General features: G+C 62.1%; 47 protein-coding genes and 1 pseudogene (1 of these 48 running past the window's edge). 36 read left to right on the top strand and 12 right to left on the bottom strand.

The window, feature by feature from the left end; genetic code table 11:
• The 4 genes from D0550_RS19030 to D0550_RS19015 form a co-directional block, all read left to right on the top strand.
• On the top strand, positions 1–1,821 hold the 3' portion of the coding sequence (locus D0550_RS19030; protein ID WP_116810789.1) for a family 20 glycosylhydrolase. Its footprint begins 321 nt before the window's first position; the window shows 1,821 of its 2,142 coding nt (coding positions 322–2,142); its start codon lies off the left edge, out of view; it ends in the stop codon at positions 1,819–1,821.
• Entirely contained in the window at positions 1,818–4,361 is a 2,544-nt protein-coding gene (gene ptsP / locus D0550_RS19025) for a phosphoenolpyruvate--protein phosphotransferase (RefSeq protein ID WP_116810780.1), read from the top strand. Before D0550_RS19030 ends, ptsP begins: the two co-directional genes overlap by 4 nt.
• A 24-nt stretch (positions 4,362–4,385) precedes the next feature.
• Positions 4,386–6,125, top strand: a complete 1,740-nt coding sequence (nagE, locus tag D0550_RS19020) for an N-acetylglucosamine-specific PTS transporter subunit IIBC (protein ID WP_116810779.1) — start codon at positions 4,386–4,388, stop codon at positions 6,123–6,125.
• A gap of 178 nt (positions 6,126–6,303) precedes the next feature.
• Positions 6,304–8,556, top strand: a complete 2,253-nt coding sequence (locus D0550_RS19015; protein ID WP_161965925.1) for a TonB-dependent receptor — start codon at positions 6,304–6,306, stop codon at positions 8,554–8,556.
• A gap of 721 nt (positions 8,557–9,277) precedes the next feature.
• On the opposite strand, the gene D0550_RS19005 is transcribed toward D0550_RS19015, so the two are convergent.
• Together D0550_RS19005 and D0550_RS19000 are read right to left on the bottom strand one after the other, a co-directional pair.
• The gene (locus D0550_RS19005; RefSeq protein ID WP_116810776.1) at positions 9,278–9,562 is read right to left on the bottom strand and encodes a hypothetical protein; all 285 of its coding nucleotides are present in this window, start codon (positions 9,560–9,562) and stop codon (positions 9,278–9,280) included.
• The gene (locus tag D0550_RS19000; protein WP_116810775.1) at positions 9,559–10,632 is read right to left on the bottom strand and encodes a sodium-dependent transporter; all 1,074 of its coding nucleotides are present in this window, start codon (positions 10,630–10,632) and stop codon (positions 9,559–9,561) included. The genes D0550_RS19005 and D0550_RS19000 overlap by 4 nt, the downstream gene beginning before the upstream one ends.
• A 191-nt stretch (positions 10,633–10,823) precedes the next feature.
• Between D0550_RS19000 and D0550_RS18995 the strand changes: the two genes are divergently transcribed.
• From D0550_RS18995 to D0550_RS18980, 4 genes are all read left to right on the top strand, one after another.
• Positions 10,824–12,146, top strand: a complete 1,323-nt coding sequence (locus D0550_RS18995) for an amidohydrolase family protein (protein WP_116810774.1) — start codon at positions 10,824–10,826, stop codon at positions 12,144–12,146.
• A gap of 87 nt (positions 12,147–12,233) precedes the next feature.
• On the top strand, positions 12,234–13,154 hold the full coding sequence (locus tag D0550_RS18990) for a dihydrodipicolinate synthase family protein (protein WP_116810773.1): 921 nt from the start codon (positions 12,234–12,236) through the stop codon (positions 13,152–13,154).
• Positions 13,155–13,202: 48 nt separating this feature from the next.
• Complete coding sequence (locus D0550_RS18985) at positions 13,203–13,682, top strand: VOC family protein (RefSeq protein ID WP_116810772.1); 480 nt, start codon at positions 13,203–13,205, stop codon at positions 13,680–13,682.
• An 11-nt stretch (positions 13,683–13,693) separates the two neighbouring features.
• Complete coding sequence (locus D0550_RS18980; protein ID WP_116810771.1) at positions 13,694–14,101, top strand: RidA family protein; 408 nt, start codon at positions 13,694–13,696, stop codon at positions 14,099–14,101.
• Between the two features lie 79 nt (positions 14,102–14,180).
• On the opposite strand, the gene D0550_RS18975 is transcribed toward D0550_RS18980, so the two are convergent.
• Both D0550_RS18975 and D0550_RS18970 read right to left on the bottom strand, forming a co-directional pair.
• Positions 14,181–15,458 carry an MFS transporter gene (locus tag D0550_RS18975; protein WP_116810770.1) on the bottom strand — a complete coding sequence of 426 codons (1,278 nt, stop codon included), beginning with the start codon at positions 15,456–15,458 and terminating at the stop codon, positions 14,181–14,183.
• Positions 15,459–15,516: 58 nt separating this feature from the next.
• Positions 15,517–16,428: a LysR family transcriptional regulator gene (locus tag D0550_RS18970; protein ID WP_116810769.1), complete on the bottom strand. Its 912-nt coding sequence runs from the start codon at positions 16,426–16,428 to the stop codon at positions 15,517–15,519.
• Positions 16,429–16,668: 240 nt separating this feature from the next.
• Between D0550_RS18970 and D0550_RS18965 the strand changes: the two genes are divergently transcribed.
• From D0550_RS18965 to D0550_RS18895, 15 genes are all read left to right on the top strand, one after another.
• Positions 16,669–17,865, top strand: coding sequence for an NAD(P)/FAD-dependent oxidoreductase (locus tag D0550_RS18965; RefSeq protein ID WP_116810768.1), 1,197 nt, complete (start codon positions 16,669–16,671; stop codon positions 17,863–17,865).
• A gap of 10 nt (positions 17,866–17,875) precedes the next feature.
• On the top strand, positions 17,876–18,175 hold the full coding sequence (locus tag D0550_RS18960; protein ID WP_116810767.1) for a (2Fe-2S)-binding protein: 300 nt from the start codon (positions 17,876–17,878) through the stop codon (positions 18,173–18,175).
• On the top strand, positions 18,175–19,647 hold the full coding sequence (locus tag D0550_RS18955; RefSeq protein ID WP_116810766.1) for an NAD(P)/FAD-dependent oxidoreductase: 1,473 nt from the start codon (positions 18,175–18,177) through the stop codon (positions 19,645–19,647). Before D0550_RS18960 ends, D0550_RS18955 begins: the two co-directional genes overlap by 1 nt.
• Before the next feature lie 107 nt (positions 19,648–19,754).
• Positions 19,755–20,474, top strand: coding sequence for a hypothetical protein (locus tag D0550_RS18950; RefSeq protein WP_116810765.1), 720 nt, complete (start codon positions 19,755–19,757; stop codon positions 20,472–20,474).
• Between the two features lie 36 nt (positions 20,475–20,510).
• On the top strand, positions 20,511–22,256 hold the full coding sequence (locus D0550_RS18945) for a DUF885 domain-containing protein (RefSeq protein ID WP_116810764.1): 1,746 nt from the start codon (positions 20,511–20,513) through the stop codon (positions 22,254–22,256).
• Between the two features lie 60 nt (positions 22,257–22,316).
• Entirely contained in the window at positions 22,317–23,618 is a 1,302-nt protein-coding gene (locus D0550_RS18940) for an amidohydrolase family protein (RefSeq protein WP_116810763.1), read from the top strand.
• Complete coding sequence (locus D0550_RS18935) at positions 23,615–24,655, top strand: alpha/beta fold hydrolase (RefSeq protein ID WP_116810762.1); 1,041 nt, start codon at positions 23,615–23,617, stop codon at positions 24,653–24,655. Before D0550_RS18940 ends, D0550_RS18935 begins: the two co-directional genes overlap by 4 nt.
• Before the next feature lie 107 nt (positions 24,656–24,762).
• Positions 24,763–26,043 (top strand): sugar MFS transporter, encoded by a 1,281-nt coding sequence (locus D0550_RS18930; RefSeq protein ID WP_116810761.1) that lies wholly within the window; start codon positions 24,763–24,765, stop codon positions 26,041–26,043.
• A gap of 134 nt (positions 26,044–26,177) precedes the next feature.
• Complete coding sequence (locus tag D0550_RS18925; RefSeq protein ID WP_116810760.1) at positions 26,178–27,971, top strand: sensor histidine kinase; 1,794 nt, start codon at positions 26,178–26,180, stop codon at positions 27,969–27,971.
• 47 nt (positions 27,972–28,018) lie between these two features.
• Complete coding sequence (locus tag D0550_RS18920) at positions 28,019–28,600, top strand: NADPH-dependent FMN reductase (protein ID WP_116810759.1); 582 nt, start codon at positions 28,019–28,021, stop codon at positions 28,598–28,600.
• A 109-nt stretch (positions 28,601–28,709) separates the two neighbouring features.
• A complete protein-coding gene (locus tag D0550_RS18915; protein WP_161965924.1) occupies positions 28,710–29,789 on the top strand; it encodes an efflux RND transporter periplasmic adaptor subunit in 1,080 nt (359 codons plus the stop codon).
• A 4-nt stretch (positions 29,790–29,793) separates the two neighbouring features.
• Positions 29,794–32,955 (top strand): efflux RND transporter permease subunit, encoded by a 3,162-nt coding sequence (locus tag D0550_RS18910; RefSeq protein ID WP_116810757.1) that lies wholly within the window; start codon positions 29,794–29,796, stop codon positions 32,953–32,955.
• Between the two features lie 89 nt (positions 32,956–33,044).
• Entirely contained in the window at positions 33,045–33,998 is a 954-nt protein-coding gene (locus D0550_RS18905) for an MBL fold metallo-hydrolase (RefSeq protein ID WP_116810756.1), read from the top strand.
• Positions 33,999–34,146: 148 nt separating this feature from the next.
• Positions 34,147–34,515, top strand: a complete 369-nt coding sequence (locus D0550_RS18900; protein ID WP_153067234.1) for a hypothetical protein — start codon at positions 34,147–34,149, stop codon at positions 34,513–34,515.
• A gap of 81 nt (positions 34,516–34,596) precedes the next feature.
• Entirely contained in the window at positions 34,597–34,863 is a 267-nt protein-coding gene (locus D0550_RS18895; protein ID WP_116810754.1) for a GlsB/YeaQ/YmgE family stress response membrane protein, read from the top strand.
• A gap of 67 nt (positions 34,864–34,930) precedes the next feature.
• Here the strand turns inward: D0550_RS18895 and D0550_RS18890 are convergent, their stop codons facing one another.
• Positions 34,931–36,979 carry an alpha/beta hydrolase family protein gene (locus D0550_RS18890; RefSeq protein WP_116810753.1) on the bottom strand — a complete coding sequence of 683 codons (2,049 nt, stop codon included), beginning with the start codon at positions 36,977–36,979 and terminating at the stop codon, positions 34,931–34,933.
• A 202-nt stretch (positions 36,980–37,181) separates the two neighbouring features.
• Here D0550_RS18890 and D0550_RS18885 point away from each other — a divergent pair, with 202 nt between their 5' ends.
• The 4 genes from D0550_RS18885 to D0550_RS18870 all read left to right on the top strand — a co-directional run bounded on the left by D0550_RS18885 (position 37,182) and on the right by D0550_RS18870 (position 41,764).
• Positions 37,182–39,206 carry an ATP-binding protein gene (locus D0550_RS18885; RefSeq protein WP_116810752.1) on the top strand — a complete coding sequence of 675 codons (2,025 nt, stop codon included), beginning with the start codon at positions 37,182–37,184 and terminating at the stop codon, positions 39,204–39,206.
• 71 nt (positions 39,207–39,277) lie between these two features.
• Positions 39,278–40,216 (top strand): alpha/beta hydrolase family protein, encoded by a 939-nt coding sequence (locus D0550_RS18880; protein ID WP_116810751.1) that lies wholly within the window; start codon positions 39,278–39,280, stop codon positions 40,214–40,216.
• Positions 40,217–40,233: 17 nt separating this feature from the next.
• A complete protein-coding gene (locus D0550_RS18875; RefSeq protein WP_116810750.1) occupies positions 40,234–40,917 on the top strand; it encodes a hypothetical protein in 684 nt (227 codons plus the stop codon).
• A 91-nt stretch (positions 40,918–41,008) separates the two neighbouring features.
• Positions 41,009–41,764, top strand: coding sequence for a transglycosylase SLT domain-containing protein (locus D0550_RS18870; protein ID WP_116810749.1), 756 nt, complete (start codon positions 41,009–41,011; stop codon positions 41,762–41,764).
• On the opposite strand, the gene D0550_RS18865 is transcribed toward D0550_RS18870, so the two are convergent.
• Both D0550_RS18865 and D0550_RS18860 read right to left on the bottom strand, forming a co-directional pair.
• Entirely contained in the window at positions 41,742–43,637 is a 1,896-nt protein-coding gene (locus tag D0550_RS18865) for a vWA domain-containing protein (RefSeq protein WP_116810748.1), read from the bottom strand. The two genes, D0550_RS18870 and D0550_RS18865, sit on opposite strands and share 23 nt — an antisense overlap.
• Before the next feature lie 80 nt (positions 43,638–43,717).
• Entirely contained in the window at positions 43,718–44,146 is a 429-nt protein-coding gene (locus D0550_RS18860; protein ID WP_116810747.1) for a bacteriohemerythrin, read from the bottom strand.
• A gap of 168 nt (positions 44,147–44,314) precedes the next feature.
• On the opposite strand from D0550_RS18860, the gene D0550_RS18855 reads away from it, so the two are divergent.
• The 8 genes from D0550_RS18855 to D0550_RS18820 all read left to right on the top strand — a co-directional run bounded on the left by D0550_RS18855 (position 44,315) and on the right by D0550_RS18820 (position 50,940).
• Complete coding sequence (locus D0550_RS18855; RefSeq protein WP_116810746.1) at positions 44,315–45,601, top strand: MFS transporter; 1,287 nt, start codon at positions 44,315–44,317, stop codon at positions 45,599–45,601.
• A 45-nt stretch (positions 45,602–45,646) separates the two neighbouring features.
• Positions 45,647–47,251 (top strand): ABC-F family ATPase, encoded by a 1,605-nt coding sequence (locus D0550_RS18850; protein ID WP_116810745.1) that lies wholly within the window; start codon positions 45,647–45,649, stop codon positions 47,249–47,251.
• 339 nt (positions 47,252–47,590) lie between these two features.
• Complete coding sequence (locus D0550_RS18845) at positions 47,591–47,878, top strand: RNA recognition motif domain-containing protein (protein ID WP_116810744.1); 288 nt, start codon at positions 47,591–47,593, stop codon at positions 47,876–47,878.
• Between the two features lie 61 nt (positions 47,879–47,939).
• On the top strand, positions 47,940–48,173 hold the full coding sequence (locus D0550_RS18840) for a hypothetical protein (protein WP_116810743.1): 234 nt from the start codon (positions 47,940–47,942) through the stop codon (positions 48,171–48,173).
• A gap of 61 nt (positions 48,174–48,234) precedes the next feature.
• Positions 48,235–49,371, top strand: a complete 1,137-nt coding sequence (locus D0550_RS18835; RefSeq protein WP_153067233.1) for a hypothetical protein — start codon at positions 48,235–48,237, stop codon at positions 49,369–49,371.
• Complete coding sequence (locus tag D0550_RS18830) at positions 49,368–49,700, top strand: DUF167 domain-containing protein (RefSeq protein ID WP_116810741.1); 333 nt, start codon at positions 49,368–49,370, stop codon at positions 49,698–49,700. The genes D0550_RS18835 and D0550_RS18830 overlap by 4 nt, the downstream gene beginning before the upstream one ends.
• Positions 49,701–49,750: 50 nt before the next feature.
• Positions 49,751–50,371: a DUF502 domain-containing protein gene (locus tag D0550_RS18825; RefSeq protein ID WP_116810740.1), complete on the top strand. Its 621-nt coding sequence runs from the start codon at positions 49,751–49,753 to the stop codon at positions 50,369–50,371.
• 20 nt (positions 50,372–50,391) lie between these two features.
• Positions 50,392–50,940 carry a cysteine hydrolase family protein gene (locus tag D0550_RS18820; RefSeq protein ID WP_170134679.1) on the top strand — a complete coding sequence of 183 codons (549 nt, stop codon included), beginning with the start codon at positions 50,392–50,394 and terminating at the stop codon, positions 50,938–50,940.
• 6 nt (positions 50,941–50,946) lie between these two features.
• Here D0550_RS18820 and D0550_RS18815 read toward each other — a convergent pair whose 3' ends face one another.
• From D0550_RS18815 to bamA, 5 genes are all read right to left on the bottom strand, one after another.
• Positions 50,947–52,203, bottom strand: a complete 1,257-nt coding sequence (locus D0550_RS18815) for an alpha/beta fold hydrolase (protein ID WP_206606396.1) — start codon at positions 52,201–52,203, stop codon at positions 50,947–50,949.
• 29 nt (positions 52,204–52,232) lie between these two features.
• Complete coding sequence (locus D0550_RS18810) at positions 52,233–52,664, bottom strand: DUF695 domain-containing protein (RefSeq protein WP_116810738.1); 432 nt, start codon at positions 52,662–52,664, stop codon at positions 52,233–52,235.
• Positions 52,665–52,719: 55 nt separating this feature from the next.
• Positions 52,720–53,109, bottom strand: a complete 390-nt coding sequence (locus D0550_RS18805) for a VOC family protein (RefSeq protein ID WP_116810737.1) — start codon at positions 53,107–53,109, stop codon at positions 52,720–52,722.
• Positions 53,110–53,220: 111 nt separating this feature from the next.
• On the bottom strand, positions 53,221–54,648 hold the full coding sequence (locus tag D0550_RS18800) for a DUF4397 domain-containing protein (RefSeq protein WP_161965923.1): 1,428 nt from the start codon (positions 54,646–54,648) through the stop codon (positions 53,221–53,223).
• 10 nt (positions 54,649–54,658) lie between these two features.
• A complete protein-coding gene (gene bamA, locus D0550_RS18795) occupies positions 54,659–56,965 on the bottom strand; it encodes an outer membrane protein assembly factor BamA (RefSeq protein ID WP_161965922.1) in 2,307 nt (768 codons plus the stop codon).
• A gap of 289 nt (positions 56,966–57,254) precedes the next feature.
• On the opposite strand from bamA, the pseudogene D0550_RS18790 reads away from it, so the two are divergent.
• Positions 57,255–57,671, top strand: a pseudogene (locus D0550_RS18790) (DUF885 domain-containing protein); the annotation flags it as partial.

Genomic DNA, 57,671 nt, shown 5'->3' with positions numbered 1-57,671 from the left:
GATGAGGGCACGCCGGATGATGAGGGGTATTCACTCGATGCATCCCCCCGAGGAATAACCGTATCCGCACGCAGCCCTCGCGGCCTTTTCTATGGGGCGGTGAGCTTGTGGCAGCTGCTCACAGCCGAAGCGCCCAGTGCGCCAGGCGCGACGACGATCGATGTGCCGGCGCTGACGATCACGGATGCGCCGCGCTTCCGCTGGCGCGGCCTGATGCTGGACTCTGCGCGGCATTACCAGTCGCCGCAGTTCATCAAGCAGTTCATCGACGTGATGGCGCTGCACAAGCTGAATGTCCTGCACTGGCATCTAACCGACGACCAGGCGTGGCGGCTCGAGATCAAGAAGTACCCGAAGCTGACCGAAGTCGGCGCGTGGCGCGTGCCCGCCGGCCCTGCGGCGGCGGCGGATATCGATCCGACCACCGGCAGGCCGCGCGTTTACGGCGGCTTCTATTCGCAAGATCAGGTGCGCGACATCGTGGCTTACGCGGCTGCGCGCCACATCACCATCGTGCCCGAGATCGACATGCCCGGGCACGCGAGCGCGGCGATCGCCGCTTACCCGAAGCTTGCCGTCCTCGACAATCCGCCACGACAGGTGCCGGCCGACTGGGGCGTCTACCCCGCTCTCTTCAACGTCGAGGAGTCCACCTTCGGGTTCCTGCAGGACGTGCTGAGCGAGGTGCTCGCCCTGTTCCCGAGCGAATACATCCACGTCGGCGGCGATGAGGCCGTCAAGGACCAATGGAAAGCTTCGGCTCGGGTGCAGGCGCGTATGCGCGAGCTCGGCGTCAAGGACGAGCACGCGCTGCAGGCTCATTTCATCGAGCGGATGCAAGCGTTCTTGAGCAACCAAGGGCGGCGTTTGATCGGTTGGGATGAGATCCTCGAAGGCGGACTGGCGCCGAATGCGACGGTGATGTCGTGGCGTGGCATCGATGGTGCGGTGGCCGCTGCAGCGGCGGGGCACGACACCGTGTTGTCGCCGCAGCCGACGCTTTATTTCGATCGACGGCCGTTCGATACGCCGAGCTCGCCGGGTCGGGTTGAGATATCGACGGTGCAAGATGTATATGCGTTCGATCCGGCGCCGGCGGTCATCAGCGAACAGCAACGCAAACATATCCTCGGTGTCCAGGCGAATATCTGGACCGAGCACATCCGTACGCCGGCCCGAGTCGAGTTCATGGCCTTCCCGCGAGCGGCCGCAATCGCAGAGGTCGGTTGGTCGCACACCAAGGATTGGGCCGGGTTCTCCGAGCGCCTGCCGGCGCAGCTCGAACGTTACAGGGTGCTCGACGTTCGCTTCGCCGAGGCGCCGCTGCCGCGGCCAGTGGATCCTCTTCGGCGCAGCAGCCACGAGATGGCGCTGTGCACGGACAAGATTGCACTGTCGTTGGAGGACGATGCGCCGATCTCGGGTGAGCGCGCCGTCTTCAAGGTCGACATCATGGAGCCGTGCTGGTTGTTCAAGGGCGCGGACCTTGCCAAAGCAAATTCGCTGGTCGCCGCGGTCGGCCAGGTGCCGTTCAATTTCCAGATCGGCGATGCTGTGAAGCAGATTCCACTGCACAAGCCAGCGACGCCTGCGGGTGAGTTGGAAGTGCGTCTCGATGATTGCAAGGGCGAGCGCATTGCCGTGCTGCCGCTGGCGCCGGCGGTCAAGAATTACGCGGTGACCACTTTGCCGTCGGCGAGTATTGCGCCTCGTGAAGGCATTCATGATCTGTGCTTCATGTTCACGCGCAAGAGCGTGGATCCGATCTGGGTGATCGATTCCATCGAATTGAAGACCGACGCGGTCGCGGGGACGGAATGAGCGGTTCTGCAACGCTGCTGAAGTTGCATTCGCCGCTGCGCGGCTGGTGCGCGTCGTTAGAGGAGACGCCGGATGAGGTGTTTGCGCAGCGTTTCCTCGGCGACGGCGTCGCCATCGATCCCACGGGCGATACGCTGCACGCGCCGTGTGATGGCGAGATTGTGTCGGTCGCTGCGTCCAAGCATGCGGTTGCATTGAGGGCGGACAACGGGGCGGAGATTCTTCTGCACGTGGGTATCGACACCGTTGCGTTGGGTGGGAATGGTTTTGAGGCGCTCGTGCAGCCGGGAGCGCGTGTGAGTCGTGGGCAGCCGTTGTTGAAGTTCGATCTCGATGTGCTGGCCCGTGGGGCGAAGAGTTTGATCACGCCGATGCTGGTGACCAATGGCGATCGGTTTTCGGTCGCCAATGCGTGTGTGGCGTTGGCTGTCGATGTTGGCGATGCTTTGTTTGAGGTGATCGCGACTGCGGGAAGCGTTGCGGCGGTCTCAGGCGAAACGTCGCAGGAACACACTCTGAGCTTCGTCGTACCGCTGGAGCACGGCATCCACGCACGACCGGCGGCATTGATCGCCAATTTTGCGAAGACGCAGCCACAGGAAATTGCTATCTCGGCGCATGGCCGCAGCGCTAACGCGAGAAGCGCGGTGTCGCTGATGGTGCTGGGCGTGAAACACGGCGATGAGATAACGCTGACCGCTCGCGGCGCCGGTGCAGCCGTACTCGATCAGCTCAAGCAGCTGGTGCTTGGGATCAAGGAAGCGCCGCACGCCGCTGCTCCCATCAAAACCACTGCAGAAGAACCACCTGCTGTTGTGTCGACGCCTGCGAGTTCTAACAAGCTGCGCGGTGTCATCGCCAGCCGCGGTCTCGCAGTCGGCCGGGCGGTTACTCTGAGAGCTGCCGAAATCGCCGTCGTCGAAGCCGGCAAAGGCATCGCTCACGAGAGCGCAGAGTTCGAACGCGCGCGTGACGAAGTCCGCGCTCGGCTCACTCAACTTGCTCAGCACTCACAAGGGCCCGCCAAAGACGTCATCACCGCTCATCTCGAATTTATCGACGATTGGGAGCTCGTCGCCTCCGCTCGTCGTACTATCTCTCGTGCCAAGAGCGCCGCCTTTGCCTGGCGTCGTGCGGTTCGCGACAGCGCAGACACGCTGCGTGCGCTCGGCGAGCCGCGGATGTCCGAGCGAGTGGACGACCTGATCGACCTGGAATCTCAGGTGCTGCTCGCCCTCAGCGGCGAAGCGCCCGCCACGATTCCTCAGCTTCCCGATCGCGCCATCCTGGTCGCCGAAGATCTCAAGCCTTCTCAGCTCGTGTCACTCGACGCCACCAGGCTCGCCGGCATTTGCCTCGCCGGCGGCGGCCCAACCTCACACGTTGCAATCCTCGCAGCCGCGATGGGCGTCCCCGCGCTCGTTGCACTCGGCCAGTCGGTACTGAGCGTTGCAGACGATGCGTGGCTGGTGCTCGATGCCGAGCAGGGCACGCTCACCATTTCTCCCGATCAAGTCGCTCTGGCCGCCGCGGAACAAACGTTGACGCAGCGAAAGCAGCGCCAGCAGAGCGAACGGGCGGCGGCGCATGTGGACTGTCGCACGGCCGACGGTGAGCGCATCGAAGTGTTCGCCAATCTCGGCTCCATCGCCGAAGCCCAAGTCGCCGTCGCGCACGGTGCCGAAGGATGCGGGCTGTTACGCACCGAGTTTCTGTTCCTGGAACGCGACGCGCCGCCGAGCGAAGACGAGCAGCTCCAGCAATATCAGGGCATCGCCCACGCGCTCGAAAAGCGACCGCTCGTCATTCGCACATTGGACATCGGCGGCGACAAGCCGATCCCATACTTGCCGTTACCGCCCGAAGAAAACCCGGCGCTCGGCTTGCGGGGCGTGCGCACGAGCCTGTGGCGTCCAGATCTGTTGAGAGTCCAGCTGCGAGCCATTCTTCGAGTGCAGCCAGTCGAACAGTGTCGCGTGCTCCTGCCGATGATTACGGATCCGGCTGAGATTCGCGCAGTCCGGCGGATGCTCGATGAAGTGCGACGTGAGCTGGGCATCGCCTCAGCCGTGCAAGTGGGCGCAATGATCGAAACGCCTGCATCGGCAGTAATCGCCGCCCGTATCGCGCGCGAAGTAGATTTCCTGAGCATCGGGACCAACGATCTCACTCAGTACACGCTCGCGATGGATCGAGGCCATGCCGAGCTGGCTCATCGCATCGACGGCTTGCACCCGGCGGTCTTGAACTTGATCGCGATGACAGTCGACGCCGCCAATGAGCACGACAAGTTGGTCGCGGTGTGCGGCGGCCTGGCATCGGAGCCCGCGGCAGTGCCCATTCTCATCGGCCTCGGTGTGCGTGAGTTGTCGGTGGTGCCGACTCTGGTGCCGCAACTGAAAAGCTTGATCCGCACTGTCACTGTCGATGCGTGCCGTTCGCTGGCGCAACGCGCGCTTGGGATGGATACGGCGGAGGCAGTTCGTGCACTGGCCAATGAAGCAATGACGCCGGCGCGGGGTGTGCTGGCGGCGGAGTAGCAGAGCTTCCGCAGGGGTGATGCGATGAAAAATATAATTACCGGTTTGCAGTCCGTCGGCCGCGCGCTGATGCTACCGATCGCCGTGTTGCCTGTCGCGGCGCTGCTGCTACGACTCGGTCAGCAGGATCTGCTCAACATTCCCGCGATCGCCGCTGCTGGCGACGCGATCTTTTCCAATCTCGGATTGCTGTTTGCGATTGGCGTCGCCGTCGGCCTGGCACGTGAGAATCATGGCGCGGCAGGATTGGCGAGCGTGGTGGGCTATCTGGTGACGACGAAAGGCGCAGAAGTGCTGATCTCGGTGCCGCCGGAAGTGACTGCGCAGCTGGCCGATCAGGCACGTGACTTTGCCATCGCGGCGTTTCGTGAACGCGAGCTTGCGAAACTCAGTGTCCCCGCCGGTTTGCTCAATGGATTGATCGCCGGCTATTTCTACAACCGTTACAGCGACATTCGTCTGCCTGCCTATCTGGCGTTCTTCGGCGGCCGACGTTTCGTGCCCATCGCGAGCGGCACGGCCGGCATCGTGCTTGCGCTGGCGTTCGGTTTCGGCTGGCCCATCCTCGAGCGCGGCATGGATGCGACCAGCGACGCGGTTCTGGCATCCGACTCCATAGGATTGTTTGCGTATGGCGTGCTGAACCGCGTACTCATCGTGACCGGTTTGCATCACATCCTGAACAACGTCGCCTGGTTCCTGCTAGGGGACTTTCATGGCGTGACCGGCGACCTCAAGCGTTTCTTCGCGGGCGACCCGACCGCGGGCGCTTTCATGTCCGGATTCTTTCCCGTGATGATGTTCGGTTTGCCGGCGGCGTGCCTCGCGATGTATCAGGCGGCGCCACTGCATCGACGTGCAGCGATCGGCGGCATGCTGTTCTCGATGGCGCTGACGTCGTTCCTTACCGGTGTCACCGAGCCCATCGAATTCTCTTTCATGTTCCTGGCGCCAGTGTTGTACGGCATTCACGCGGTGCTGACCGGCATCGCGATGGCGGGGATGGATCTGCTGAAGGTGCGACTCGGGTTCGGGTTCTCCGCAGGCCTGTTCGACTACGTGCTCAACTTCGGTAAAGCCACGCAGCCGCTCTGGCTCGTGCCCATCGGCCTGGTGTACTTCGCGTTGTACTACGGACTGTTCCGATTCTTCATCGCTCGCTTCAATCTCGCAACGCCGGGTCGTGAGATCGAAGACACCGCGAGAACAACTACTGATGCGGGCACGCAAGACGATGCAGTTCAAAGTTGGATTCGTGGGCTCGGCGGCGCAGGCAATCTGGTCGCTGTCGATGCATGCACGACGCGCCTGCGGTTGTCGATCGCCGATCAGAAGGCGGTGAACGAGGCAGCGCTCAAGGCGCTGGGTGCCCGTGGCTTCGTGCGGCCGTCACAGCAAACATTACAAGTCGTCGTTGGGCCGATCGCGGACCAGTTGGCTTCGTCCATTCGGGCTGGCTTGAAACTGCCCGCGAGCGTTGCGTCTGAGTCACCAGCTCCGGCGACTGAGGCGCCGACCGTTGCGAGTTCTCTCTCGGCGAAGCAATTGCTGCAAACGCTCGGCGGCATGCAGAACATTCGAGACATGCGAGCAGCCGCGAGTCGTATTTGCTTCACGGTGCGTGATGACTCGGTTGTGTCAGCTGAAGTTGCCAAGCTCGCAGGAGTGCGTGGCGTTGTGAGGCCGATGGCTCACAGCGTTCATGTGGTCATCGGCCCAGCTGCACCAGGTGTGCTCGCCGAATTGGGGCGCCTGAGAGTTTGATCGCACCGGAATGGCGCTGTCACGCCATTCCATTCCCGCCTGATTCCATCACGCTCGAACGTTGCGTCGGGCGCAACAAACATCGCGCGCGCATGTGCTTGTACCCGCATATGCGAAGAGCATCCTATGGTGAGGCAACGCTGCTGGCCGTTCACCACAAAAACGTATGGGGTACATCATGGCACTGCCAACTCGGTCTCGGCCGTCGATACGACGCTGCGGTCGTTACGGATCTCTGGGCGCATCGGCGCTTTGTTTGCTGGCAGCCGCTCAGGCGCAAAGCGCCGAGCCGAAAGAGCCGAATATCGACGAAGTGGTCGTGACGGCACAGCGGCGCGCCGAATCCATTCAGGACGTGCCGATCGCGATCACCGCCGTGGGTGAGAGAACATTGCGCGATCAGAACGTCAAAGGCATCGAGGACTATTTTGCGCTGACGCCGAACGTGAGTTTCCGCAGCGACGGCTCGCGCGACCGCAAGGATTTGAGCATGCGCGGGATCAGCAACCAGCTGAATCAATATGCCAACGTGCGGCCGGCGACTTACGCGTTCTACATCGATGAATTCAATGTCGTTGCCGGCACCAGCAATCCACAGATCGTCGATCTGGAGCGCATCGAAGTGCTGCGCGGCCCGCAGGGCACGTATTTCGGCCGCAACGCCGTGGGCGGTGCGATCAATGTCATCACCAAGAAGCCCAGCAACGAGTGGTATGGCGAGATTGGCCTGGATTACAGCAGCTTTGACACGCGCAACGGGCACGGCGTCATCAACATTCCGATCGTCGACGGCATTTTCGCCATCCGCGCCTCGGGGCAGATCGAGGAATCCGACGGCTGGATCAAAAACATCAATCCGATCGGCGGCGGCAACGACTACGACTACAAGACCGGCCGCGTCCAGGCGCGCCTCACGCCAAACGATCGCCTGACTTGGGATTTCGCATACAGCTACAGCGATGAACAGACGGGCATGCGAGTGGGGGTGCCGACCGGCTTCATCACTGCGACCTGGCGAGCGGTGTACTACGGCAATCGTCAAGGCGACATCACCGATCCGGACGGCGTCGGTTTCTACCCCAACAACGACGACCGCGTGAATTTCAATCGCCCGCAGAACGTGGGCAGTGAGTACAAGTACTACAGCACCCGAGCGGTGTACGAGTTCGATTCCATGGCGCTGACAGCAGTCGCCGGCAAGATCGAATCGGACGTGTTCAACTACGGCGACGTGGACGGCGGCAGTCACGACTTCTACTACGAAGATCTGCAGCTGAATCGCCAATCGACCAGCGGCGAGCTGCGACTGCAATCGCTGGGAACGAAGACGCTGGAGTGGAGCATTGGCGCATCCATCGGCAAGGACGAGGGCACGATGGACCAGTCCACGTATCACGGTCGCGAGAGCCCGCAACGTCTGCCGGAGGGCACGGAGACGACAGGTGGCGACTCGGTGGCGTCGTCGAAATATTGGGCGGTGTTCGGACAGGCTACGTGGCGGTTCGCGGATCAGTGGCACATGGTGATCGGTGGACGCTATTCGTATGAGGAAGTCGACACGTATGCGGTGACGCGCTCCAACGGAGTGCTCACGGGCATCAACGATCGCAAAGTCGATTTCGACGACTTCTCGCCGAGATTCACGATCGGTTGGGAGCCTGCGTCGAACGTGCTGGTGTACGCGACGGCATCGCGAGGCTTCAAGTCAGGCGGTACTCAAAGCAGCAACAACATCAACCTGAGCAACGAGTTCAAGCCGGAAATCCTGTGGAACTACGAGACGGGCCTGAAACTCGACCTGCTGGGCCGCCGGCTGCGATTGGATGGCACGCTGTTCTACATGGATTGGAAGGACGTGCAGCAGCTCATCCGCTTCCAGTACCTGGACAACGGCGCGATCAGAGCGGTGAGCGGCATCGCGAACGCGGCGAAGGCGCGCAGCTATGGTGCGGAGTTGAGTGCGGACGCGGCGGTGACGGAGCGGTTCAAGCTCAGTGCGCAGCTGGGCTATTTGAAGGCGAACTACGAAGACTATCCGGCGGCGTTGATCGATGGCCTGGTGTTGGACCTGTCAGGAAAGCCGCTGGTGGATGCGCCGAAATGGACGGCGGGTGCGCAGGGCCAGTACACGATGCCGATCTCGTCGACGTTCGAAGCGTTCGCCAGAGCGGAGTGGAATTACCGAGCTGAGACGCTTTCGAATCCGTATGTGTATCGGTACTACACGTGGCCGTTCATTGCGCCGAGCTATCAAGTGACGAATCTGCGAGTGGGGGTGGAAGGAGAGAGGGTGCGAGTGGTGGCGTACGCGGAGAATGTGTTCGACGAGGATTACTTCTCGAATACGTACGAGAAGGCGTTTTATAGCGGTGTGCAGTTGGAGCCGTCGACGCGCGTGTTTGGTGTGAGTCTGACGTATAAGTTTCAGTAGTTTCGTAGGCCAGTACGACCCTATGGCCGGTGGTCCGTGGTTGGGCGCCGGCCTTTTTATTGGCATCTGTGTTTCGGAGGCGCGTCGGTGGTCTGCGTCGGCGTTGCTGTTTCGGAGGCGTTGGTGGTCTGCGTCGACGGGAGCGACCTACCTCCGCCCGGCACCGGGCACGGCCGGAGCGCTAGCGCTCCTACACCGCACGTCCATGATGAGCCCTGCTGTTGCGGCCCCGTCCATGTGCCGCAAAGCTGCCGGGCGGAGGTAGGTCGCTCCCGTCGACGCCGAAACGTCACAGCGGCTTCGCGCGTGACTCTGCTCCGACCACCAACCGTTAGTTGTGAGTTTGAGGCTGATCGTTGTCGCAACGGCAGTTGCGGCCGCGCTAAAGCGCGGCCGCTCTGGCGACGTTGCAGCCGTGATTTCGGGGCGGTGGCTGTCGGGGGTCTCGGGAAGTTCGCAAGCACCGTGACGCTAAGCCTGACGCCATTCGAGCAAACCGTTGCACGCTCGCAGTACCTCCGCCGCCACGCGTTGCAGCTCGCAGCGCGCTAGCGCGTTAAGGGCGAGCGACACCGCCGGTGAAGCAGCCACTGCCCAAATCATGCGGCAGCCATCGACGCACAGCCCACCAACAGTGAAGACGCTCGCGAGTTTCCCGAGACCCCCGACAGCCACCGCCGAGCCACCGACGCCTCTCATCTCCAACGCGAAGCGACCCGACCTAAACCACCGAATAAAAGATCACCAATATCGCCACCGGCACCAAATAGCGCGTCGCCGCGTACCACAACTTGAAGCCCGTCCCATCTCCCAACCCAAGCTCGTCCCTTACCGCTGACCGCGACAATGCCCACCCCGCGATCAGAGCTACCATCAACCCTCCGAGCGGCATCATCAAATTCGATGTCAGATAGTCGAGCACCTCGAAGGGTGTGCGCGTCGATTCGATGCCCAGCCATTGCAACGGATGCACATCGCTCCAATGGTTGAACGACAGCACCGTCACGAATCCATCAGCCAGATGATGAAGCCGGTGGAGTAAGCCAGCGTCGGTCGGGACCAGTTGGTGTATTCCTCCAGCGCCGCCACGATCGGTTCCTGAATCACGATCGTCGCCGTCAGCGCCGCGAACGACAGCAGCAGGAACAGCAGCGTGCCGAAGATCTGCCCATAGGGCATCTGGCCGAATGCCACCGGCAGCGTGACAAAGATCAGCCCCGGTCCCTGCGTCGGTTCCAGTCCATATGTAAACACCAGCGGAAAAATCGACAGGCCCGCGATCAGCGCCACCAGGCCCTGTGCAAACGCGACAGTGAACACTGCGCGAGTGATGGAATATTCGCGCTTCATGTAGGCGCCCATCATCATCATGACGCCCACACCGATGCCCAGCGAAAAGAACGCCTGCCCGAACGCTGTGACCACGACGCCCGCGGTGAGCTTGCTCCAGTCGAGGCTGAACAGGAAGCTCGCCGCCTGGCCGAAGTCTGCGAAGATCGCCGAGTAGATCAGCAGCACGAACAGAATTACGAAGCGCAGCGGCGTCAGCACACCCGATACACGCTCGATGCCTTTGTTGATCCCCCGTGCAATCACAACCGCCGTTGTCGCGATGATGATTCCCGAGAACAGCAGCATGCGCGCCGGGCTGGACAGCATCTGTTGGAACGCCGCGGCCGCGCCGGCGGAGTCGATGTTCTTGAAGCCGCCGCGGACGCCGAAGACGAAGTAGTCCAGCATCCAGCCGCAGATCACGAAGTAGTAGCTGAGGATCAGGATCACGCTGGCGGTCGCCAGTGCCCCGAAGGATTTCCAGAATGGGGCGATGCCGTCGCGTGTGACCAGCACATTCATGGTGCCGACGACGCTCTTGCCGCCGTGGCGGCCGATCAGCATCTCGGCCATCAGTGCCGGGATTGCGATCAGGAACAGCGCGAAGAAGTACAGCGCCACGAACAGTCCGCCGCCGTTGGCGCCGGCCAGGTAGCTGAACTTCCAGACGTTGGCGATGCCCGCCTCGGTGCCGATGGCGATGATCAGGAACAGCAGATTCGAGGACCAGTGTCGCGCGCCCATGTTCACCCGCGGGTTTTTGTCAGGCGCGTTCGAGCTTGCAGGCGACGCAAGGTGGGTTCAATGCATCGCGGGCCGCGGTGTCGTTGCGCTCAATGCAACGAACTTCGGGCGGCTTGCAGATTGACCTGCGGTGGCGGCGGCTTCGATGATAGGGCCACAACCACGGTGGCTCGGGCCAGGAGAAGACGATCATGGGGCGATGGTGTAAGCGTTCGACGCTGCTGGCTGTGCTGTTGCTGAAGGCGTCGCTCGTTCCCACCGTGTCACTGGCCGTGCCCACGGCGGTGTTCACGCAGGCCGCGCCGCAGGCGGGCGCGATTGCCATTGTGGGTGCGTCGGTCGTGAATGTCGAAGATGGCTCGGTGATTCCGGATGCGGTCGTGGTCATCGAAGGCGATCGGATCAAGTCGATCGGCCCGGCGTCCTCGGTGAGCTTGCCGGCGGACGTGCAGAAAATCCGCATGGATGGCAAATGGCTCGCGCCCGGCTTGTTAAATATGCACACCCACTTCGGCTTGAAGCTGCCGGGGCCGGCGGGCGCGGCGCTCGAGAACGAGACGGACATGCAGCTGGTGCTGCGTATGGCAGAGAACGCGCGGCAATCATTGTATGCAGGCGTCACGACTGTGCGTCTGGTCGGCGAAGAGCGCGGCAGTGATTTTGCGCTGAAAGCGGCCATCGACGGTGGTACGGCGCTCGGACCTCGGATACAAACAGCTGGCGAGATCATCGCGACCACGGGCGGGCACGGCTTTCTCGAAGCCGACGGTACCGCCGAGTTGTCGAAGGCGGTGCGCCAGCAGATCAAGAACGGTGCGACGTGGATCAAGGTTGCGATCTCGGGCGGTATCTCCGATTCTCACGGCAGCATCGCGGCGTCGACCATGACGCACGAGGAGATGAAAACGGTCATCGAAGTCGCGCATCGCAATGGAGCGAAGGTGACGGCGCACAATGGCTCGCCGGTCGCGGCGGACGAAGCGTTGGCGCTCGGCATCGATTGTTTCGAGCACGCGTATCACCTGACCGAGAAGCAGCTGCGTACGATGAAAGCCAGAGGCGCGTGGCTGGTGCCCACTGCGGTCGTGACCGACGAAGGAGCGATGGAGTTCTTCCGCAAGATTGGCTCGCCGCCGTGGTATCTGGAGAGAGTGAAGAGCACGCGCGTCGATCATCTGAAGATGCTGCAGACAGCGGTGAAACTCGGCGTGAACATCGCGCTCGGCACCGATCAATTTCCGTTCGAGCCCAATGCGGGCACCACCGCGACGGTGCGTGAGGCGGAGCTTTATGTAACGGCCGGCATGACGCCGCTGCAGGCATTGCAGGCCGCGACGCTCAAGCCAGCAACCATGCTCGAGATGGACAAAGAGGTGGGCTCGCTCAAGCCCGGTCATTACGCCGATATCATCGCAGTGAACGAGAATCCCACGCAGAACATCGCCGCGCTGCGGACCATCAGCTTCGTGATGAAAGGCGGTCAGGTGGTGCGGTACGACCAGCCGTTGCCGTGAACGCAACGTAATGGCGCGCGCGAGGATATTGAACCGGCCCGGCATTCTTTTTAGCGTGTCAGGCGTCGAAGTCTAAAAGGTCAGAGTATGGACAGGCATTCGGTCCAGTGGCGGGGCTACATTCCGGCGATCACGACCCCGTTTACTGGCGACGGAGCGCTCGATCTCGACGCCCTGGACCGGTTGTTGGGGTGGCTGCATCGCGAGGGCATGCACGGCATCATCATCGGCGGCACGCAGGGCGAGTGGTTCACGATCAATCAAGCCGAGCGCAAGCAGCTGATGCAGGCCGTCGGTCGCAAGCTCAGCGGCAAGATCCCGCTGATCGCCGGGTGCAGCGGCTACACGTCGCAGGAAGTCGCGGCGCACGCCAGGCTCGCCGCCGATCATGGCTTCAACGGCATTCTGGTCACGCCGCCACCGTACATGGTGCCGACCGATCGTGAGATTCTCGCGTTCTATCGCGAGGTCAACGATCTGGTGTCGTTGCCGATCTGCGTCTACAACTGGCCGCCGGGCACCAATGTCGATATGCCGCTCGGGCTGTTGCAACAGATTGCCGAGCTGTCGAATGTGGTCGCGATCAAGAACTCGACGGCCGACCTGCGTCATTTCGTCGATGTGTTCTTCGCGTTGAAAGATAAAGTGCGTGTGTTCGGCGTGCCGATGAATGACCTGGGCATCCTGCTCGTGCAACAGGGCGCCGACGGCACAATGGGGGCGGGAGCGGTGCTCGGCCGCGAGCTGCCTGACTATTTCAATGCGATCTGGGACAACGACATTCCGCGTGCACGCAAGCTCGGCGATAGAAACGAGGTGCTGATGCGCGCGTGGTTCAACACCGATTACACAGGGCGCTTCGGCTCGGCGCAGGCTATCTTCAAGGCGGCGTTGAACGAGCTCGGATTGCCGGGCGGGTATCCGCGGCGTCCGTTGTTGCCACTGGAGCCTGAAGGCGTGCGCGTCGTGAGAGAGACATTGATTCAGCTCGGCAAAGTCAGCGCATAGCTCGCACTGACCCGGGATAGAAACAAACATCAGTCGTTGGAGTCCGCCATGGCCGCCCGCCCTCGCTTGCTCGCTGTCGATCACGTTTCTCGCACGGTGCCCGACATTGAAGCAGCCATCGCGTTCTACACGGACGCCTTCGGCGCCAGCGTGTTGTTTCAGATCGGGCCGATCGACGCCGCGGATATTCCGGCCGGCCCGGATGGCAAGGATTGGATGGAGGCGCACGTCGGCGTGCAGGGCGCGAAGCTCACGCTGGCCATGTTGCAGCTCGCGCCAAATTTGAAAGTGCAGCTGGTTCAATACGACAAGCCAAGCGATCGCAGGCAGGTCATGCCGCGCAATTGCGATCTCGGTGGGCATCACATCGCTTTGCTGGTCGAGGACGTCGAAGCTGCCGCGGCCTGGCTTGCACAAAAAGGCTGCAAGGTACTCGAGACCATCGCGATGGATGCCGGGCCGCTCGCAGGCAAGAAGAACATTTACGTCGCGGATCCGTGGGGTCATCAATTCGAGCTGGTCGATTGAAGGAGATCACTATGAGCGTCGAACGTATCAATCCGCCCGAGCTCTACGACAGCGTGCGCTACGGGTTCTCGCATGCCACCCTGCAGACGGGAGGCAAGACGCTGCACCTCGCGGGGCAAGTGGCTTGGGATGCACAGGGCAATGTGGTCGGCGGCTCCGACCTGGCTGCGCAGACGCGCCAGGCGCTAGCGAATCTCAAAGCGGTGTTGAAGGCTGCGGGCTGCACGCCGGCGGACATCGTTCGGATCCGCACGTACGTTGTAAATCACACACCCGACAAGCTCGGCCCGGTGCTCGGCGAAGTCGGTGCGTTCTTCGGTGGCGCCACGCCGCCGCCGAATACTTTCATCGGTGTGGCGGCACTCGCGCTGCCGGATTTTCTAGTGGAAATCGAAGCGATCGCTGCAGTCCCGGAGTAGATGAGCCTGAGGCTTTGCTGCCCGGCTCAGTGCGATTCATTCTCAAAGTCCTGCGTTGTCGTTGAACGCGATGGGGTCGTCACGCTGGAGCGCTCGGGTCCGCCAGCGTCGTTGCACTTGCTTTCGGTCTCTCTAGGAGAGTAAAAAGCACCCCGAAGGCCAACAGGGGAATAGCACCGGCTGCAATGAACACCGGTGCGTAACCATAATGATCGAGTGTCCAGCCGGTGGCCATGGTGAACACCATGCCACCGGCTCCGGCGCCCATTCCGCCCAACCCCACGACCGAGCCCACCGAGTCTCGCGGAAACGCATCGGCGCACAACGACATCATGTTTGGCGCCCACAATCCGAAGCCGAACATTGCGGTGCTGATGCCCGCGAAAACGATGGCGATGCTCAGTTCGAAGGCCGCAGCGATGCCGCCGGTCATTAGCAACATTCCGATCAGCATCACGGTGAGTCGCGCGGGAATCACGCGCATTCCTCGACGACACAGTACATCTGACAATGCGCCTCCGAGCACGATGCCCAGGCCCTGCGCGGCAAAGGGAATCCACGCGTACTTGCCAATATCGGCGGCTGTGAAGCCGGCGCTGCGGGTCAGATATTCGGGAATCCAGAAGTAATAGAACCAGACCCACGGATCGGCGAGCACACGCGCGCCGATCACGGCCCACACATTGCGCGATCGAAGCAGAGCGACATACGGTGTGCGCTGGACTTGCTCGACGGGCGCCGCGTTCTCACTGATATGGCGCAGCTCTTCGTTCGTGACGGCTGGATGCGCGTGAGGCAAGCGATAGAGCCACAGCCAAGCCACGAGCCACACCAGGCCGACCAGGCCGGTGAGAATGAAGGCCCAGCGCCAGCCCAATGTGAGATTGATCCACGCGACGATGGGCACCGAGATCACGAGTCCCGCGCTCACGCCGGCGCTCCATAGCCCAGTTGCGAAGCCGCGCTCTTTCTGCGGGAACCACTCGGAAACAGCCTTGACGCACGCGGCCCAGCTGCCGGCTTCTCCAGCACCCAGCAAAAACCGAAACACAGCAAAGGATGCGACGCTGCTGGCCATCGCGTGCAAGCCGGCGGCAATCGACCACCACGCCATGATCAGAGCAAAGCCCAGCCGCGTGCCGACGCGATCGATCAGCCAGCCAGTGATTGGCTGCATGAACGTGTACGCGAGCAGGAACGCCGTGAGAATCGATGCGTAACCGGTGTTGCTGATCTGCAGTTGATCGCGCAGCGTCGGCGCGAGCACCGTCAACACCTGACGGTCGACATAGCTGATCGCTGTAGCCGCGAACAGCAACAGCACGATCACCCAGCGCAAGTTGGGAATTTTTTTCACGGTGTCAGCGCCGCTCGGCTCGAGCGAGCGGCGTCTTCACGAAGCTCGCGTTGTTGTATCAGCCAGCGGGCGCGATCAAGCTCTTCAGGTGCGCTTCGATCCGCAGCATCAAACGATACACGCCATTCGGCACTTGCCGGCCGGTGCGCGTGATCAGACTGATACGGGTCGAGTTCATCACCGGGTTTTCGATCGGAATCGCAATCAGCTTGCCTTCGCTCAACTGCGGCTGTGCCAGGAACTCCGGCAGGAACGTCAGACCGCGGCCGCACTTGGCAAAGTCTTTCAGCAGCATCATCGAATTGGCGATCAGGCCGGGCTCGAGAAACACGGCTTCGGCGTGCTCGGCCTCGCGCACGATCTGTCGGATGCGGAACGAGTCTTCCGGCAAGCCGATACTGTACTTTTTCAGCTCGCCCAGCTTCACGCTCTTACGGCCGGCCAGCTCGTGCTTGGGATGCACGATGGCCTTCAATGGCTGCGACAGCGTGAGGCGCGCGCGGACCTTTGGATCTTTGGGCACGTCGAAGATGAGACCGAAGTGGGCCTCGTCCTCGCGCACCAGGGCAACCGCATCGTTGGTGCCGCTCATTTTCACACGCACCGTCAGCCCTGGATAACGACGCATGAAATCCTGCAGGACCTCACTGAATGCATCGCTGATGAAGGCCTCGCCGACCGCGAGGTTGATGGTGCCGGTGCGGATGCTTCGCAACTCGGCGACCCGCGACAGGAACACCTCTTCGTGAGCCTGCATCTCACGGTAGTAAGCAAAGGCGGCGTTGCCTGCCTCGGTCAGCTTGATCTTGCGGCGTCCGCCTTCGATCAACCGCATGCCCAGTTCCTTCTCGAGCGCGGCGATCTGCCGGCTGATGGATGAGGTGGCGACGTTCAGCTCATCGCTGGCCGCCCGCATCGTCCCGAGCCGCGCTGCCTCGTACAAATAGCGCAGTCGAATTTCCCCGTGCATGCGTTCTCCCGGATACTTGCAGTAAACGCAACGAAGTCCAGTCTATGTTGAGGTCGAGCCCGGATTCAATCAGCTCCCACCTGGGCGGCAGTCGCGCTTTGGGGCCGCCGCAGGCCGGTTTATGTTGACTGTGTTGCGGTCGGCGCAACAAATTTTTCCAAACAACGAATTGACCGCTGCGGCGGGTCCAAGATATTCCCAGCAATTGGCCGGACGGTCGGCGCGGAGCCCTGAAGAAAAATGATGCGCGTCAATGTGGTGGTACTCGGTGGCGGCCTGGTGGGCTGCGCGGCCGCGTATTACCTGGCCCGGCGCGGGGTTGGCGTTCTGTTGGTCGAGCAGGGCGATCTGAATCGCGAGGCGTCCGGCCGCAATGCCGGGTCGCTGCATTTCCAACTCGAATACCGCCTGATCCGCTACGGCGATGAGCTGGCTGCGCAATTCGCACAAATTATTCCGCTGAGCCTGGTGGCGCTCGAGGACTGGCGCGGACTGCAGGCCGAGCTGCAGACCGATCTGGAAGTCGGCATGCATGGCGGCCTGATCGTGGCTGAGTCGGATGCCGATGTGAGCTTGCTGGAAAGGAGGCAGGCACTGCAGGAGAAATGGGGACTGGCTTCCCAGCTGCTGTCGGCGTCCGAGGTGCGGCGGATTGCGCCGTATCTGGCTGACAGCGTCATCGCGGCTGGCCACTTTCCGCATGAAGGACATGCGAATCCCCGGCTGGTCGCGCCGGCGTTTGCTCGTCGCGCGGAAGCATTGGGGGCGACCATTCGATCGCAGACTCGCGTGACAGCGCTCTTGCGTGATGGCGCGGAGTGGATGGTTCCTTTGGTGGATCGTGAGGGGCGCATTCAGGAAGTGATGGCGGCAGCGGTGCTCAACGCCGCCGGTGCGTGGGCGGGTGAGATTGGCGCGCTCGCGCATTTGCATTTGCCGATCTTTGCGGTGCCCTTGTCGATGAATGTCATCGAGCGCGCGGCGCCTTTGATTCCCCACCTCGTGCAGCACGCGAGCCAGCGGCTGACGCTGAAGCAGGTGGCGGCAGGAAATATTTTGGTGGGGGGCGGTTGGCCGAGTCGCTTTTCGTACGACGGCTCGGCGATGAACACGCAGCGGCGTGTCGAGCCGGTGGTCGAGAATGTGATGGCGAATTTATCGCTCGCTGCCCGGCTGGTGCCGTCGATTGGCAGCTTACACTTGTTGCGCTCGTGGACGGGGATTACCGGGATCACGACCGATCAAATGCCGCTGCTCGGCGCGGTGCCGGAAGCGCCGGGGTTCTTCGTCGCTGCCGGCGGCGCTGCGTTTACCCACGGGCCGACGTATGCGCGGCTGGTGAGTGAGCTGATATTGGATGGGCGGCCGTCGGTGAGTATCGATTTGTATAGCCCGGCGCGGTTCAGTCACATCAATAATTTCATGGCGTCGGTGTGAGAGCCCAGGCATGAGCAAACGGATCACGCTGGGTGTCGCGCGGCCGGCGCCGATCAATATTTTCGTCAATGATCGGCCAGTTGAAACCTACGAAGGCGAATCCATCTTGACGGCGCTGATGGCTGCCGGCGTGCTGACGATGTCGCGAGATAGCTTTGGGCGGCTGCGCACACCCTTTTGCAATATGGGCATTTGTTTCGACTGCATGGTCGAGGTGGAGGAGGAGGGGGCGAATGTTTCATCGCGCGTTCGCGCGTGCTTGACGCCGGTGCGTGCCGGAATGCGTGTGGTGGTGCCGGAAGATAATTGATGGCTGCCAACGAACAAAAAGCTCTCGACGCGACGTGCGACGTTGCCATTGTCGGCGCCGGCCCGTCCGGTCTCGCCGCCGCGGCGTTGCTTCGCGAGCACGGCGTGTCGGTGACCATCATCGATGAACAACCGCGCGCCGGCGGGCAGATCCTCCGTCAGCCGCCGAAGCGTTTCGCTGTCGAGCGATGGCTGCCAGCAAGGCTGTACGATCGCGTGAAGGGTGCGCTTCAGGCGGTTGACGAGCGGCAGGATATCGATTGGCGGTTTCAATCGACCGTACTTGGGATCATGCGGCCGTCGCCGTATCGAGCTGGGCCGCGGACGCACGAGCTGTGGGTTCAAGGGCCATCTGGTTGTTACTTGCTGCGCGCAAACGCGGTGCTGCTCGCGCCGGGCTGTTACGAGCGCCCGCTAGCCTTCCCTGGCTGGACGTTGCCCGGCGTGATGGGAGCTGGGGCCATTCAGGGCTTCGTGAAGAGCCAGCAATTCGTACCCGGCGACCGTTTCGTGCTCGCGGGCAGCCATCCATTGCAGCTTGTCGTCGCGGATCAACTGCTCAGCGCCGGTGCTCAGGTCGCTGCGGTGGTCTTCACTCAACGGATGCAACAAGCCTCGCTCATGTTGCGACACCCGCTCGTTGCACTCAGGCACCATCGCCAGCTACTGGAAACGGCCCACATCTTGCGTCGGCTTCGGCGAGCCCGCGTGCCCGTCATCTTCGGCCACACCATCGTGCGCGCGGAAGGTGCTGCCGCCGTAGAGCGGGCCACGATCGCGGCGATTGATCCCAGCGGCAGGATCGATCATCACCAAACCCAGGCCTTCGAGTGCGATCGCATTGGTATCTGTCACGGCTTTCTTGCTTCATCCGAGCTCGCGCGACAGGCCGGCGCCGAGGTGCATTGGAAGGATCACGCCGGCGGCTGGCTGGCTCGTCACAACGACTGGTTCGAAGCGAGCGTCAAAAATCTATTCCTGGCTGGCGAGATCACCGGCGTCGAAGGCGCCGACGCGGCATTGGAAAAAGGTCGTATCGCCGCGGTGGGAATTCTGCGCTCGCTCGGTCGCGTGGATGACAACCAGGCCAACAATCTAGCCGCGACCGCGAGGACTCGCTTGTCGCATTTGCAAAACTTCGCTGCCGTCCTTCAGCAGCTAGCACGACCGCCTGCGGCGCTCGCGCTGCAAACCATGAGCGACGACACCATCCTATGTCGCTGCGAGTCCATCGAATGTGGCGAGCTGCGACAGGCGCTCACAGATAACAAACACGTCCTCTCGGCGGACGCCGCCAAGCTGCTGACAAGAGTCGGCATGGGCCTGTGCCAGGGCCGAATGTGCGGCGACAACGTCGCACGAGTGATTGCCCAGACGCGCGGCGTACAGCCGAACGAAGTCGGCCCATTTCAGGCACAAGCGCCAGTGAAGCCGGTGCCTCTCGCCACACTCGTGCGTGGACGTTGCGGCTGAGGCAACGAACGCGCGCAGCCGGTGTAATTGTATTCGGATCATCGTTGCAGCACTGTCTGATGGCCTCGCGACGAATCGAGGCGGGCAACGAATGAGACGAGGGGCCTATGCACCGACGTTGGCGACGTTTGTTTGCTTTGGGTTGGCTGCTGACTTCGCTGGCAATGACCAACGCGCAGGCCGACGGCGCGGAGGCGGTCAAAGCTGCGGAAGGTTTGTGGGCTTACACCAGCTTGCAGGCCGGCGGCACCGGCCAGATGATGCCGCTCACCGGCGTCATTCTCTACAAGGACGGCTTGTTCGCTCAGCAATCCATCTTCGCTGGCGAGCCGTTCGACACTCAGGGTGCCATGGCGCATGCCGGACCCTTCGGCGCCGGCCCGAAAGGCATCCACATGACTGCCGAGCAGACGATCAGCACTGCGCCCGGCAAAGATCCCGCGCTGAAGTTTCGTCGCGACACCGAACACGACATCTCCGTCGATCGCGCCGGCGAGACGATGACCATTGTGTTCGGTTCGGGCACGGTGCAGAAATTCAAGCGCATCGGTCCCGCGCGGGGCGACATCTATAGGTTGCAGAATGGCGTGCTCGCGTTGGTCGACGATCATTTTGTGCTCGTGGCGGGAGATGAGCAGGCCGTCGTGACGGGTTACGGCAAGTTCAAACGCAACGGCACTGCCTACGATCTGCAGGTCATTCGGTGGGCGGAAGCGACGCCCGCGAAGGCCACCAATCGTCGCGATGCGAATCTCAAAGCAACGTTCGACGGTAAGACCTTCGCGCTTGCCGATGGTCGGGCTTTTCAGGTGGTGGCGAAGAAGTAAACTCGACGCATCTATCGGTCGGCCGCAGATTTTCATATGACACGCAGCTACTCGACTCGCTTGGCATGGTTGGTCGGCGTCTCGCTTGCACTGAGCGCCCTGACCGGCTGCTCACGCAAAGAGGCAGCGCCGCCAGCGGCGGCGTCTGGCCCGTCAGCCTCCGCGGCCGCGCTCGAGCCACTCATTCAGCAGTACGCGCAGATCGAAAGGCCTGAAGAGGAGGAGATGGGTGGCCTGCGCGATGTGTCAGCCGCCGCGTTTGAAAAGGAGATCGAGGTCCGACGCCAGCTGCTGGAGCAAGTACAGCAAGTGAGCAAAGACGGCCTGTCGCTCGACGAGGACATCGATCGGCGTCTGATGATCGGTTTGCTGGAGTCGTCGATCAACACGGCCGCAGCGCGTCGCATCTGGGAGAACGATCCAGCGTTGTATGTGCCTGCACCCGAGATCGGTCGCGGACTCGAACCGACAGCGCCCGGCACACCGCAGGAGCGCGCGGCGTCACTGACTGCGGTGCTGAAGGACGTGCCGACACGACTCGATCACGCCCGAACCAATTTGAAGACACCACCGCGCACGTTCACCGAGTCGGCGGTCTTCAAGACCGAAGGTACGATCAAGCTGCTGCGTGATAGTGCGCCGACGTTGGCAGCACAGGCGGGCGATGCCAAGGAGCCGCTGAGCGTGGCGACCAAGACGGCGCTCGCAGCGCTCGATGATTATTTGAAGTTTTTGAAGGACGATCTGTTGCCGCGTTCCACCGGCTCGTGGGTATTCGGCAAAGAAAACTACGACTACGTTTTGCAGCACCGCTGGATGATGGACGCCGATGCCGAGACCATTCTTGCTCGTGGCCAGAAGGCATTCGCAGAAACCGAGGCTCTGGCCCAGGAAGTTGCGCAACGTATCGACCCCAAGGCCAGGCATTGGACCGAGGTCTACGAGAAGATCAAGAACGACCATCCGACGGCGGACGGCATCAAACAGGCGTACCAAGCCAAGATCGATGCCGCCAAAGCGTTTGTGATCGAGAAGCACATCGTTACGTTGCCGCCGGGCGAGCGCGTAATCACGATCGATACGCCTCCGGCCATGCGGCGCTCTTCGCCGTTCGGCACGTTCCAGTCGGTCGATGCGTTTGGCAAGGAGCTCGAGGGCAAGCTGGTGCTCACGCCCATCGAGGACTGGATGACGGCAAAGCAACGCGAGGATCGGCTGCGTTCGCATCACACGGCGTGGATTCCCATCATCGCCGCGCACGAGGCGTATCCCGGCCACCATGTCGATGGCCTGAAGCGTCAACGCAATCCGCGGCTGCTTCGCAAGGTCGTGCGCGAGTCGATCATGTCTGAAGGATGGGGGCTCTTCACCGAAGAGATGATGTTCGAGCAAGGCTTCCTGCAAGGCGATGACGTGCGGCTCACTCAGCTTCGCAATCGCCTGTGGCGTGCGGCGCGCGTGATCCTCGACGTGAGCTTGCACACCGGCCGCATGAGCTTCGACGATGCGGTGACTTTCCTCTCCGACAAGGTGCGTTTCGATCGCTACGCGGCCGGGCTCGACGTGAACATGTACATCGAGCGGCCGACTTATGTGCTCGGCTATCTGATCGGCATGCAGGAGATCGAGCAGATCCGCGCCGATTACATCGAGCAGTACGGTGAGCCCAATCCGCCGAGCGAGCTCTATGACCGATTGTTGAACGTCGGCTCCATTCCGCCGGCGCTGGTGCGCGAATCGTTGTTCGCGCAGAAGGCCGCCGAGGTTAAAGGCACGGAGTAGCCAACCTCAGGGAGCAGCGGCCAGCAGATTTCGTATCCCGAAACTGACGAGGAGATGGCAATGAAAACATCCTGGCCAGCCATCGCAATGACGCTCGCGGCGACTGCACTGTTCGCGCCCGCGGCGCATGCTGCTACCACCAAAGCGATTGTCGGCGCGACGGTCGTGAATATCGACGGCGGCGCGCCGATCGAGAATGCGGTCGTCCTCATCGAGGGCGAACGAATCACCGCGGTCGGTCCCGCCGCGCGCACGCAAGTGCCCGCGGGCGCTGAAGTGATTCAAATGCCGGGCACCTACCTGATTCCCGGCCTGATGAATATGCACGTGCATTTCGGCCTGAAGCTGCCGGGCAAGGATCGAGCCGCGCTGGCCGATGAAACGACGGCTGATCTCACGCTGCGCATGATGGTCAATGCACGCAAGTCACTCGCGGCGGGCGTGACGGCGATCCGAATGACCGGCTCGGAAGGAAACACTGGCGTCGCGATTCGAGAAGCGATCAAGCGAGGCGACTATGCCGGTCCCAGAGTGTTCACCGCGGGTGGCGTGACGATGACCGCCGGCCACGGCAGCAAGCCGGGCGTCACGTATAACGACGGTCCGTATGAAATGGTGAAGACGGCTCGCGCCAGGATTTCCGACGGCCAGGACTGGATCAAGATCGCGATTTCCGGCGGTGTCGCGACCGATGGCGGCGGCATCGCCGAGGCGTTGATGACGCCGGATGAAATGCGCGCCGTCATCGACGCCTCGCATCGCTTCGGTATTCCAGTCGCCGCCCATTCCGGGTCTTCGGCGGCGACCAGCGCGGCCGTCGATGCCGGCATCGACAGCATCGAGCATGGCTACGTGCTCGACCGCGTCGTGCTCAAGAAGATGGTGAAGAACAACACCTGGCTGGTGCCGACCATCATGGTCACGCATCCGGGCGGCAGAGAATATTTCGAGCGCATTGGCTCGCCCGAGTGGTATCTCAAACGGCGCGAGTCCGTTGGCAAGCAGCATTGGGAGTCGCTCAAGGCGGCCATTCAGGAAGGCGTGAAGATCGCGCTGGGCACGGATCAGATGCCGTTCGAGCCCAATGACGGCACGACATCGACGGTGCGTGAGGCGGAGGCGTATGTCGAAGCGGGCATGACACCGCTGCAAGCACTGCGGTCCGCGACGATCGAGTCGGCGACCATGCTTCGCGCGCAGCAGGACATTGGTTCGCTCGAAGCAGGCAAGTACGCAGACATCCTTGCGGTCAACGCGGATCCGTTAAAGAACATTGCGGCGCTTCGTAACATCGTGATGATCATGAAGGGCGGTACGGTGTATCGGAACGATTCCGCGGACAGCATCGCGAGAGGCCCGTGAACGTGCCGGTATCGAAGCTCTGTTACGTGGCGGCATTGGCCACGGCAATGATGGCAAGCTCGCCTGTGTTTCCCGCGGCGTCGAAGGCAAAGCCGCCCGGGTACACGCGAGCGGTTGCGGGTGATGTCGAGCAGCTGCACTTCGTGCAGGTCAACGGAGTCAAGCTTGCTTATCGATTGGCCGGCGCGGGTGTGCCTGTGTTTTTTGTTCACGGCGAAGGTTATTCGCACGAGCTGTGGACCAAGCAGCTGGAGCCGTTCAGCAAGCATCATCTGATCGTGACTTACGATCGGCGCGGACACGGCATGTCGGATGATCCGATCACCGGCTATTCGGAGACCGCGCATGCGGAAGATTTGAATGCGCTGCTGATGCACTTCGGCATTCGTGATGCGCACTTCGTGGCGAACTCGCGGGGTGGGGCGATCATCATTCAGTTCCTGAAGTTGTATCCGGAAAAAGTTCGGAGCATCACCTTTGCGGACGCGACCATTCCGTTGGCGCCGATCCCGGCAGCGAGTGCATTCAAGAACGCGCCCAAGGCGATGAATGGTCCGCCGCCGACGTTGGAACAGGCGCTGGCAGGGCGCGAGGCGGCGAAGAAGTCGTCGTTTACCAAGGTGGCACAGGCGCGGCCCGAGCTGCATGCCATTCAGCAACGCATGGCGGATCAGTTCAGCCCGCGAGTGGCGATGAATCCGCAGCGGTCGGACTCGGGATCGGCGATGCACATCGGTCCCTGGAACAGCCGCGACTTCCCGGACATGACCAGGCTGCATCAGCCGCTGTTCGTCATCGTCGGCGAGCTGACGGATGTGTTCTTCAAAGATGGAGCCAAGGAGGCACAGAGGTTGTGGCCGAACGTGCGGCATCGGGAGATGCCAGGCACGGACCATCTGCTCATGCTCGAGGACCCGGACCGGTTCAACACGCTGGTGCTCGATTTCATCGCCGACGTGGAAGGGCAGTTGGCCGGCCGCGACCAGTGGATGCACCCGCCCGGCCGACCCACCCCCGCAAGTAATTCGCCGCGTTAGCGATACCAAGTCCGCGGCCTGCTTGCTCCCCGGTCGATCCCTCTGGCATGCTGACAACGTTGTCACCTTACGCGACAGCAGCGGAAGCAATCCGGGGGATATACAGAATGAATGCCAATGGCGGCCAACAGCCGAGCTATTTGCCTGCACTGGTGGTGCTGACCTCGTTGTTCTTCATGTGGGGGTTCATTACCTCGCTGAACGACATCCTGATCCCGCACCTGAAGGCCATTTTCACGTTGAGCTACGTGCAGGCCATGCTGATCCAGTTCAGTTTCTTCGGCGCCTACTTCGTGATGTCGGTGCCGTCGGGGTATCTGGTGGAGAAGCTGGGGTACCGGCGGGGCATCATCATCGGGTTGTCGACGGCGGGCGTGGCCTGCCTGGGCTTCTACCCCGCAGCGTCGATGCAGTCGTATCCGCTGTTCCTGGCGGCGTTGTTCGTACTGGCTTCCGGTATCACGCTGCTGCAGGTCGCGGCCAATCCTTACGTGACCATCCTCGGGCCGAGCGATACCGCGGCCAGCCGACTGAATCTCACGCAGGCATTCAATTCGTTGGGCACGACGGTCGGCCCATTCCTGGGCTCGGTGTTCATTCTCACGGCGGCGGTGAGCGCCGGCGCGGCGGTGGATACGGCGAAGGAAATCCAGACCGTGCAGGGCCCGTATCTGGTGTTGGCGGGCTTGTTATTCCTGATCGCCATCGTGTTCTCGCAGTTCAAATTGCCAGTGGTGAAAGGCACGGATGCGACCACTGCGGCCGCTGACGATCACGATGTGCCGAGCGTCTGGAAACACTCGCATCTGGTGCTCGGCGCGGTCGCCATCTTCATGTATGTGGGCGCCGAAGTGGCGATCGGCAGCTTGCTGGTGAATTTCATGGCGCAGCCCGAAGTGGGTGGGCTGAGCGAGAAGACCGCCGGCACTTATCTGTCGCTGTACTGGGGCGGCGCCATGGTCGGCCGGTTCATTGGCGCGGCCGTCCTTCGCAAGATCAAGCCGGGGCAGGTGCTCGCGTTCAACGCGGCCTGCGCCATCGTGCTGTTGCTGATCGCGATGAGCATGGCCGGCAAAGTGGCGATGTGGGCGGTCCTGGCGATCGGTCTGTTCAATTCCATCATGTTCCCGACCATCTTCACGCTCGGCGTGGCCAAGCTCGGTCGTCACACCGGCGAAGGCTCGGGCGTGCTGTGCATGGCCATCGTCGGCGGTGCCATCGTGCCGGTGATCCAAGGGTACTTCGCCGACACCATTGGCCTGCTCTCATCGTTCTTCGTGCCGGCCATCTGCTACGCCTACATCGTGTTCTACGGCCTGAAAGGACACATCGTGCGCAGCGTGCGTGATCCCGAGATTTCGGCAGGGCGTGCGCGGGCCAATATGTGACCGCTCTCTCAGGCTTGATAAATGCCTGCTGAGGCGAGCGCATGAAGGGACCGGTAACCGGTTGATCTGAGTGGCGGGTCCGGTCCTAAGCGTGAGAGACTGCTGCGGCGAAGAAAATCCCGCACGGGCAACTCATGACGGATGGCAACTGGCAGCGCGTAGCAGGACGCACGCATCAGCGAGGATTCATCGACGGCGCACTGCCCATGCTCGTGAAGCGTGCGGTGGTCGCGCAAGCTGTTCTCATTCTTGCGGCACTGTGGAGCTATGCCACCTGGCGGGTCTATAGCGACAAGGCCGAAACCTTAGAAGCCGCCCGACACGAGCTGCGCGCGCTCGCCTCGGGGATGTATGTTCATTTGCAGGCGGTCCTCAACGACAGCCTCGGTGCGGCACGCACGGCCGCCTTGGCTATCGACGCCAACGGCGGTGTCTCGGAAATCCAGCCGACCATGGCCGCTCAATTCCTGGCTCGTGAGCTCAGTAGCGGCGAGTACGTGCGTGCGCTGTTCGTGATGACGCCGAACAGATTCGTTTCAGCCGTCCGCAATCGGGACACGCAGGTGCTCGATACGCCGCCGCAGTGGATTCAGCCGGCTATCGACGAGACGCGCAGCTTCTTCATTGGCCGCACGATCGAAGATCCCATCGCATCGGAGCAGCGCGCATTCCCCATCGCAGTTCGTACGGTCGACAGCACCGGCGCGACAGTGTGGGCGGGCGCGTTGCTGGGCGTCGACGCGCTCGATCAGTTGTACGAAACGATGGCGATCCGTGGTGGGGCCTTGAGCGTGACCTCCACTGCGGGCGATTTGTTATTGCGGGTGCCGACGCCGGCCGTAGCCTACAAGGGCCACATCAATGTTCGTAACACCGATGTCTATCGGGGCGGCGTCGAGTTGTCGCCGGAGGGCGGCTTCGTCGAAGCGCCCAGTCCGTTCGCGTCGGGCACCTGGGTCTATGCGATCCGTCGCCTCGGCGGCTATGGTCTGGCCGTGTCGGCGAGCCGGGAGAAAGAGGCCATTCTGCAGCAGTGGCACGATCGCACTCGCGGCTTGACCATCGTGCTGGTCGGCATTTCCGTTTTGTTTCTTGCGCTGACCGCGTTGCTGCGTCACTTCGTCAATCGGCTCGAGAAGGCCAACACCAATCTGGGTCAGCTCAATGCCGAGCTGGAGAGTCGGGTCGCCGCGCGCACCAATGAGCTGCAGGAAGCGAATCAACAACTGGCGCTGACCAATGAAGAGCTGGAAGCGTTCACGGCGTCGGCTTCTCACGATCTGCGCTCGCCGTTGGGAACGATCGCCGGGCAAGCCGGCCTGCTGCGTGACGATCTGGGCGGCGTGATGACCGAGGTGATCACGCAGCGTATCGATCGTATTCAAACCAACGTCACGCGCTCTTCGGAAATCATCGATGGGCTGTTGTCGCTGGCGCGCGTGTCGCGCCAGGAGCTGTTGAACGAGCGGGTCGATATTTCCGCGCTGGCGAGGAACATCGTCGAGGATCTGCGCCAGCAATATCCCAGGCACAAGGTCGAATGCGTGATCGAGCCCAATCTGGTGGTCAATGCCGATCCACGCTTGATGAAGAGTCTGTTCGGCAATCTGCTCGGCAATGCGTGGAAGTACACCAGTCGCATACCGAATGCGCGGGTCGAAGTGAGCTGCAGGCAGGCTACCGGCGGCATCGTGTTCGCGGTGCGTGACAACGGCGCCGGCTTCGACATGTCACGCTCGCAACGCCTGTTCGAGCCGTTCCAGCGACTCCACAGCCCGTCTGAATTCCCCGGCGTCGGCATCGGACTTGCGATCGTGGCCCGCATCGTGCGCCGGTATGGCGGCAAGGTCACGGTCGACAGCGAGCAGGGCCGCGGCACGATTTTCCGTTTCACGCTGCCGGCCGCGGCCGTGACCAACAAAGAATAAGAGTCGGGTGTTATGGTGGGGCTCCTCTTCCTGGAGCTCACTGTTCGATGTTGAATCCTTCTGCTCCGCCTCTTCGTATCGTCGGCATTGGCGGTACCAGCAAGGCCGGCTCGTCGACCGAGAAGGCGCTGGCCGCCTGCCTCGCGGCGGCCGAGCGGTTGGGAGCGCAGGTGCAGCTGATTCCCGGGACGGCGCTGGCCTGTCTGCCGCTGTACTCCCCCGAAGAAACGCTGCGAACGCCGGAACAACAGCGCTTCGTGGACCAGGTTCGCCAGGCCGACGGCCTGATTCTCGCGACGCCCGCCTATCACGCCGGCATGTCCGGGCTGCTGAAGAACGCCATCGATCTGCTGGAGGATCTGCGGGACGAGCCCCGGCCGTATCTGGATGGCCGGGCGGTGGGCTGCATCGTGACGGCATATGGCTGGCAGGGTGCCGGAACGACACTGACTTCGGTGCGCACCATCGTGCATGCACTGCGCGGCTGGCCGACGCCGCTCGGGGTGACTCTCAATACCGCGATGCCATTGTTCGATGCCGCGGGCGTCTGTATGGACGAGCGCATTCAGACCCAGTTCGAGATGCTCGCTCAGCAAGTTGTCAGCTTCGCGTCACGTTTCGCCGCATAACATTCCCGCTGGCCCAACCGGACCATTAAAGGTTTATCAGCTAGCTCGAGCCATTTGGGGGCCGGGTTACCATGGCCGCGGGAATTCCACGACGAACGGACAGAGCTTCATGCCAGATCGACGCCCCTGCCAGCATGCCCCGTCGCAGTGGGCCCTGTGCGCGATGCTGCTGATCGCGGTCGCTGGCTGTTCGCGCCAGCCGGCGGGGCCGGGCAAGCCCATCGGGCCGCAGACCGTCGATGTGGTGACCGCAGAGGCCAGGGTTCAGCCGCTCGGTGTCGAGATCGAGGCGGTCGGCACCGCCCGCGCCAACGAGTCGGTCGAGGTCACTTCCAAAGCTTCCAACACCATCACCGCGATTCGTTTCCAGGAAGGCGATCGGGTCCGCAAAGGCGACATCCTCGTCGAGCTCGATGGCGCCGAAGCGCGCGCCTCGCTGTCGGAGGCCGAAGCTGCGTTTGCCGAAAGTCAGAACAACTTCAAACGCAGTCGCGATCTGTACACGCAGCAGGCGTTGTCGGTCTCGCAGCTGGACTTGATCGAAGCGACCTTGAAGGCCAATCAGGCGCGCGTCGACGTGGCGAAGGCGCGCCTCGCGGACACCATCATTCGCGCCAGCTTCGATGGCAAGACCGGCTTTCGTCGGGTCAGCGTCGGCAGTCTGGTGAGTCCGGGCACGGTCATCACCACGCTCGACGACGCATCGCTCATCAAGCTCGACTTCACGGTTGCTGAAACCTATCTGTATGCCCTGGAGAAAAATCTGCCGGTGAGCGCGGCCACCGCCGGTCTGCCGGGGCGCCAGTTCAATGGCAAAGTCAGTCAGATCGACTCGCGCGTCGATCCGGTGAGCCGCTCCATCGCCGTGCGCGCCGAGCTGCCCAATCCCAAAGGTGAGCTGCGTCCCGGCATGTTCATGACGGTGAAGTTGCAGGGCGAGGTGTCGCCGGCGTTGCTGGTGCCGGAGAACTCGATCGTGCCCGAGCAGGGCCGCACCTTCGTGTTCGTGGTCGATAACGGCGCAGCGTCGCGTCGTGAAGTGAAACTCGGCAAGCGTCGTCCCGGCGTGGTCGAGATCGTCAATGGATTGCAGGAGCACGAGCGCGTCGTGGTCGAGGGAACGCAGAACCTGCGGGATGGCGGGCCGGTGCGCGACCAGGCGCAGGCCGAGCAGAAGACGAGTTCCTGAAGCCATGAAGCTGTCCGAGCTGTCGGTTCGCCGCCCGGTCTTCGCGACTGTCATCAGCCTGCTGCTGATCATCTTCGGTCTGGTATCGCTGCAGCGCCTGGCGGTGCGCGAATACCCGGACATCGATCGCCCGGTGGTGTCGATCACCACCACCTACACCGGCGCCTCGGCCGCGGTCATCGAAACGAAGATTACGCAGGTCATCGAAGACTCGATCGCCGGCATCGAGGGCATTCTCAAGATCGAATCCGACAGCGAGGACGAGCGCTCCTCGGTGCGTATCGAGTTCGACGTGAATCGCGACATCGACGGCGCGGCCAACGACGTCCGCGATCGCGTGGCCCGGGTGCTTGGCAACCTGCCCGAAGAGGCCGATCCGCCGGAGGTGCTGAAGGCGGACGCCAGTGCCGATCCTGTCATGTACGTCATGTTCAGCTCCGACATCATGTCGATCCTGGAGCTGAACGACTATGCCGAGCGCAACCTCATCGATCGGCTGTCGACGGTGCCGGGCGTGGCTCGCGCGGCCATCAACGGTGCCCGCCGCTATTCCATGCGCATCTGGCTGGATCGTCAGGCGCTGGCCGCGCGCCAGCTGACGGTCGCCGATGTCGAAGGCGCACTACGCCGCGAGAACGTCGAGTTGCCCGCCGGCCGCATCCAATCGAAGACCCGGGAGTTCACGCTACGCACTCTGGTCGGCCTGGAGAGCGAACAGGACTTTCGCGAGCTGGTCGTCGCGCGCAGCTCCGATGGACACCTCATTCGTTTAGGTGAAGTGGCGAAGGTGCAGCTCGCCGCGGAAAACGATCGCTCGACTGCCCGCTTCGATGGCCGGGCCGGTGTGTCGATCGGTGTCGAGGCGCAGTCGAAAGCCAACACGCTGGACATCGTGCGCGGCGTTCGCGCTGAAATCGAGAAGTTGCAAGACACGTTGCCGCGCGGTTCGACGCTGGAGGTCAGCGTCGACAACGGCATCGCGATCGAAGCAGCGCTGCACGAGGTGGTCATCGCCGTCGTGTTCGCGCTCATCGCCGTGCTCGCCGTGATCTACGCGTTCCTCGGCAGCTTGCGAGCGACGCTGATTCCGGCCCTGACCATTCCCGTGTCCATCATTGCTTCGTTCACGGTGATGTATGCGATGGGCTACTCGGCGAATGTGTTGACCTTGCTCGGGCTGGTGCTGGCCATCGGCCTGGTGGTGGATGACGCCATCGTCGTGCTCGAGAACGTGCATCGACGCACCGAGATGGGCGAGCCGCCGTTGGTGGCTGCGGTGACGGGCAGTCATGAGATCGGTTTTGCGGTCATCGCCACGACGCTGACGCTCGCCGCGGTGTTCGTTCCTATCTCGTTCCTGCCCGGCGATATCGGTCGCCTGTTCAGCGAGTTCGGCTTTACGCTCGCCGCCTCGGTGCTGTTCTCGGCGCTGGTGGCATTGACGTTGACGCCGATGCTGGCCTCGAAGCTGCCCGAGTCCGAAGTGCATCGCAATCGGTTTGCGCAGCTGGTGGATCGTTTCTTCCGTCGGCTCGCCCAGGTCTATGACGCACGCCTGCGTTCCCTGATCCGCCGGCCCTGGCTGGTGATGGGCATTGTCGGCGGGCTGATGGTGCTCGGTGCGCTGACGTTCCGTTCAGTCCCCACGGAGTTCACGCCGGCCGCGGACTCCGGGCGCGTCAGCGTGAGTATCGAAGCGCCAGAAGGAACCAGCTTCGCTCACATGTACGAATACGGCTTGCAGCTCGAAGCCATCGCCATGAAACATAAGCAGGCGCACGGCGATATCGACCACGTCATGTTGCGTGTGCCGGGCAGCGGCGGCGGCGGTCCGGCGCGCACGGGTGACGTGAATTCGGCGCGCGTCTTCATGATGTTGACCGATTGGCACAAGCGTAGTCGCTCGGCCCAGCAAATCGCCGATGCAATCGTGGCGGAGGCGCAGAAGACCATGCCGGGTGTGCGCGCCATGGCGAACCAGTTCGGCAGCCTGGGCCGCCGCGGCTCGAGCCGTCCGTTCGAGGCCGTGATCGGCGGTCCGGACTACGAAACGCTGGCGAAGTGGTCGAACAAGATGATGGACCTGGCGCGCCAGAATCCGGGCTTCCGCAACATCGACAACAGTTACAAGGAGCGCAAGCCGCAGCTGCGCGTGTCGGTGGATCGCAGCCGTGCGGCGGAATTGGGCGTGTCGTTGGAAACGGTCGGTCGGACGCTCGAGACGGTGCTGGGTTCGCGCATCGTCACGACCTATGTCGATCGCGGTCGCGAATACAACGTCATCCTGCAGGCCGCCGACGAGGCGCGCGAGACCATCACCGATCTCACCAACATTCGGGTGCGCTCGGCACGCGGTGACACGCTGATCCCACTCTCCAACGTCGTGCACATCGAGGAGACAGCGGGTGCGGTGCAGTTGCCGCGCTTCAATCGGTTGCGCGCGGTTGAGGTTCGCGCCGACCTGGCGCCGGGCTACACCATGGGCCAGGCGATTCAGTGGTTCACCGAGACCGCGGCTCGCGAGCTGCCGGAAGCGGTGGTGATGTGGGACGGCGAGTCCGGCGAGTACATGCGCACCGGTCAGCAGATGTATCTCACATTCTTCTTTGCGCTGGCGATCGTGTTCCTGGTGCTGGCGGCGCAGTTCGAAAGCTTCGTGCACCCGGCCATCATCATGGTCACCGTGCCGCTGGCGTTGCTGGGCGCGGTGTTCGGCCTGAAGTTATATGGCGGGACCATCAATATCTTCAGTCAGATCGCCGTTATCATGCTCATCGGTATCGCTGCGAAGAACGGCGTGCTGATCGTCGAGTTCGCCAATCAGTTGCGCGATCAGGGCGTGGAGTTCATGGAAGCCGTCGTGAAGGCTGCCGAGACGCGGCTGCGTCCGGTGTTGATGACCAGCTTGTGTACGGCGTTCGGTGCGTTGCCGTTGTTGTTTGCGACGGGTGCAGGTTCCGAGCAGCGCGTTCCCATCGGCATCGTGGTGTTCTACGGCACCATCGTTTCAGTGTTCCTGACGCTGTTTGCCGTGCCAGCGGTGTATTCCGTGTTCGCGCGCCGGACCAAGTCGCCGGAGCATGTCAGTCGCGCCCTGGACAAGATGCTCGGCGAATACGCGCCGCCGAGCGAACAGCAAGGCGACCGCTCATCCGCTGCGCATTGAGCCTGCAAACATCGCGGGCGGTCGTGTTCTTGCCCATGACCTGACGACATTGGGGAGGAATTGCGAGTCGCCCCGGTTATCATGGATCCATGAGCACGCCGACCGCTGAGTTCTGCCAGGCCCTGGATCATGGCATCTTCGTCATCGATACCGGTTTCGTCCGGCCTCGTTTCGATGCCGCTTATCTGGTCGTCGACAATGGCCGCGCCGCCTATATCGAAACCGGACCCAACAGCGCCGTGCCGAGATTGCTGGCCGCGCTGGAAGTGGCGGGGCTCGATCGCAGCGCTGTCGACTACGTCATTCCCACGCACGTGCATCTGGATCACGCGGGTGGGGCAGGCTTGCTGATGAGCGAGCTGCCGAATGCGCGAATGCTGATCCATCCGCGCGGCGCGCGTCACATGATCGATCCAACGGTGCTGATGGAAGGCGTGCGCGCCGTGTACGGCGTCGAAGTGGCGAATCGCGATTACGGCGAGCTGGTCCCGGTGCCAGAAGAGAGAGTGACCACGACCAGCGATGGGATGGTCGTCACGTTGGGCGGCCGGCAGTTGCGCTTCATGGACACGCCGGGCCACGCCAAACATCACAACTGCATTTGGGATGAAGTCAGCCGCGGCTGGTTTACCGGCGACACTTTCGGCATCGCCTATCCCGAGCTGTATACGCCGAATGGCCCGTACGTCGTGCCGGCCACCGCGCCGGTGCAGTTCGATCAGGAAGCCTTGCACGAGTCGATCAAGCGTCTGCTCGCGTATCGACCGACGCAGATGTATCTGACCCACTATGGCGCGGTCGCCAATCCTGAGCAGCTGTCGGTGCAATTCCTCTCCCAAGTGGATGCGATGGCCGAGGCGGCCCGTTCGCTGGCACGGGCGCCGAATCGGCATGAGGAGTTGAAGCGAGCGTTCGCCGATATCTATATCGCCGAGCTGCGGCGCTCCGGATCGACCAAGCCGGAATCTTTCCTACGTGAAATCCTCACGCTCGACATCGAGCTGAACGCTCAGGGCCTGGGTGCGTGGCTCAACAAACATTGATGCGAGCGCTCGTGTAGGAAAAATCTGGCGTGCGCGGCGATTCAGGCTCCGCCTAAAGGAAATCGCCGCCAATTCGTGATGTATTGCACTGAACGTCGCAATGCGGCTCACGCATCCTGCGCACGCCACCTCCGCCTTGGATCCGAACATGTCCGCAGAATTGATGCCCATTATCGCCTTCATCTCAGGCGCCATGGTCGCGGCGATCTTGTCGTCGCTGACGGTATCGCGTGCCGCCAGGCTGCAGCAGGAAATATTGAAACGAGGCCAGGACGCCCATGGCCGCATCCTGCATATCTGGCGCCCCAAGCTGCGCGGCGCTTTTGCACGCATCTATTTCGAATTCGAGCCGGTCGGCATGGAAGGTCCGGTGCGCGGTTGTCATATCGACAGGCGTCCGGCGGACGAGCTCAGAGCGTCGCTGCCGGCCGTGGGCACGATGGTCGCCGTGCGTTATTTACCGGAACAACCCAAGCAGGCGGTGATTGCCCGCTTGGTGTCCCGTTTTACCGACTAAAACGCGAACTGCGACGGAACCAACCTGCGCGCCCCCTCATTTCGTCGTCGATAGTGGTTACGACGCCCCGAAGGAGGGTTTATGGGTATTATCGTTTGGTTGATCGTCGGTGGCGTGTGTGGCTGGCTGGCCAGCATCATCATGCGCACCGATGCGCAGCAGGGCATCTTGTTGAACGTGATCGTCGGCATCGTCGGCGCGTTGCTGGCGGGTTTCATTATTTCGCCGATGGTCGGGGTAGGAACGATCAATGAGGGCATCTCGCTCTCGACCTTCCTGGTCTCCCTGTTGGGGGCGGTGATTTTGCTCGCTATCGTCAATCTGTTCCGCCGCGGCAGCGTTCGCTGAGCGCCGGAGTCGGAATGAAAAGGGCCGGACTCGTCCGGCCCTTTTTTTATCTACACAGAAAGTTGCGTTACTGAGCGCGATAGCGCTCGAACCACGCCAGGATGGCACTGGCCTTGGCCGCCGACTGCGACGGCCGGGCTGTAAAGCCGCCGTGCGATGCGCCCGGCACTTTCACCAATCCCGTCGGCACGCCCGCCAGCTGCAGGGCCTGGTAGTACTGCTCCGAATCGCTCAGTGGCGTTCGGAAATCCTGATCGCCCACGACCACCAGGGTCGGCGTCTTCACCGAGCCCACCAGCGACAGCGGCGAGCGCGTCCAGTACGACTGCGGATCTTCCCAAGGCGTCTTGCCGAACCAGTACTTGGTCATGAACGCGGTGCCGTCCGTCGTCAGCACCAGGCTCGCCCAGTTGATCACCGGCTTTTGCGAAGCCGCCGCTTTGAAACGATTGGTTTTGCCGACGATCCACGCCGTCAGCACGCCGCCGCCCGAGCCGCCGGTGACGAACAGATTGTCGGGATCGACGAAGCCCTGCGCGATCGCCGCGTCGACGCAGCTGATCAAATCGTCGTAGTCGTTGCCCGGATATTTGTGATGAATCAGATTCGCGAACTCATCGCCATACGACGTCGAGCCGCGCGGATTGGTGTACAGCACGACGTAGCCGGCCGCTGCGTACAGCTGATTGTCGGTGGAGAACACCGGGCCGTAGGCGGAGAACGGACCGCCATGGATTTCCAGGATCAACGGATATTTCTTGTTGCGATCGAAGTTCGGCGGCAGCACCAGCCAGGCATCGACGGGACGCTGATCGAACGAGGATTTCACGTCGAGGTGTTGCACCTGGCCCAGGGTCTTGCCGGCGAGCGAGCCTTCGTTGAGATCGGTCAGCTGCTTGGTGCGGCCACCGCGTGCAATGGAAACATCCGAGGGGCGTGTGCCGGTACCGCTGGTGAATGCGATCGTGCCGTCGTTCGCGACCGTAAATGTACCGCCGGTGTAGGGGCGGTCGAGCGACGAGCCACTCAGACCTTGCGTGACTGGGGTGACTTTGCCATTGAGCGCGGCGCGGGCCACTTTGGTCACGGCGTGATCGTCATATTGAATATAGAGATCGCGACCGTTGGGCGCCCACTCGACGCTGTCGATGGAGCGATCCAACGATGAGGTGAGGGAACGCGCGTTGCTGCCGTCCGCATTCATCACGTACAGCTCGACGTTCTGGTAGCCCATGAACTTATCTTCGAAGCTGAGATACGCGATGCTCTTGCCGTCCGGCGAGACGCGCGCGGAGCCGTCCGGGCCGTTGCGTTTGGTCAGTTGCGTCAATTGGCCATCAGCCAGAGAGATGCGGTAGAGCTCGGTGTTCACTGGCTCGCGACGCCAGTTCTCGTTGCGATTGCCGGTGGCGACGATGTAGCTGCCGTCCGGCGCCCAGGAGAGCGGACCCTGCTCGTTGAACGCGCCGAAGGTCAGCTGACGAGGCGTGCCGCCATCGGCGGCGACCACATAGACATGGGTGTAGCCGGGCTTGAGATAGCCGGCGCCGTCGGCGCGATAGGTGATATCGGTGATCACTTCCAGCGGCGGCGCCCACTGCGCGTTCTCCGGCTTCGGCGGCGCTTCACCCAGCGGCTTCTTCTCGTCCGGTGCGAACATGGTGAACGCAATCCATTTACCGTCCGGCGACCAGGTCAGCGAGTCCGGCGCATCGAGCAGCTCGGCGAGCTTGGCTGTCTGGCCGGTTTGCATCCAGCGCACGTACAGCTGCGGGCGGCCGTCCTCGGCGCTGGATACATAGGCCAGGCGATCGCCCTTGGGCGACCAGCGCGGCGAACTGTGAGAGCCGGCACCGGCGACCACGGGCGTCTGCGTGCCGGTTTCAGTATCGACCAGCCAGATCGAGCTGCGGCCGCGGTCGGTCATGATGTCGAAAGAGCGGCGGGCATAGGCGACGGCGCGGCCGTCCGGGCGGATCTGCGGATCGGTGGCGTATTGCAGGCCGAACAGGTCGCGGCCCTGGAAGATTTTATTGGGCGCTTCCGGTGGAGCGGCGAGCGCGGTCGTCAGTGGAGTCGCGGTCGCCAGGAGCGCAACGAGGAGCCTCAATTGCATACATCCCTCTGCTGGTGCAGGAAAAACGGGCCGGTACGCTAGCGCCCCCGGCGGTGAGCGTCCAGTGCGAATGAAAGATCCCGGCAGTTATTGCGACTGGCGCCGGTGTTGCGAGGAATGAAACCGGACCCCTGCGCGGGACGAACTCCCGCCTTGAAATGGGAGGAAGGGCGCGGCGGTGGCATCGAGCCCGGAGACTTTTGTGCCTGTATCGACGGCCGAGCTGTCGTGGCGCGTGCTCGGCTTCGTCAATGGGCTGCGGCTGCTCGCCTCGTCATCGCTCGCGACTTTGTTCGTCTCGATCATGCCCGAGACCTTCGGGCAGCTCGATCCCGCGCTGTTCGCTGGCGCGGCGACCGCCTATTTCCTGTATGCAGTGATCTCCATCAGCAGCATCCGGCGGCGCGCGCCGGATATCGTCCTGCAGACCTGGACTGGCGTATTCGCCGATGTGCTGGTGTTGTCGCTGCTCACCTACGCCAGCGGCGGTGTGAACGGCGGCATTTCGGCGCTCGTGCTGCTGTCGATCGGTGCGGCCAGTTTCGTTTTGCGGCGACGGCTGGCCATGGCGATCGCGGTGGCGGCGGCGCTCGCCATGCTCGTTCAGCCAGTGATCTCGATGCTCGCCAGCGTCGACGCAGTGAGCGACCTCACGACCGCGGCAGTCTCCAGTGCGTTGACCATCGTCATCGCGCTCGGCATTTCACAGCTGGCGAGAATCATGCGGCAGAACGAGGAGATCAATCGCCAGCGCGAGGCGGCGAACATCGAGCTCACCGAGTTACAGCGCCAGCTCTCTCAGTACTTGCGCGAGGGCGTGCTCATCGTCGATGGCGAGAACAAGGTCTCGATGATCAGCGACACTGCCGCGAGTCTGCTACAGGGCGGCAGTGTGGCCGAAGGGTCGCCGTTGAGCGATGTCTCATCGCGGCTCGCCAATTTGTTGGATACCTGGCGACGGTACTTCTGCGACGAGGGCCGCAGTACGCCCACCATGATGGGCTACGACGGCGAGCGTCGACTGCAGCTGAAATTCGTCTCGCTCGATAACAGCACTCAAGGCCCGGCGTTGATCTTCGTCGAAGACAAGTCGCGCGTGGCGGCATGGTTGCCCGCGTCGATGGTGCCGGCGTCGGTGGAAGTGAATCAGGTGCCAGCGCCGCGCGAGCCGGTGCCGCGACCGGTTGCTCCGGCTCCGGCGGGAGTTGCTCGAAATCAAAGCGCTCGCGGTGACGTTGCCAGAGAGCGTGCGTTCGAAAGTCCTTACGCGGCCGGCGCGTTGCGTGAGCCCTCATATGAAAACGGCCAGTACTCGGGTGCTGTGTCTCCGGCGGCCGCATTGCGTGCTAGCAATCCGCGCGCCAATCCATTTGAAGATTCATCGTATCGGGAAGGCAAGCGTAGGCAGAGCGCGCCGCGCGCTGATTCAATCCGTCCGGAGCGCGGTGACACCGACAAGGAGGAAGCGTATCGAGCAAACAATCTGCGAGAGAACCTGGCACGACAAAACAATTTCCGGGCTGCGTTGCAAGAAATATCTCCTTGGGAGAATCCGCCCAAACCGGCACCGCCACGGCCGGCTGCGGCTTCTCCCACCAACACCGTGGCTCAACCCCGGCGGCAACAGCAACAGTCACAGCCACCAACGCGACCGCCGGGCAACATGCTTACGAACAACGATCCACGCCTGCGCATCATCATCGGCAACGCGCTGCAGTTCGGGAAGCGCGAGTCGGCTCGGCTGGAGCGCGTCGATCTGGCGGCGTGGTCCAAAGAATTCCTCACGGAGTTCTGGCAGACCGAAGACATCGACGCCGACACCTTGCGACTCAGCGCGCCGCGCGAAAGCGTGCCGGTGCGCGCTGATCCAGCTCATCTGCACAAGCTGCTGTGGACGCTGTGTAACGATCTCCTCAAATACGGGCGTGCCACCAACGCCAACGATCCCGTGGAGATTCGGGTCGGCCGCAGTGCCACCACGCAGCGTCGTTATCTCGATGTGATCGATCGCGGTTCGGCCATCGGTCCTGCCGATTCCAAGCGCGTGTTCGAGCCGTTCCTGTCGGCCGGCAAAGCGGGTACGGGCATTTCGATGTTCGTGTCGCGCGAGCTGTCACCCGGCGTTCGCTCCGGTGCCAACAATGATCCTCGGCCGGGCGGCGGCGTGGTGTTCAGGTTGGTGTTCGCGGAAGCGCCGTCGCGCAAGCCGGTCGAAGCTGCGGATTAGCCATCCCGCCTCCACAGGGCAAGAAGTGGCGCCGCTATACTGATTCGCATCAGTCGCAGCGGAGAGAGTTGATGCGTGCAGGTTATGCCGTGCTTGCGATCGTTTGCTTTGCGATGGCACGCCCGGCGAGTGCGCAAAGTGACACCAACTTCGACTGCGCATCGAGCGGTGCCGGTCGGGCCAGTCCAATCGTCATCGCCACGACGCTGGGTGAGACGCCCGCGATCGTTCGCATTCCTGCGAAGATCAGTCGATCGCCCATCGTGCTGTGGCATGGCTTTGGTCCGCCTGCGAACGAGCAAGCGCTGATGGACGCATTGCCGCTCGACGACGTGCCGGCGGTGAAGGTGTATCTCGGGCTACCGATGTTCGGTGCGCGTGCCTTGCCCGGAGGCATGAGCGAGCTGGCGCACCGTCAGCAACAGGATCTGGCTTCATTGGTGTTCGAGCCTGCAGTGATGGGCGCAGCCAACGAGTTGTCTGCAGTGGTCCGCGCGCTCGAAGCGCATGGTTGTTTGAAGCGCGGGGAGAGTATCGGACTGTTTGGGTTTTCGGCAGGCGGCGCGGCTGCGTTGTTTGCACTGGCCGAAAGGGCTGTGCCGATAAACGTCGCTGTCACGTTGAATGCGTCAACAGGCTTGAGCGCATCCGTCAAGGCTTATGAGCGTGCCACTAAAGGGTCATATAACTGGACCGACACGGCGCGTAGACTCGCGCAGCGCTCGGATGCTGCGGGTCGTGCAAAGGACATCGTCACGGGCAACCCGCCGCCGGCATTGCTGATCGTCCATGGTAACGACGACGCAATGCTGACGCCCGAGACCGCCAACGCGTTGCATCGGACCTTGCTGCCTCTGTATCAGGAGGCGAATGCCCCGCAGCGGTTGCAGCTCACGGTCGTGCCGGCAATGGCACACGCCTGGACCAGCACAGGGAACGTCGAAGCATTGCGCAGCTCGATCGCTGCGTGGTTCCATACCTATCTCTCAGCGGCGGGTACGCCCGGCTGAGTTCTTGCGGAGTTCTCATGCGGATCAGTCGGATTGCGTTGTTGATGATGGCGCTGGCAGTGCAGCCGGTGCAGTCCTGGGCCGAGGGTGAAGCGGTCGATTACGTCGAAGCCAAGGCAGTCACCAATCCGCCGCCCAAAGCGGCGCTGAATACGTTCGACAGATTCGAGATCGCGCCGATCGCCATGGGAGCGCCGTATGCCGGCGAGGAAGTGAACGAGGATGCCAAGCAGCGCTTGCAGGTCAATCTCGATGAGCGTGTGCCGCCGCTGCTGGCTGAGTGGAACGCCAAACAGCCACAGAGCTCGACGCCGAAGACGCTCAAGATCGAGCCGAGCATTCGTCACGTGAAGTTCATCAGCGGCAAGAAGCGCTTCTGGGCCGGTGCGTTCGCCGGCGGCACGGCCGTCTTGATGACGGTCAAGCTGAGCGACGCCGCCACCGGCGACGTGATCGCCGAGCCGGAGTTCTATCAACACGCTAACGCTGTGGGCGCGGCCTTCTCGTATGGTGCTACCGACAAGGCGATGCTGGTGCGGACCACCGACCTCATCGGCGACTATCTGAAGGCCAACTACACAGCGGCGGTGGGTGGCCCGACCGGCAAGGGCGACAAGGCGGCGGAGAAGGACGACGCCAAGAAGAGCAAGCGCAAGGACCAGGCCGAGAGCAAGGAGTCTGCTGATCAGCAGTCGACGTAGCGGTAAGTCGCGCGGCTCCGGCAAACGCCGCAGCTGGCGCTTCTCCAAGTTTCTACCGAGCGCAGCCACCCGTAAGCGGTGGCTGCGCATTTTGCGTTCGGCACCCCTGACCCTGCAGCTGGTCGTGGTGCTGCTGTTGACCGTGTCCACCTGGTTCGCGATCAACATCATCTACCAGGTGGTGCGCAAGCCCACCGAGCTGTTCTTTCCAGTCAGCGGCACGCTCTACAAAACGCCCAGCGAAACCTGGACGTCGTACGAGCCCATCTTCCGCAAGCATTCCACGGCCACCGTCAGTCCTGAATTGCTGGCCGCGCTCGCGCAGGTGGAAGGCTCGGGCAACCCCATCGTGCGCACTTACTGGCGCTGGACGTTCACCCATAAGCCGTTCGACATCTATCGGCCGGCGTCCAGTGCGGTCGGGATGTATCAGATCACCGATGGCACCTTCCGCGAGACACGTCAGCTGTGCATCCACGATCACAAGGTCGTGATGGACGGACCGTGGAACGACTTCAAATCGTGCTGGTTCAACAGTTTGTATCTGCGCGTCATCCCGTCGCATGCGGTGGAGATGACGTCGGCATATCTGGATCATCGGATCGCGATGATTCTTGCCAGGAACGGCATTCGTGCCGCGACGCTCAAGCAAAAGCAGGAGCTCGCCGCGGTGATTCACGTGTGCGGTGCTGGCGCGGGATCTGCTTTTGCGAGACGCGGGTTCCGTCCGCGCCCCGGCCAGCACTGCGGCGATCATTCCGTGCAGGGCTACATTTCGCGAGTGGAGCGGATGAAGAAGGTCTTCGCCGGTCTCGCGCAACAGCCTAAAGCTTCACTGTGGCAGTAGTCTTCGATTCGATCGTGACGGACTGAGTGCGACTTGTCTGGCCTTTGATGCGTACGGAGTAGTTGCCGGGCATCACGCTGATCGCATCGCCGCCGCTCACTCCAGTGGCGACCACCTGACCTTGCGGCGTCACCACTTCGAAGCTCGGGCGCATCGACTGCGTCAGCGCATTGCTCAACCCGGCGGCATCCTTGGCATCGAAGTAGCTGCCGTTGCCGAGCGACGCCCAGTGACTGAATGTGAGGGCGAGCTTGGGATCTTCGATGGCAAAGCCGACGATGTTGACTCGCACCGTCGTGCCTGCCTTGGTCAGTGCCGCAATGGCCGCGGCTGGATCGCCTCCGCAGGTCTCTTCGCCGTCGGTGAGGAGGACGACCAGGCGCTCGCCTTTGATGGAAGCCAGGTCCGATGACACTTTTTCCAGCGACGCGCCGATCGGTGTGCGTGCATTGTTCTTTGCTTCCAACGCTTTGATCTTCGCGTCGACGGCCGCGGCGTCGAGCGGGCTCACCGGAATGTCCAGATCGGTCTGACACGAATCCACTTCGCGACCGAACACGCGCAACGCGAACGGCGTGCCGGCCGGGATGCCGCTGGAGGTCAGCTTGCTCAATGTTTGTTTCGCGATGTCGATGCGTCGCTGGCTGCCGATCTTCTGCAGCATGCTGCCGGAGGCGTCGAGAATGATTTCGATGCCGCCACCGGCCGCCACGGCACTGCTCGTCGTGACGAGCAACTTGCCCGGCTCCTGCTTCGCCGGCGTGATGCGAATGTTGGTCTTGGCCAGCGTGGTGTGGGACTGACCGGTCGCGTACCACAACTCATATTCACCCGCCTGCAACGGCGCGAGCAGCTTCGCCGGATTGCCGCGAGCTGGATACTCATAGTTGCCGGTTCTGCCTTGCTGCGCGCCTTTCGGGACGATGGTGATGTAGTCGGAGGGATTGTTCGGGCCTTTCCACGTCACGGCGAAGGTGCTGCCAGCCACGGCTTCCGTCGGCGCCTGCAGCGATGCGGTCACGGCACCGACGGTGATCTTGGTCGATGCGAGCGTGGCATAACTCTGGCCGGTGAGATACCGAACTTCGTACTGACCGCCAACATCGGGAGCGCGCAACTGCACGGGATTGCCGGCGTCCGTGTACTCGTACTGTCTGTAGCGACGCTCCGGTGCGCCGGCTTCCACGATGGTGATGAAGTCTTTCGAATTGTTCGGCCCCTGCCATTTCACATCGAACGCCGCGCCGGCGTTCACCTGCGCCGGCGCGCTGACGCTGGCGGTGACTTTGCCGATGGTCAGCTTTTGTGTGGCGATGACTTTGTCGCCATTGCCCAGGAAATAACGCAGCTCGTAATCGCCACCCGCATCGGGTGCGCGCAGCACCGAAGGGTTGCCGTTGCGCGTGTATTCATAGACGACATAGGGGCGTTCGGCATTGCCGATGGCGATGTAGTCGCGGTCGTTGTTCGGCCCGGTCCATTTGATTTTGAACTCCGCCCCGGCGGCGACCTGCGCAGGTGCATCGAATGTCGCCGTCACGGCGATAGCTTTCAGCGGCAGGCGGGCCAGCGTCGGGTAGGGACTGTCGGCCGAGAGCAAACGAATTTCATAGTCCCCCGGCGTTCCCGGCATGCGCAGTTCGACCTTGCCGGCGGCGACGGCGTACTCATAGGCGTCGTACTGGTTCTCCGGCGTGCCCTTGGCAACGATCGTGATGAAGTTGCGCGGATTGGTGTTGCCGGTGAACGTGACGGCGATGGCGGTGCCTATGTTCGCCGTCTCGGGAGCCTTCAGGGCCGGTGCCGCCCACGCGAGCGGGGTCCCGATCAGGAACAACCAAACGATTCTCGACAGCGTCGATCGGGCGAGCATGGAGGACCTTCGGGTAGGCGCGGGAGTGCGGATTCTAGGTCACGCCCGCACCCGGTCGCCTCGGCCGATAGGGCCAGTCCTCAGCCCGCCTTGCGGTGTTCTTTTCTCGCTTCCTGGGCGAAATGCTCCCCGTATTTACGGTCGATGTGCATTATGTGAGAGCGCAGCCACAGCTCCAGGTAGTCGAAGAACTCCTTGGTGAACGTGCCCGGGCCGTCCAGGAACTCCTGTTTGTGGGTCGCCAGCTCCTTGAGCAGTCGCGCATGGATGCCTTTGTGAATCTCCAGCTGCGGGTAGCGCTGGCGGGTCAGCATGGCTTCCTCTTCGCGGAAATGGCGCACCGTGATGGTCTCCAGGTGCTGCAGCAGCCGGGTCAGCTCGACCTTGCCGGCGCCTGCATGCGATCTGTCATACAGCGCGTTCATGGCGTCGACGATGTGGTGGTGCTGGTCGTTCATCTCCTCGACCAAAACGTCGTATTTCTTAGAGTCCCAGGTAAACAGAGTCATGGGCTGATCCTTTTAGTTGTGTCCCTCCCTATAGCGACGGGCAGGCAGTGGCGCTGAAGACGGGGGTTCCCCGGGGTTCTCCGGTGGAACCCCGGATGGCCCCATTCTCCAGCCTTTCGTGCGAGAATCCGCGCCCGAAAAACCCCCAAAATCGTCCCCCGGAAGCTAATGACTCAGTCGTCGGCGTCGAGCGGCGCGGGCAACTCGCCGCGGCGGGTGCTGTTTGCGAGCCTGATCGGCACCACCATCGAATATTTCGACTTCTACATCTACGCGACGGCGGCCGTGCTGGTGTTCCCGCAGCTGTTCTTTCCGGCGGGCGATCAGGCGTCGGCGACGCTGCAGTCGCTGGCGACCTTTGCGCTGGCGTTTTTCGCGCGGCCACTGGGATCGGCGCTGTTCGGCCATTTCGGCGACCGCGTCGGGCGCAAGGCCACCCTGGTGGCGGCGCTGCTGACGATGGGGCTGTCGACGGTGTTCATCGGCTTGCTGCCGACTTATGACGCCATCGGCTTGTGGGCTCCGGCGCTGCTGGCCTTATGTCGTCTCGGCCAGGGGCTGGGATTGGGCGGCGAGTGGGGCGGGGCGGTGCTGCTCGCGACCGAAAACGCGCCCCCCGGCAAGCGCGCCTGGTATGGGATGTTTCCGCAGCTCGGCGCGCCCTTGGGCTTCATTTGCTCCACGGGTGTGTTCCTGCTGCTAACCGAATTCTTGAGCGATGCCGAGTTCTTCGTGTGGGGTTGGCGGGTGCCGTTCGTTGCGAGTGCGCTGCTGGTGTTTGTGGGCTTGTACGTGCGCCTGCGTTTGCATGAGACGCCGGCCTTTCAGCGCGCCATCGACAACAACGAGCGGGTGCGGCTGCCGATGTTGACGGTGATTACCAAGTATCCAATGACGCTGATTCTCGGCACGTTCGGTGCCACTGCGACATTTGTGATTTTCTATTTGATGACGGTGTTCTCGCTCAGCTGGGGCACGAGCGCGCTGGGCTATTCGCGCCAGGAGTTCCTGATCCTGCAGATGATCGGCGTGCTGTTCTTCGCGCTGACGATCCCAGTCTCCGCTGTGATCGCCGACCGTCGCGGCCGCTTCGCGATGCTGATCGCCGCGACCATCGGCATCATGGCGTTCGGCCTGTTCTTCGCGCCGCTCTTCAGTGCCGCGTCGCCGCTGCGTGTGGTCGTATTCCTCGCGCTGGGGCTGGGCCTGATGGGGCTGACCTACGGTCCGCTCGGTACGGCACTTTCGGAGTTGTTTCCGACCTCGGTCCGGTACACTGGCGCCTCTTTGACTTTCAACCTCGCCGGCATCGTCGGCGCCTCGCTCGCGCCGTACGTGGCTACCTGGCTCGCCACGCACTATGGTCTGGCGTATGTCGGCTATTACCTCACGGCCGCGGGCGCGCTGACTTTGCTGTCGCTGCTCTTGATCCGTCGGTCGCAGCCACAACCTTGAGCCCTCTTTTTTAGTTTTCGACACTTTCAAAACACGACACGCGCAATGCTTTCAACCGCCAACGTTTCCATCCAATTCGGCGCCAAGCCGCTGTTCGAACAGGTCTCGGTCAAATTCGCCGATGGCAACCGCTATGGGCTGATCGGCGCGAACGGCTGTGGCAAATCCACGTTCATGAAGATTCTCGGTCGCGAGCTGGATCCCAGCTCGGGCGAAGTCATGCTCATGAACGGCCTGCGCCTGGGCAAGCTGCGCCAGGACCAATTCGCCTATGAAGATCAGCGCGTGCTCGACGTGGTTATGCAGGGCCACGCGGAAATGTGGGAAGCGATGGTGGAGCGCGATCGCATCTACGCGAATGCCGATGCGACCGATGAGGACTACATGCGCGCCGCCGAGCTGGAAGCGAAATATGCGGAATACGGCGGGTATGACGCCGAAGCGCGCGCTGCCAGCATTTTGAAGGATGCGGGCATCGAGCCTTCGTATCACAACGGCCCGATGCGCGAAGTCGCGCCGGGTTGGAAGCTGCGCGTGCTGCTCGCACAGGCGCTGTTCTCGCGGCCCGACGTGCTGCTGCTCGATGAGCCCACCAACAACCTGGATATTCACTCCATCGGCTGGCTCGAGAGCGTGCTCAATCAGTACGACGCCACCATGATCATCATCAGCCACGACCGTCACTTCCTGAATCAGGTGTGCACGCACATGGCCGATCTGGACTACGGTCAAATCAAGATCTATCCGGGCAACTACGACGACTTCATGCTCGCGTCCGTGCAGGCGCGCGAACGCGTGGAAACGGCGAATGCCAAGGCCAAAGAACGCATCTCCGATCTGCAGGAGTTCGTGCGGCGCTTCTCGGCAAACGCTTCCAAAGCGCGCCAGGCGACCTCGCGTCTGCGTCAGATCGACAAGATCAAGATCGAGGAAGTGAAGCCGTCCTCGCGCCAGAACCCATACATTCGTTTCGAGCAGGAAAAGAAGCTGTATCGAAACGCGGTGACCGTGGAGGAGCTGAGCTTCACCTATCCAGGCGCGCAGTCGCCGGTGCTCGACAATGTGAATTTCAACGTCGAGGCGGGCGAGCGCATCGCCATCATCGGCCAGAACGGTGTGGGCAAAACCACGCTGATGCGCCTGCTGGCGGGCGAGTTGCAGCCGAACAAAGGCACCATCACCTGGGTCGACAACGCCAAGGTCGGCTACATGCCGCAGGATCCGCAGGCGGAGTTCGCGGAGAAAGTGGATTTGTTCACTTGGATGACCGAGTGGCGTGGTAAGAGCGACGACGACCAGATCGTGCGCGCCACCCTGGGCCGTCTGCTGTTCTCCGGCGAGGAGACGCGCAAGTCGGTGAAGGTGCTGTCCGGCGGTGAGAAGGGCCGCATGATCTACGGCAAGCTGATGCTGATGCGGCCGAACGTCCTGCTGCTCGACGAGCCGACCAACCACATGGACATGGAAACCATCGAGTCGCTGCAAATCGGCGTCGAGAAGTATCCGGGCACGATGGTCTTCGTCTCGCACGACCGCGAATTCGTCGGCGGGGTCGCCAACCGCATCATCGAGGTGCGGCCGGGCGGCCAGCTGGTCGATTTCAAGGGCACGTACGACGAGTACTTGAAGTCGCAGGGCCTCGCGGCCTGATGTTGCGGGCGCCTCACCGCGGTTGGCGGTGGGGCGCCGTCCTAGCGGGGATTCATCCAAAATACTCGTCACGGCCCCCGCGGGCCGTGTATAGTGCCCGCGGCTCGTCACCTTTCTCTTTATCTTTTTTGGTCCGCGGCGATTTCCGCCCCGATCCACTGCCGGCACCTAGCTCCGGCGTGACCAACTCAACCTAAACCGAATCGTTGCCGAACCACGGTGGGTCGTGCGCATGCACAGCCCGTTTCTGCGACCTGTTTCGGCGTCCTCTCACGGATGTGATGGACGCGTTGAGTGCCGGCTGGATGCCGGCAGGTTCGCGCCTTGTTGGAGTATCGAATGAGCAAGATTTACGTGGGCAATCTGCCCTTTTCCGCTGATGAAAACGCCGTCCGCGACCTGTTCGCGCAGCACGGCACGGTCGAGTCCGTGGCCCTGATCATGGACCGCGAGACCGGTCGCCCCCGCGGCTTCGGCTTCGTCGAAATGCCGCGTGCCGATGCGGCCCGCGCCATCCAGACGCTGAACGGCTTTAACATGGGCGGCCGTCCGCTCAAGGTTAACGAGGCTCAAGACAAGCCTCGCGGCGGTGGCGGCGGCGGCGGCGGTGGTCCGCGTCGCTGGTGATTGAATGCCCCGCGGCGCTTCGGCGCCGCGGGGCTGTTTCTGCTGAGTACAAGGAGCTGCGATGAAAGTTACCGGCGCCACTGAAGCGTTGCTCGAGGTGCCGTTCGTGCGTCGCTCCGTAACACCCATCGCTGCGCCGGAAGGCGGCGAGGGCGTCTGGCACAAGTATGTGATTGCGCAAGGCGACAATCACATCACCGGCTTGCGCGCTGGCTCGCTGGCCGAAGTCACCCGGCACGTGGACGAGATGACCGACCGGCTGAACGAACGCCGCAACGGCAAAAAATCCAGATAGGGCGCTCGCCCGGTTCTTGCCGCCATCGATTGCCCGCGACTACAGTCGCGGCATGCATGCGATGGAAACGCTCAAATATCTGCTGACGCCGCTGCGCGGCGCGTCGCTCATTCTGATCGTTTTATTCAGTTTCCTGTTGCTGCTGGCGGCCAAGGGCGGGCTCATGGGCCTGCCGCTGGCGCTCATCGTCCTCTCCTGGTTCTTCAAATACGGGTTCGCTCTGTTGGATAAGGTTGCCGACGGAGTGAGCGAGCCGCCGGTGCTTTCTTATGAGATGGTGAACCCGGCCAACGAGTCGAGGCCACTGGGATTGCTGGCCATCGTGGGCGTTTTCTACATAACCACCGGCATGCTGCAGTCGTCCTTGGGCAGCGGCCCGGTCACGGTGCTGCGTGCGATCGGATTGTTGCTCGTGCCGGCGATCATCATGATCCAGGCGTTGGACGGCTTCGTCGAGTCGCTCAATCCGGTCCGACTGCTGCAGATCATTGTTCGCGTGCCTGACAGCTATGTGCTGATCCTCGCTTTACTTGCGGGCGCATGGTGGTTGGCGACCGTGCTCGTGAGCTGGCTGCCCAGCGCGGAGCTGCCGTTTTCCATCGCCATTCCGATGCCCGATGTCGTGCGCGTCGTGATTCTGATGTACGCGTGGCTGGCGTCGTTCGCCATGATCGGTGGCGTTCTATATGTCCGCCGCGCCGAGCTTGGCTTCGAGCCGTCGCATTCGCCAGAACGGGCGGCGGAGAAAGCGCAGCGGGAACGGCAGCGTGAGATCGATATTCTCATCGATCGTATTTTTGCCGAGTGGCGCGGCGGAGCGTATGGCAACGCGTGGCGAACCATCGAGAAACACTTGAGCAGCAGCCCGCGCCCGAGCGAGGAGTTGCAGATTTTGTTTCAACGCGCTTCGCAGTGGCCGGACCAGCGGCTGGCTCATCGCTTGGCGCAGGAACTGATCCCACAGTTGTTGGCAGCGCGGCGCACGGGTGACGCGTTGAATATTGCGAGAGCGCAGTTGCAGGCAGATGTGAAATTCAAACCGCTGAAAAGCGACGACACGATCAAACTGATCGAGCTCGCTCGCGATGCCGGCGATCGTCGCACCGCGCGGATGTTGCTGGCTGGGTTCGATGAGCGTTATGAAGATGATGTCGCTCGTCGAATCGCTGGCCAACTCGCGCAGCAGTTGGAGCGATGATTTCGATGGCTGATTCGGCGCGCATCAATGTGTATGTTCAGCCGCGGGCGAGTAAGACTGCTGTCGTGGGCATGCACGACGGCTGCGTGAAAATCAGATTGGCGGCACCGCCGGTGGATGGAGCTGCCAATGCAGCGTTGGTCGAGTTCGTCGCCGAGCAGGTGGGTGTTGCGAAGTCACGCGTGCGCATTACTGCGGGGTTGACCAGTCGTCGCAAGACGGTCGAGGTCGATGGCGTCACTGCAGAGCAGCTTGCTGGCGCGTTATCCCTTCCTCAATCGCTGCCGTCGATTCGACCACAGACAACGTCGAAAACGAAGCTACAATAATTTCGCGAGGATCTTCGAGCAACGCGCGGCGCGCGTGCGAGGTGGTGCTTATGAAGAAGTCACTGCTGTTCATCGCGAAATCCATCCTGAGCGGCTTTCTGATCATCGCTCCGCTGTACCTTGCTGTCCTGCTCATCCTCAAGGCAGTCGACGCGGTAGGCACCCTGGTACGCCCATTGATGCGGCTGCTGCCAGACTATCTGCCGGCCGAACGACTCCTATCGCTGCTGCTCGTGCTCTTCATCTGTTTCCTGATCGGCCTCGCGATCCGCACGCAGTCCGGTCGCGCTGCGAGTGAGCGTATCGAGAAATCGCTGTTCGAACGCATTCCTGCCTACGCGCTGTTCCGCAGCCTCACACAGCAACTGGTGGCGGATAGTCGCGAGAAATGCTGGAAGCCCGCACTGGCAGAGATCGAAGAGGCGCTCGTTCCGGCTTTCATCATCGAAGAGCTCAAGGACGGGTACACTGTGTTCGTGCCTTCGGTGCCCACGCCGCTGGCGGGTACCGTCTATATCCTGAATCGGCATCGCGTCCATCCGGTGAACGTGCCCTTTACTCAGGCTGTCCAGGTCGTCGCTCGATGGGGTCTGGGCGCTAAAGCGCTTTACTCGGCGATGGACCGCGCGAGCGAGCCGTCCGATCCAGTGGCGCGCCCGGCGTTGCGATGATTTGCAGGTGAGGAGAAACCATGTCGCTCGATTTCGCAGGGAGCTACATCGATAGCTCCGCTCTCGTCATCATGCACTATCAGGTCGACGTCTTTGCCATCCTGTTCGGGGAGCAACGGTCGCCGCTGCTGGATCAGTGCAATGACCTGATCCGGCGCTGGCGCGTCACTGGCCGGCCGGTGCTGTTCCCCAATTTTTTCCTGGGCGAAAACCATGAGCACGCCTCGCAGAACAACCGCCTGATTTCATCGATCGTGCCCACCGGTCGATTCCGTAACGCGCAGCCGATGCAAGGGCTCGCGATCGAACCGGACGACGTTTTCTATTCTTGCCCGCGAGCCAGCGTCTTCCATGGCACCTCTCTGGACGCCGATCTTCGCTCACGCGGCATCAGCACTCTCGTCATGGCCGGGATCAGCAGCACTGGCGTCGTTCTCTCGAGTATCACGTGGGCCAGTGATGCGGACTACGACGTGCGCCTGGTCCGAGACTGCTGCTATGACCCGGATCAAGCAGCGCATGAGGCTTTGTTTCGTACTGGGTTCGGCGGTCGCGTGCAGGTGGTGTGAGGCGCTTCAAGTCCCCGTGCGCTGTGTCTTGCCCAGAAAATCCAGCAGCGCCTCGTTGACCTGTTGCGGCCGTTCCTCCGCGAGCGAATGACCTGCCCGGTCTATGAGTCGCACGGACACCAATTGGCTGCACACGCTGTGCATGCCTTCAAACGCTCCCGGCGACTGATAGGTGGCCCAGTCGCGGTCGCCGCCGATGTAGCACGCGGGAACATCGATGGTTCGAGCTGAGAAGGCTTTCAGATCGCTTCCGAGTCTCGGGTCGTTTGCCACCCGGTAGTAGTTGAGTCCGCCTTGAAATCCAGTTCGAGCGAACTCCGTGCTGTACACGCGCAGATCTTGCTCCGTCATCCATGTGCAGTTGGCGATTTGCTGCTCAGAGGGCATTCGCGCGGCCATTGTTTCAGCAAATCCCTTGTGCAACTCCATGATGTAGTAGTCCGGCATCTTGGCCAGCTCGGATGCAGACCAGGAGGCCAGCGGAAACGGCTTGTTTCCTGCCCAATCCGCGCTCTTGAAGTGAAACAGAGCCCGCAGGAGATCATGCACCCCTTGTGGCGCGCGCCACATGTCGTTGTTTGCATCGCTCGTGGCGCTATACGTGATGTAGTGCTTGCGGGGGCGCGGGAGTGCAGCCAGTTCCTTGTCCATGTCGGTGTCAGCGCTGGATGATGGTCGCTTGCCGGTCGTGCCGAGCGGCAGCGTGGGCGGCTTCAGAAACGGAGTGCTCATCGACACGACAGATCGGAAAACGTCCGGGCGCACGCGAGCACACCATTGCGCCGTAGGTCCGCCCCAGTCGTGGCCGACGACAGCCGCAACCGACTCGTGCCCGAGAGCGCGTACTAATCCAACAATGTCGCTCACACGATTGAGCATGGAATAAGGCAGCAGATCATCCTCGTACTCAACGGGCCGTGTGACACTTTGACCGTAACCACGCAGATCGGGGGCAATGACATGAAAGCCCGCTTGTGCCAGGGGAAGTAGCTGATTCCGCCAGGTATAGGCCAGCTCAGGAAACCCATGTAGTAGCACCACGCACGGGCTGCCGCGGCGACCGTATCCCGCTTCGAGGATGTGAAGCGCTGCGCCGGTGTTGGTATTGACTCGCTTTGAGCGAATGCCCGCCGCCAGGGTGTTGTGGCCGTAGAGAACGTCTTTGTTCTCCGGGCGTGCGTTCGTGCCGTGCGCCATTGCCCAGGGTACGGCAGTTTGTGCCAACAGTGCGCCAGCGCTTCCCAACATCTGACGACGGTTCATGTGCGTCCTTCGTGAGTGTCCGGGTCCTACTAGTGCGGTCGATCGGTGTCTTCCAGGATCCGGGATAGCGCCGTCCATTCGGGATCGTCGTCCATCTCCAGGTCGATCGGCAGATCTCCTTGTGCTCCGAGCGCTTGCGAAATTGCTGCCTGAGTCGATGCTTTGTCGCGACAGTAAAACTGCCAGAGCCGCTGCCCGTCGTAGGTCACAACAGCGAACAGGGCGCACATGTTGTCTTGCTCCAGCACCGGCAAGATGAGCTCCTCGAACTCGCCCATCTCGCGAGCATCTGCCTCGCTGGGCATCCGAGTTACGGGATCTCCTTCGTAGTCCCAGGAAATTCTGAGCAACTTGGCGTGCGAGGAGGGGCTCACGGCCGCCGGCAACATCTCCCGTCCACGGATCAGTGCCGGAAGCTCATCGATCTTGCCCTCACTCAGAAACCAGGTGTCAACGATCATCTCGGTTCCTTCACACGGATCTGTTTGTGCTTCGCCTCAAAGTGCGCGAGACGTTTTAACGCCGCGAGGGTTCGAAAAACTCGATCGAATTGCCGTCAGGATCGAGCAACTGGATCTGCCGGCCACCTGGTCCTGCTTCCATCTCGTTACGGAACTGCGCGCCGCTCTGCTCGAGTTTCGCAATGACTTCGACCAGGTCCGTCACGCGCAGCACCACTCGGTTCCACCCACCCGGCTCCTGACGACGGCCGTCGGGCATCGGTCGTGAGCCGGATGCTCCTGGCCCGCTCAACAACAGATGCAGGCCGCCGAGCGAAACGTTGGCAAAGGCTGGCAACTGCTGAAACTCCAGCTTGAAGCCGAGCAGCTCGACGTAGAACCTGACCGACCGGCCGACGTCGGTGACTTGATATCGAACACCGTGAAATTCGCTTGGAGTCGGCATGGGCGGTCTCCGAAGTGACGGTTGATAGCCCGACCTTGCCACAGTTCTGAGGGTTTAGGCAGTCGTCGTCTGCCTGATTTTTTTGACTGCGAACAAGTGTCATGCAGAGAACTAGTTCGACGTAGCCACATCGCTGACTGGCAACAGTTCCAGGCCGCCGCTTTCATTGTCGAGCAGCACGAGCGTTTTCACGTCGCCATTGTCGACGTGAAACCGGGCCGGTCCCATCACCAGCTTCGACGTGCGAGCGAAATAGAAGTAAACGTCGTAATCGCCGGCCTTGAGCGTGAATTGGCTGCTTGGGTTCTGATACGCCAGCGAGGAGACGTTGGCCGCTGTCTCATCGTCAGCGAAGTCTACTGCCTCACCAGGCAAGCGCAGATAGAGGTCCAGCAGATCGGCATCTTCGAGACTGCCTGCGCCGTGCAGGAATCGAAACGTCGCCTGCGTCGGGACGCTGCGGGCGTCTGCGGCGAGCACGACTGCATCGACCACAGACGCCGGGCCCATCGCGTACGCGGTGTAGTACCCGCCCGCGACCGCGTCGAACTCTTCGAAGAATACATACGGGTAGCCGGCGCCGGCGGGCACGGCGATCATGCCGTTCTCGCCCTTTTTGATGGGCACATAGTCCGTCGACTGTCGAAAGCCAATGTTCTGGGCCAGCGGATCGGCCAGCCCCGAGCCGACAGTCACATCCAGAGCCGGCGTGTCGTGTGAGATGTGAACGAACTTGAGTGCTGCGCCGTCACGGGAGTCCCGGACCTCGCCGCTGCCGACGATCAGGAGCTTGGTGGCCATCGAGGTCGGACCGTTGCTATCGGCGATGGCCATCAGGATCCGATTCTGCTCGGCGAACGTCATCGACTTGGAGCGATAGAGAACGTCGCTGGTGCCGGCGGCCATCAATTCGACCACGACGTCGGTGGTCAGCGTCGAATCGTCATCCAGATCGTCGCCGTCCCGAACGAGTGACAGCTCGAACGGCGTCGTCGTCTGGGTGATAGATAAAGTGTCGACGTAGTATCGCGACGTGATGCCCGCCTTTACCGCCGTCACATATACATCCACCGTCGGCGTGTCAGGCGACGCATGGGTGAATTGCAGAACGAGCTTGTCGTCAGCGACAGTCTCGCGCTGATCCAGGCCTTCGATGATGTAGGTGTGGATTTCATTCAGACGCCCGTAGGCCACGACCGTATATTCCGTTCCCGCAACGAACGTGTGGGCGGAGGCGCCGCTGATAGGCATCTCGGTTTCGTCGTCGTCGTCATCGTCGTCCAGATCCCCGGGCAGCAGCGCGCTGAAGCTGATCGTGTGCTCGCCCGGATGTCCCGCGGAGAAACTGGTGACGCTGCCATAGCCGGCACTGGAGAGCGTCGTATCGTCGAGATCGATTTGCAGCGTGGGCGAATCCTTGACCAGATTCAGGCTGCGCAGATGAAAGGTCGTCTCGTCCTCATTCAGAGACTTGTTGCTGCAAGCACAGAGCAGACCCAGCAACGCGACGGCACCGACAGTCCGGGTCCATGTGCGCATCGCGTGCTCCTCAGAATGCATTGCCGATCGAGAACTGGAAGCCTTTGAGCTCGTCGCCATAGTTCAACTCCGTGCTCCTGCGATAGGTGAGGGGCACTGCATAACTGAAGCGGAACAGTCCGAGCGGCGCGAGCCATTCCACGCCGACGCCGACCGAGGAACGGAAGTGGTTCCAGTTGAAGTCGTACTCGACGGGAAAGCCGCCTTTGTCGGTGAACTTCGTGTCGCCCAGATAGGCGACCTGACCGAAGTCATAAAACAAAGTGACGCGCGCGCTGTTCTTGAATTTCTCAGGCATGGGCAGGATGGCTTCGATCTGCCCGGTGATGGCGAAATCGCCGCCGTACGGATTGCCGAGGGAGTCGCGCGGGCCGAGCCGCGATTCTTCGAAGCCGCGAACCGTGCCGGGACCGCCGACGAAGAAATTCCTTTGCGGCGGCAAGGCGGTCGTATCGCCGAAGGATGCGCCGTAGCTGACGCGTGAGCTGAGGCTCAGCGGCATCCAGCTCAAATAAGGAAGGCGCATGAACTGCTGGGACTCGTAGCTCGCGACGTAGTATTCGATATCGCTGCCCGGCGGCGTCGCGCTCAAAGACAACCGATGAATCGCCCCTCGTGTCGGGAAGAGCAGGCGGTCGCGGCTGTCGTAGCCCCAGCCGAGATTGATCTCGAACACCTGATAGTTGGTGCCGAGAATGGTGTACGCGCCCGATTTTTTCTTGTAAGGGGAGCCGTTGGCCCCGACCCAATCCTGGAACTGCTGGGAGCTGTAAGCCGTCGTCGCCAGCTCCGCGGCCTGCCAGCTGCTGCCCAGGCGCAAGCTTTGGTATTCGCTGAGCGGGAAGCTGAAGTCCATGCCGGTCAGCCAGGTCTCGGTGGAAAAGTCCGAGGACGCGGACGTGAGCTGGGTGACCTTGCGATAGGCAAGACTGGTGGTGCGGCCAATGCCGTCGAGGGTCACGAAGGGGTTGGTATGCGACAGGTCGTAGGCCTTGGTGTATTTGCCCGAGTTCAGATTGAACGCGACGCGCTCGCCGGTACCGAGGAAGTTGGTATGGACGATGTTGCCGTTGAGGATGAACGACTGGGATTCCGAGTAGCCGATGCCGCCGCCGAATTGGCCGGGCAGGCCTTCTTCGATCTTGAAATCGACGTCGACGAGGTCGGGGGTGCCGGGCACCGGCGCGGTCTCGAAGTCGACTTTCTGGATGAAGGGCAGGCGTTGTATGCGTTGTTTGGAGCGCTCGATGGCAGCGTTCGATAGATAGGAACCCTCGAGTTGGCGCATCTCGCGACGGAACACCACGTCATTCACGCTGGTGGCGCCATTGAAGTTGATGCGCCGGACATACACGCGATGGCCGGGGTCGACGACCAAGGCCAGCGACAGCTGTTTGGTCGCCGGATCGATTTGCGGAACGGCGTCCACCTTCGCGAACGCGTAGCCATCGAGGCCGAGCCGCAAGGTCATGGCTTCGGTGGACTGCGTGACTCGCCGCAATGAATACAAGTCGCCGGCCTGAATCATCACCAGTCGGCGCAGCTCCGATTCGGGTACGACCATCTCACCGCTGAGGCGCACCTGCGAGATGCGATAGACCTCGCCCTCGTGCACGTTCAGCGTGATGAAGATTTCGTCCTTCTCCGGGCCGATCGCCACTTGACTCGAAGTCACGGCGAAGTCGGCATAGCCGCGATCCATGTAGTAGGAGCGCAGTTTTTCGATGTCGCCGGACAGGGATTCTTTCGCGTAGCGATCGTCCTGGCGGTACCACGACAGCCAGTTCGGCGTGTTCAGCTCGAACGGCTCGGTCAGCTCTGCGTCGGTGAAGGCCCGGTTGCCGGTGATGTTGATCTGATGGATGCGGGCGCGTTTGCCCTCGGTGATGTCGATCGCGACCTTCACCTTATTGCCCGGCACCTCGTCCGCGCGTGTGTCGACCTTCACCGCATACTTGCCGCGGGAGAAGTATTGTTCGGTGAGGTACTGGCGGACTTCGTCGAGCACCGACTGATCGAAGGTCTTGCCGGAGGACAGGCCGACATTGCGCAGCGAGCGTTCCAGATCCTCGGTCTTGATGTCCTTGTTGCCTTTGACCTCGAAGCTCTCGATGGTGGGGCGTTCGCGAACCGCGACGATCAGGGCGCCGCCGTCGCGACGCATCTCCACGTCCTTGAAGAATCCCGTGCCGTACAGCGCCCGGATCGCCTCGTCCAGCCGGCGGCTGTCGATGGCGTCGCCAATGTTGATGGGCAGGTAGTTGAAGACAGTGCCTTCGCTGATTCGCTGCAAGCCCTCGATGCGAATCTCACCCACCGCGAATTGGGAACTGGACGTAAGTGCGAGGCTACTTGCGTCTTGCGCGCGTAACTTTCCAGCGCCGAGTGGGTTAACCAGTAAGGCACATGCGAGCAGACAAACTGCGAGCGGTCGCGACATTCGCAGCTGGATGCGCGGCGAATGCAAAGGGTCGCAGGGTTATCGGAGCTGCCCTTGCCTATCGGTGTTGTTTCTAACTCTGAATCGCCGATAAATGATTACAATTCGCTACTTGATTGATCGGGAGGGATGGCCGATGCAAACAACCTGTTCTGGCCCTCGAAGCGTGCTTGCCGCAGTACTGCTTGCGTGCGCGCCCTTGGTCATGGCGGCCGATCCGGCGCCAGCCACACCTGTCTGGGTCGTAGAGAGCAATCGGCACGCACAAGTCCTGCTCGACGTGCTGGCCAAGTATTCGCCGGAGAGTGCGTCGTTCTTCGGTGTGGAGGGTCACGACGCCGACGTAGTCGACCTGAGGCCCGGCTTCTCCGAGCGCCAGCAAGCGGATTTGCAGGCGGCGCAGTCCAAGCTCGAAGCCGTGCGAGCTACGGTGAGCGATCCACTGGTACGTCAGGACCTCGACATCTTGATCAAAGCGGCCGCCGATCAGCGGCGTACGCTCGAGCTCAACGATCGCTTGCTGCTGCCGTTCCAGGATGTCGGTCAGCTGGTGTTTCAGAGTTTTCAGGATCTGCTCGATCCG

The sequence above is a fragment of the Steroidobacter cummioxidans genome (assembly GCF_003104955.1).
This window is presented reverse-complemented; position numbering and strand designations above follow the sequence as displayed.

Excerpts from the sequence above, each read along its gene's own strand:
- ptsP (WP_116810780.1), top strand. The coding sequence starts at position 1,818 with ATGAGCGGTTCTGCAACGCTGCTGAAGTTGCATTCGCCGCTGCGCGGC.
- nagE (WP_116810779.1), top strand. The coding sequence starts at position 4,386 with ATGAAAAATATAATTACCGGTTTGCAGTCCGTCGGCCGCGCGCTGATG.
- D0550_RS19015 (WP_161965925.1), top strand. The coding sequence starts at position 6,304 with ATGGCACTGCCAACTCGGTCTCGGCCGTCGATACGACGCTGCGGTCGT.
- D0550_RS19000 (WP_116810775.1), bottom strand. The coding sequence starts at position 10,632 with ATGGGCGCGCGACACTGGTCCTCGAATCTGCTGTTCCTGATCATCGCC.
- D0550_RS18995 (WP_116810774.1), top strand. The coding sequence starts at position 10,824 with ATGGGGCGATGGTGTAAGCGTTCGACGCTGCTGGCTGTGCTGTTGCTG.
- D0550_RS18990 (WP_116810773.1), top strand. The coding sequence starts at position 12,234 with ATGGACAGGCATTCGGTCCAGTGGCGGGGCTACATTCCGGCGATCACG.
- D0550_RS18985 (WP_116810772.1), top strand. The coding sequence starts at position 13,203 with ATGGCCGCCCGCCCTCGCTTGCTCGCTGTCGATCACGTTTCTCGCACG.
- D0550_RS18980 (WP_116810771.1), top strand. The coding sequence starts at position 13,694 with ATGAGCGTCGAACGTATCAATCCGCCCGAGCTCTACGACAGCGTGCGC.
- D0550_RS18970 (WP_116810769.1), bottom strand. The coding sequence starts at position 16,428 with ATGCACGGGGAAATTCGACTGCGCTATTTGTACGAGGCAGCGCGGCTC.
- D0550_RS18965 (WP_116810768.1), top strand. The coding sequence starts at position 16,669 with ATGATGCGCGTCAATGTGGTGGTACTCGGTGGCGGCCTGGTGGGCTGC.
- D0550_RS18960 (WP_116810767.1), top strand. The coding sequence starts at position 17,876 with ATGAGCAAACGGATCACGCTGGGTGTCGCGCGGCCGGCGCCGATCAAT.
- D0550_RS18955 (WP_116810766.1), top strand. The coding sequence starts at position 18,175 with ATGGCTGCCAACGAACAAAAAGCTCTCGACGCGACGTGCGACGTTGCC.
- D0550_RS18950 (WP_116810765.1), top strand. The coding sequence starts at position 19,755 with ATGCACCGACGTTGGCGACGTTTGTTTGCTTTGGGTTGGCTGCTGACT.
- D0550_RS18945 (WP_116810764.1), top strand. The coding sequence starts at position 20,511 with ATGACACGCAGCTACTCGACTCGCTTGGCATGGTTGGTCGGCGTCTCG.
- D0550_RS18940 (WP_116810763.1), top strand. The coding sequence starts at position 22,317 with ATGAAAACATCCTGGCCAGCCATCGCAATGACGCTCGCGGCGACTGCA.
- D0550_RS18930 (WP_116810761.1), top strand. The coding sequence starts at position 24,763 with ATGAATGCCAATGGCGGCCAACAGCCGAGCTATTTGCCTGCACTGGTG.
- D0550_RS18925 (WP_116810760.1), top strand. The coding sequence starts at position 26,178 with ATGACGGATGGCAACTGGCAGCGCGTAGCAGGACGCACGCATCAGCGA.
- D0550_RS18920 (WP_116810759.1), top strand. The coding sequence starts at position 28,019 with ATGTTGAATCCTTCTGCTCCGCCTCTTCGTATCGTCGGCATTGGCGGT.
- D0550_RS18915 (WP_161965924.1), top strand. The coding sequence starts at position 28,710 with ATGCCAGATCGACGCCCCTGCCAGCATGCCCCGTCGCAGTGGGCCCTG.
- D0550_RS18910 (WP_116810757.1), top strand. The coding sequence starts at position 29,794 with ATGAAGCTGTCCGAGCTGTCGGTTCGCCGCCCGGTCTTCGCGACTGTC.
- D0550_RS18905 (WP_116810756.1), top strand. The coding sequence starts at position 33,045 with ATGAGCACGCCGACCGCTGAGTTCTGCCAGGCCCTGGATCATGGCATC.
- D0550_RS18900 (WP_153067234.1), top strand. The coding sequence starts at position 34,147 with ATGTCCGCAGAATTGATGCCCATTATCGCCTTCATCTCAGGCGCCATG.
- D0550_RS18895 (WP_116810754.1), top strand. The coding sequence starts at position 34,597 with ATGGGTATTATCGTTTGGTTGATCGTCGGTGGCGTGTGTGGCTGGCTG.
- D0550_RS18890 (WP_116810753.1), bottom strand. The coding sequence starts at position 36,979 with ATGCAATTGAGGCTCCTCGTTGCGCTCCTGGCGACCGCGACTCCACTG.
- D0550_RS18880 (WP_116810751.1), top strand. The coding sequence starts at position 39,278 with ATGCGTGCAGGTTATGCCGTGCTTGCGATCGTTTGCTTTGCGATGGCA.
- D0550_RS18875 (WP_116810750.1), top strand. The coding sequence starts at position 40,234 with ATGCGGATCAGTCGGATTGCGTTGTTGATGATGGCGCTGGCAGTGCAG.
- D0550_RS18865 (WP_116810748.1), bottom strand. The coding sequence starts at position 43,637 with ATGCTCGCCCGATCGACGCTGTCGAGAATCGTTTGGTTGTTCCTGATC.
- D0550_RS18860 (WP_116810747.1), bottom strand. The coding sequence starts at position 44,146 with ATGACTCTGTTTACCTGGGACTCTAAGAAATACGACGTTTTGGTCGAG.
- D0550_RS18855 (WP_116810746.1), top strand. The coding sequence starts at position 44,315 with ATGACTCAGTCGTCGGCGTCGAGCGGCGCGGGCAACTCGCCGCGGCGG.
- D0550_RS18850 (WP_116810745.1), top strand. The coding sequence starts at position 45,647 with ATGCTTTCAACCGCCAACGTTTCCATCCAATTCGGCGCCAAGCCGCTG.
- D0550_RS18845 (WP_116810744.1), top strand. The coding sequence starts at position 47,591 with ATGAGCAAGATTTACGTGGGCAATCTGCCCTTTTCCGCTGATGAAAAC.
- D0550_RS18840 (WP_116810743.1), top strand. The coding sequence starts at position 47,940 with ATGAAAGTTACCGGCGCCACTGAAGCGTTGCTCGAGGTGCCGTTCGTG.
- D0550_RS18835 (WP_153067233.1), top strand. The coding sequence starts at position 48,235 with ATGGAAACGCTCAAATATCTGCTGACGCCGCTGCGCGGCGCGTCGCTC.
- D0550_RS18830 (WP_116810741.1), top strand. The coding sequence starts at position 49,368 with ATGATTTCGATGGCTGATTCGGCGCGCATCAATGTGTATGTTCAGCCG.
- D0550_RS18825 (WP_116810740.1), top strand. The coding sequence starts at position 49,751 with ATGAAGAAGTCACTGCTGTTCATCGCGAAATCCATCCTGAGCGGCTTT.
- D0550_RS18820 (WP_170134679.1), top strand. The coding sequence starts at position 50,392 with ATGTCGCTCGATTTCGCAGGGAGCTACATCGATAGCTCCGCTCTCGTC.
- D0550_RS18815 (WP_206606396.1), bottom strand. The coding sequence starts at position 52,203 with ATGAACCGTCGTCAGATGTTGGGAAGCGCTGGCGCACTGTTGGCACAA.
- D0550_RS18810 (WP_116810738.1), bottom strand. The coding sequence starts at position 52,664 with ATGATCGTTGACACCTGGTTTCTGAGTGAGGGCAAGATCGATGAGCTT.
- D0550_RS18805 (WP_116810737.1), bottom strand. The coding sequence starts at position 53,109 with ATGCCGACTCCAAGCGAATTTCACGGTGTTCGATATCAAGTCACCGAC.
- D0550_RS18800 (WP_161965923.1), bottom strand. The coding sequence starts at position 54,648 with ATGCGCACATGGACCCGGACTGTCGGTGCCGTCGCGTTGCTGGGTCTG.